This window comes from Aeromonas sp. 3P (assembly GCF_051919745.1).
Taxonomy (GTDB): domain Bacteria; phylum Pseudomonadota; class Gammaproteobacteria; order Enterobacterales; family Aeromonadaceae; genus Aeromonas; species Aeromonas veronii.
The window spans coordinates 2,487,501-2,544,130 of the sequence record NZ_JBQBED010000001.1; the positions used below are offsets into that span (position 1 = coordinate 2,487,501).

At 59.2% G+C, this 56,630-nt stretch carries 51 protein-coding genes, 3 tRNA genes and 4 pseudogenes (2 of these 58 cut by a window edge); 14 read left to right on the plus strand and 44 right to left on the minus strand.

The genetic code is table 11. From position 1 onward, the window contains the following. The 21 genes and pseudogenes from tuf (ACTG19_RS11365) to ACTG19_RS11465 all read right to left on the minus strand — a co-directional run. A protein-coding gene (gene tuf, locus ACTG19_RS11365) for an elongation factor Tu (RefSeq protein ID WP_005339879.1) crosses the window boundary here: on the minus strand, positions 1-274 show its 5' end (the start). The gene continues 911 nt to the left of window position 1, outside the view; only the first 274 of its 1,185 coding nucleotides appear in the window; it begins with the start codon at positions 272-274; the stop codon falls past the left edge of the window. A gap of 54 nt (positions 275-328) precedes the next feature. Then, the gene (fusA, locus tag ACTG19_RS11370; RefSeq protein WP_021229318.1) at positions 329-2,434 is read right to left on the minus strand and encodes an elongation factor G; all 2,106 of its coding nucleotides are present in this window, start codon (positions 2,432-2,434) and stop codon (positions 329-331) included. Positions 2,435-2,509: 75 nt separating this feature from the next. Further along, complete coding sequence (gene rpsG / locus ACTG19_RS11375; protein ID WP_005339911.1) at positions 2,510-2,980, minus strand: 30S ribosomal protein S7; 471 nt, start codon at positions 2,978-2,980, stop codon at positions 2,510-2,512. Between the two features lie 93 nt (positions 2,981-3,073). Further along, positions 3,074-3,448 (minus strand): 30S ribosomal protein S12, encoded by a 375-nt coding sequence (gene rpsL, locus ACTG19_RS11380; RefSeq protein WP_005306278.1) that lies wholly within the window; start codon positions 3,446-3,448, stop codon positions 3,074-3,076. A gap of 182 nt (positions 3,449-3,630) precedes the next feature. Continuing rightward, on the minus strand, positions 3,631-3,909 hold the full coding sequence (gene tusB, locus ACTG19_RS11385; RefSeq protein ID WP_047439476.1) for a sulfurtransferase complex subunit TusB: 279 nt from the start codon (positions 3,907-3,909) through the stop codon (positions 3,631-3,633). Positions 3,910-3,916: 7 nt separating this feature from the next. Next, positions 3,917-4,276 (minus strand): sulfurtransferase complex subunit TusC, encoded by a 360-nt coding sequence (gene tusC, locus ACTG19_RS11390; protein ID WP_005341830.1) that lies wholly within the window; start codon positions 4,274-4,276, stop codon positions 3,917-3,919. A gap of 8 nt (positions 4,277-4,284) precedes the next feature. Continuing rightward, a complete protein-coding gene (tusD, locus tag ACTG19_RS11395) occupies positions 4,285-4,677 on the minus strand; it encodes a sulfurtransferase complex subunit TusD (protein WP_110304103.1) in 393 nt (130 codons plus the stop codon). Positions 4,678-4,761: 84 nt separating this feature from the next. Continuing rightward, positions 4,762-5,142, minus strand: a complete 381-nt coding sequence (locus ACTG19_RS11400; protein WP_005339904.1) for a RidA family protein — start codon at positions 5,140-5,142, stop codon at positions 4,762-4,764. 24 nt (positions 5,143-5,166) lie between these two features. Next, positions 5,167-5,883: a helix-turn-helix transcriptional regulator gene (locus ACTG19_RS11405; RefSeq protein WP_005339902.1), complete on the minus strand. Its 717-nt coding sequence runs from the start codon at positions 5,881-5,883 to the stop codon at positions 5,167-5,169. A 194-nt stretch (positions 5,884-6,077) separates the two neighbouring features. Further along, positions 6,078-10,382: a DNA-directed RNA polymerase subunit beta' gene (gene rpoC, locus ACTG19_RS11410; RefSeq protein ID WP_005339899.1), complete on the minus strand. Its 4,305-nt coding sequence runs from the start codon at positions 10,380-10,382 to the stop codon at positions 6,078-6,080. Between the two features lie 91 nt (positions 10,383-10,473). Beyond that, a pseudogene (gene rpoB / locus ACTG19_RS11415) lies at positions 10,474-14,501 on the minus strand (DNA-directed RNA polymerase subunit beta). Positions 14,502-14,725: 224 nt separating this feature from the next. Beyond that, complete coding sequence (gene rplL, locus ACTG19_RS11420) at positions 14,726-15,091, minus strand: 50S ribosomal protein L7/L12 (protein ID WP_005306304.1); 366 nt, start codon at positions 15,089-15,091, stop codon at positions 14,726-14,728. Between the two features lie 49 nt (positions 15,092-15,140). After that, positions 15,141-15,641, minus strand: a complete 501-nt coding sequence (rplJ, locus tag ACTG19_RS11425; protein WP_005339895.1) for a 50S ribosomal protein L10 — start codon at positions 15,639-15,641, stop codon at positions 15,141-15,143. Positions 15,642-15,897: 256 nt separating this feature from the next. Further along, the gene (rplA, locus tag ACTG19_RS11430) at positions 15,898-16,599 is read right to left on the minus strand and encodes a 50S ribosomal protein L1 (RefSeq protein WP_005339888.1); all 702 of its coding nucleotides are present in this window, start codon (positions 16,597-16,599) and stop codon (positions 15,898-15,900) included. Between the two features lie 4 nt (positions 16,600-16,603). After that, a complete protein-coding gene (rplK, locus tag ACTG19_RS11435; protein WP_005339887.1) occupies positions 16,604-17,032 on the minus strand; it encodes a 50S ribosomal protein L11 in 429 nt (142 codons plus the stop codon). A gap of 134 nt (positions 17,033-17,166) precedes the next feature. Next, the gene (nusG, locus tag ACTG19_RS11440) at positions 17,167-17,709 is read right to left on the minus strand and encodes a transcription termination/antitermination protein NusG (RefSeq protein WP_058056198.1); all 543 of its coding nucleotides are present in this window, start codon (positions 17,707-17,709) and stop codon (positions 17,167-17,169) included. A 9-nt stretch (positions 17,710-17,718) separates the two neighbouring features. Continuing rightward, complete coding sequence (gene secE, locus ACTG19_RS11445; RefSeq protein WP_005306322.1) at positions 17,719-18,090, minus strand: preprotein translocase subunit SecE; 372 nt, start codon at positions 18,088-18,090, stop codon at positions 17,719-17,721. Positions 18,091-18,150: 60 nt separating this feature from the next. Beyond that, positions 18,151-18,227 (minus strand) — tRNA-Trp (locus tag ACTG19_RS11450). Positions 18,228-18,280: 53 nt separating this feature from the next. Further along, positions 18,281-19,465 (minus strand): elongation factor Tu, encoded by a 1,185-nt coding sequence (gene tuf, locus ACTG19_RS11455; protein WP_005339879.1) that lies wholly within the window; start codon positions 19,463-19,465, stop codon positions 18,281-18,283. Between the two features lie 168 nt (positions 19,466-19,633). Further along, a tRNA-Gly gene (locus ACTG19_RS11460) sits at positions 19,634-19,708 on the minus strand. Between the two features lie 38 nt (positions 19,709-19,746). Continuing rightward, a tRNA-Tyr gene (locus ACTG19_RS11465) sits at positions 19,747-19,831 on the minus strand. A 263-nt stretch (positions 19,832-20,094) separates the two neighbouring features. Between ACTG19_RS11465 and coaA the strand changes: the two genes are divergently transcribed. Next, positions 20,095-21,033: a type I pantothenate kinase gene (gene coaA, locus ACTG19_RS11470; protein ID WP_005339877.1), complete on the plus strand. Its 939-nt coding sequence runs from the start codon at positions 20,095-20,097 to the stop codon at positions 21,031-21,033. Between the two features lie 80 nt (positions 21,034-21,113). Here the strand turns inward: coaA and birA are convergent, their stop codons facing one another. Both birA and murB read right to left on the minus strand, forming a co-directional pair. Beyond that, positions 21,114-22,079, minus strand: coding sequence for a bifunctional biotin--[acetyl-CoA-carboxylase] ligase/biotin operon repressor BirA (gene birA, locus ACTG19_RS11475; RefSeq protein WP_439989090.1), 966 nt, complete (start codon positions 22,077-22,079; stop codon positions 21,114-21,116). Next, positions 22,076-23,113: a UDP-N-acetylmuramate dehydrogenase gene (murB, locus tag ACTG19_RS11480; RefSeq protein WP_320545520.1), complete on the minus strand. Its 1,038-nt coding sequence runs from the start codon at positions 23,111-23,113 to the stop codon at positions 22,076-22,078. Before murB ends, birA begins: the two co-directional genes overlap by 4 nt. 127 nt (positions 23,114-23,240) lie before the next feature. Here murB and ACTG19_RS11485 point away from each other — a divergent pair, with 127 nt between their 5' ends. After that, a complete protein-coding gene (locus tag ACTG19_RS11485; protein WP_005339863.1) occupies positions 23,241-23,894 on the plus strand; it encodes a potassium channel family protein in 654 nt (217 codons plus the stop codon). Next, positions 23,891-25,245 (plus strand): annotated as a pseudogene (locus tag ACTG19_RS11490) (TrkH family potassium uptake protein). Before ACTG19_RS11485 ends, ACTG19_RS11490 begins: the two are co-directional and overlap by 4 nt. 41 nt (positions 25,246-25,286) lie before the next feature. On the opposite strand, the gene ACTG19_RS11495 reads toward ACTG19_RS11490, so the two are convergent. Continuing rightward, positions 25,287-26,117 carry an AraC family transcriptional regulator gene (locus ACTG19_RS11495; protein WP_113740348.1) on the minus strand — a complete coding sequence of 277 codons (831 nt, stop codon included), beginning with the start codon at positions 26,115-26,117 and terminating at the stop codon, positions 25,287-25,289. Positions 26,118-26,218: 101 nt separating this feature from the next. Here ACTG19_RS11495 and ACTG19_RS11500 point away from each other — a divergent pair, with 101 nt between their 5' ends. Continuing rightward, positions 26,219-26,752: a carboxymuconolactone decarboxylase family protein gene (locus ACTG19_RS11500; protein WP_043823097.1), complete on the plus strand. Its 534-nt coding sequence runs from the start codon at positions 26,219-26,221 to the stop codon at positions 26,750-26,752. Between the two features lie 13 nt (positions 26,753-26,765). Then, positions 26,766-27,206: a DUF417 family protein gene (locus tag ACTG19_RS11505; RefSeq protein WP_113740347.1), complete on the plus strand. Its 441-nt coding sequence runs from the start codon at positions 26,766-26,768 to the stop codon at positions 27,204-27,206. Positions 27,207-27,246: 40 nt separating this feature from the next. On the opposite strand, the gene ACTG19_RS11510 is transcribed toward ACTG19_RS11505, so the two are convergent. The 3 genes from ACTG19_RS11510 to ACTG19_RS11520 all read right to left on the minus strand — a co-directional run bounded on the left by ACTG19_RS11510 (position 27,247) and on the right by ACTG19_RS11520 (position 31,808). Further along, a complete protein-coding gene (locus ACTG19_RS11510; RefSeq protein WP_113740346.1) occupies positions 27,247-29,220 on the minus strand; it encodes a DNA topoisomerase III in 1,974 nt (657 codons plus the stop codon). A gap of 67 nt (positions 29,221-29,287) precedes the next feature. Then, the gene (locus ACTG19_RS11515) at positions 29,288-29,785 is read right to left on the minus strand and encodes a response regulator (RefSeq protein ID WP_042054822.1); all 498 of its coding nucleotides are present in this window, start codon (positions 29,783-29,785) and stop codon (positions 29,288-29,290) included. Positions 29,786-29,840: 55 nt separating this feature from the next. After that, positions 29,841-31,808: an ATP-binding protein gene (locus ACTG19_RS11520; RefSeq protein ID WP_064337518.1), complete on the minus strand. Its 1,968-nt coding sequence runs from the start codon at positions 31,806-31,808 to the stop codon at positions 29,841-29,843. 276 nt (positions 31,809-32,084) lie between these two features. Here ACTG19_RS11520 and ACTG19_RS11525 point away from each other — a divergent pair, with 276 nt between their 5' ends. Both ACTG19_RS11525 and torA read left to right on the plus strand, forming a co-directional pair. Further along, on the plus strand, positions 32,085-33,215 hold the full coding sequence (locus tag ACTG19_RS11525; RefSeq protein ID WP_005339847.1) for a NapC/NirT family cytochrome c: 1,131 nt from the start codon (positions 32,085-32,087) through the stop codon (positions 33,213-33,215). Between the two features lie 23 nt (positions 33,216-33,238). Then, positions 33,239-35,719 (plus strand): trimethylamine-N-oxide reductase TorA, encoded by a 2,481-nt coding sequence (gene torA / locus ACTG19_RS11530; RefSeq protein WP_113740345.1) that lies wholly within the window; start codon positions 33,239-33,241, stop codon positions 35,717-35,719. 85 nt (positions 35,720-35,804) lie between these two features. Here the strand turns inward: torA and ACTG19_RS11535 are convergent, their stop codons facing one another. Genes ACTG19_RS11535 through ACTG19_RS11550 form a run of 4 tightly spaced genes read right to left on the minus strand, consistent with a single transcriptional unit; the run spans position 35,805 to position 38,670 of the window. Continuing rightward, positions 35,805-36,266 carry a hypothetical protein gene (locus ACTG19_RS11535; RefSeq protein WP_005341871.1) on the minus strand — a complete coding sequence of 154 codons (462 nt, stop codon included), beginning with the start codon at positions 36,264-36,266 and terminating at the stop codon, positions 35,805-35,807. Between the two features lie 41 nt (positions 36,267-36,307). After that, entirely contained in the window at positions 36,308-37,657 is a 1,350-nt protein-coding gene (locus tag ACTG19_RS11540) for a sensor histidine kinase (RefSeq protein WP_005339828.1), read from the minus strand. Beyond that, positions 37,654-38,310: a response regulator transcription factor gene (locus ACTG19_RS11545; protein ID WP_005339826.1), complete on the minus strand. Its 657-nt coding sequence runs from the start codon at positions 38,308-38,310 to the stop codon at positions 37,654-37,656. The genes ACTG19_RS11540 and ACTG19_RS11545 overlap by 4 nt, the downstream gene beginning before the upstream one ends. 21 nt (positions 38,311-38,331) lie before the next feature. Further along, the gene (locus tag ACTG19_RS11550; RefSeq protein WP_005341875.1) at positions 38,332-38,670 is read right to left on the minus strand and encodes a PepSY domain-containing protein; all 339 of its coding nucleotides are present in this window, start codon (positions 38,668-38,670) and stop codon (positions 38,332-38,334) included. A gap of 63 nt (positions 38,671-38,733) precedes the next feature. On the opposite strand from ACTG19_RS11550, the gene ACTG19_RS11555 reads away from it, so the two are divergent. Next, complete coding sequence (locus ACTG19_RS11555) at positions 38,734-38,982, plus strand: PepSY domain-containing protein (protein ID WP_013724184.1); 249 nt, start codon at positions 38,734-38,736, stop codon at positions 38,980-38,982. Here ACTG19_RS11555 and msrQ read toward each other — a convergent pair. Next, entirely contained in the window at positions 38,979-39,605 is a 627-nt protein-coding gene (gene msrQ, locus ACTG19_RS11560) for a protein-methionine-sulfoxide reductase heme-binding subunit MsrQ (RefSeq protein ID WP_201990930.1), read from the minus strand. The two genes, ACTG19_RS11555 and msrQ, sit on opposite strands and share 4 nt — an antisense overlap. Beyond that, positions 39,596-40,597, minus strand: a complete 1,002-nt coding sequence (gene msrP, locus ACTG19_RS11565) for a protein-methionine-sulfoxide reductase catalytic subunit MsrP (protein WP_439989092.1) — start codon at positions 40,595-40,597, stop codon at positions 39,596-39,598. Before msrP ends, msrQ begins: the two co-directional genes overlap by 10 nt. A 368-nt stretch (positions 40,598-40,965) precedes the next feature. On the opposite strand from msrP, the gene ACTG19_RS11570 reads away from it, so the two are divergent. After that, complete coding sequence (locus ACTG19_RS11570; RefSeq protein WP_005339809.1) at positions 40,966-41,448, plus strand: DUF1097 domain-containing protein; 483 nt, start codon at positions 40,966-40,968, stop codon at positions 41,446-41,448. A gap of 1 nt (position 41,449) precedes the next feature. Here ACTG19_RS11570 and ACTG19_RS11575 read toward each other — a convergent pair whose 3' ends face one another. The 4 genes and pseudogenes from ACTG19_RS11575 to cydH form a co-directional block, all read right to left on the minus strand. Further along, the gene (locus tag ACTG19_RS11575; protein WP_005339807.1) at positions 41,450-42,730 is read right to left on the minus strand and encodes a sigma 54-interacting transcriptional regulator; all 1,281 of its coding nucleotides are present in this window, start codon (positions 42,728-42,730) and stop codon (positions 41,450-41,452) included. Then, positions 42,727-43,245, minus strand: coding sequence for a hypothetical protein (locus tag ACTG19_RS11580; RefSeq protein WP_040070048.1), 519 nt, complete (start codon positions 43,243-43,245; stop codon positions 42,727-42,729). The genes ACTG19_RS11575 and ACTG19_RS11580 overlap by 4 nt, the downstream gene beginning before the upstream one ends. A gap of 5 nt (positions 43,246-43,250) precedes the next feature. After that, positions 43,251-44,650, minus strand: a pseudogene (locus ACTG19_RS11585) (sensor histidine kinase). A 103-nt stretch (positions 44,651-44,753) separates the two neighbouring features. Continuing rightward, positions 44,754-44,846, minus strand: a complete 93-nt coding sequence (gene cydH / locus ACTG19_RS11590) for a cytochrome bd-I oxidase subunit CydH (protein ID WP_005339800.1) — start codon at positions 44,844-44,846, stop codon at positions 44,754-44,756. Positions 44,847-44,970: 124 nt separating this feature from the next. Between cydH and ACTG19_RS11595 the strand changes: the two genes are divergently transcribed. Then, entirely contained in the window at positions 44,971-45,546 is a 576-nt protein-coding gene (locus tag ACTG19_RS11595; protein WP_113740341.1) for a 2-amino-4-hydroxy-6-hydroxymethyldihydropteridine diphosphokinase, read from the plus strand. Here ACTG19_RS11595 and ACTG19_RS11600 read toward each other — a convergent pair. Further along, positions 45,472-46,176, minus strand: a complete 705-nt coding sequence (locus tag ACTG19_RS11600; protein WP_439989093.1) for an SDR family oxidoreductase — start codon at positions 46,174-46,176, stop codon at positions 45,472-45,474. The two genes, ACTG19_RS11595 and ACTG19_RS11600, sit on opposite strands and share 75 nt — an antisense overlap. A 162-nt stretch (positions 46,177-46,338) precedes the next feature. Here ACTG19_RS11600 and ACTG19_RS11605 point away from each other — a divergent pair, with 162 nt between their 5' ends. After that, positions 46,339-46,743, plus strand: a complete 405-nt coding sequence (locus ACTG19_RS11605) for a CBS domain-containing protein (RefSeq protein ID WP_005356342.1) — start codon at positions 46,339-46,341, stop codon at positions 46,741-46,743. On the opposite strand, the gene ACTG19_RS11610 is transcribed toward ACTG19_RS11605, so the two are convergent. Then, a complete protein-coding gene (locus ACTG19_RS11610) occupies positions 46,740-47,276 on the minus strand; it encodes a DUF2301 domain-containing membrane protein (protein WP_005357578.1) in 537 nt (178 codons plus the stop codon). The genes ACTG19_RS11605 and ACTG19_RS11610 overlap by 4 nt on opposite strands. An 87-nt stretch (positions 47,277-47,363) precedes the next feature. Here ACTG19_RS11610 and ACTG19_RS11615 point away from each other — a divergent pair, with 87 nt between their 5' ends. After that, positions 47,364-48,128 (plus strand): substrate-binding periplasmic protein, encoded by a 765-nt coding sequence (locus tag ACTG19_RS11615; RefSeq protein WP_113740339.1) that lies wholly within the window; start codon positions 47,364-47,366, stop codon positions 48,126-48,128. Positions 48,129-48,136: 8 nt separating this feature from the next. Here the strand turns inward: ACTG19_RS11615 and asnC are convergent, their stop codons facing one another. Continuing rightward, on the minus strand, positions 48,137-48,598 hold the full coding sequence (gene asnC, locus ACTG19_RS11620; protein ID WP_005339783.1) for a transcriptional regulator AsnC: 462 nt from the start codon (positions 48,596-48,598) through the stop codon (positions 48,137-48,139). A gap of 154 nt (positions 48,599-48,752) precedes the next feature. On the opposite strand from asnC, the gene asnA reads away from it, so the two are divergent. Further along, on the plus strand, positions 48,753-49,745 hold the full coding sequence (asnA, locus tag ACTG19_RS11625; protein ID WP_113740338.1) for an aspartate--ammonia ligase: 993 nt from the start codon (positions 48,753-48,755) through the stop codon (positions 49,743-49,745). A 287-nt stretch (positions 49,746-50,032) separates the two neighbouring features. On the opposite strand, the pseudogene clpB reads toward asnA, so the two are convergent. The 3 genes and pseudogenes from clpB to rluD all read right to left on the minus strand — a co-directional run bounded on the left by clpB (position 50,033) and on the right by rluD (position 54,638). After that, positions 50,033-52,605: pseudogene (clpB, locus tag ACTG19_RS11630) on the minus strand (ATP-dependent chaperone ClpB). 202 nt (positions 52,606-52,807) lie between these two features. Further along, complete coding sequence (gene pgeF / locus ACTG19_RS11635; RefSeq protein WP_439989094.1) at positions 52,808-53,545, minus strand: peptidoglycan editing factor PgeF; 738 nt, start codon at positions 53,543-53,545, stop codon at positions 52,808-52,810. A 112-nt stretch (positions 53,546-53,657) separates the two neighbouring features. Then, positions 53,658-54,638: a 23S rRNA pseudouridine(1911/1915/1917) synthase RluD gene (gene rluD, locus ACTG19_RS11640; protein ID WP_005339771.1), complete on the minus strand. Its 981-nt coding sequence runs from the start codon at positions 54,636-54,638 to the stop codon at positions 53,658-53,660. A 117-nt stretch (positions 54,639-54,755) separates the two neighbouring features. Between rluD and ACTG19_RS11645 the strand changes: the two genes are divergently transcribed. Beyond that, positions 54,756-55,511: an outer membrane protein assembly factor BamD gene (locus tag ACTG19_RS11645; protein ID WP_439989095.1), complete on the plus strand. Its 756-nt coding sequence runs from the start codon at positions 54,756-54,758 to the stop codon at positions 55,509-55,511. Between the two features lie 135 nt (positions 55,512-55,646). Here ACTG19_RS11645 and ACTG19_RS11650 read toward each other — a convergent pair whose 3' ends face one another. Then, a protein-coding gene (locus ACTG19_RS11650) for a CoA-disulfide reductase (protein ID WP_439989096.1) crosses the window boundary here: on the minus strand, positions 55,647-56,630 show its 3' portion. 345 nt of this gene lie beyond the right edge of the window; only the last 984 of its 1,329 coding nucleotides appear in the window; its start codon lies off the right edge, out of view; it ends in the stop codon at positions 55,647-55,649.

Here is a 56,630-nt window from a genome sequence, read left to right on the forward strand (position 1 = left end):
TGTTTTTAACGTAGTCGGCGTGACCCGGGCAATCTACGTGGGCGTAGTGACGGGTAGCGGTGTCGTATTCTACGTGGGAGGTGTTGATGGTGATACCACGCTCACGCTCTTCCGGTGCCTTGTCGATCTGGTCGAAGGCGAAAGCTTTACCACCGAAGTGCTTGGCCAGCACGTTGGTGATAGCTGCAGTCAGGGTGGTTTTACCGTGGTCAACGTGGCCGATGGTGCCGACGTTTACGTGCGGTTTATTACGCTCAAATTTTTCTTTAGACACGACGTAGTCCTTCTAGGTTAAACCCGCCTACCGTCGTAGGCGGGGAATCTTAAATTACTTGGATTTGCGCTCTTCGATCACGGCTTGTGCAACGTTGGTCGGTGCATCGTGATACTTGGCGAATTCCATGGCGTAGGAAGCACGACCCTGGGTAGCGGAACGCAGTGCAGTTGCATAACCGAACATTTCGGCCAGCGGCACCAGAGCACGTACGATCTTGCCGGACGGGCCATCTTCCATACCTTCGATCAGGCCACGACGACGGTTCAGGTCACCGATAACGTCGCCCATGTAATCTTCCGGAGTTTCAACTTCTACTTTCATGATCGGTTCGAGCAGAACCGGGTTGGCTTTCATGAAGCCAGCCTTAAAGGCCATGGAAGCAGCGATTTTGAACGCCAGTTCGGAAGAGTCGACATCGTGGTAAGAACCGAAGTGCAGACGCACACCCAGATCCATAACCGGGTAACCAGCCAGCGGACCAGATTTGAGCTGCTCACGGATACCTTTATCAACACCCGGGATGAATTCACCAGGAATGACACCACCTTTGATGTCGTTGACGAATTCGTAGGCTTTGCCTTCTTCCAGCGGGTACATGTCGATAACAACATGACCGTACTGACCGCGACCACCAGACTGCTTGGCATGCTTGCCTTCGATGTCTTTAACGGTGGTACGGATGGTTTCACGGTAGGCAACCTGCGGCTTACCTACGTTGGCTTCAACCTTGAACTCGCGACGCATACGGTCAACGATGATGTCCAGGTGCAGCTCACCCATACCAGCGATGATGGTTTGACCTGACTCTTCGTCAGTCCATACGCGGAAGGACGGATCTTCCTGAGCCAGACGGCCCAGTGCCAGACCCATCTTCTCTTGGTCAGCCTTGGTTTTCGGCTCAACCGCGATAGAAATTACCGGCTCCGGGAATTCCATACGCTCGAGGATGATCGGTGCGTTCGGGTCACACAGGGTGTCACCAGTGGTCACGTCTTTCAGACCGATGGCAGCAGCGATGTCACCAGCGCGTACTTCTTTGATCTCTTCACGCTTGTTGGCATGCATCTGAACGATACGGCCAAAACGCTCGCGCTTGTCCTTGACGGAGTTCAGCACGGTGTCACCGGAGTTGATCACGCCAGAGTAGACACGGAAGAAGGTCAGGTTACCAACGAACGGGTCGGTAGCGATCTTGAACGCCAGAGCAGAGAACGGCTCGTCATCAGAAGCGTGACGCTCGTCTTTGGTCTCGCCGTCCATTTTCAGGCCGTCGATAGCAGCAACGTCGGTCGGAGCCGGCAGGTACTCGATCACGGCATCCAGCATTGCCTGTACGCCCTTGTTCTTGAACGCGGAGCCACAGGTTACCAGGATGATTTCGTTGTTCAGCACGCGCTGACGCAGAGCACCTTTGATCTCTTCCTCGGTCAGCTCTTCGCCGCCCAGGTATTTTTCCATCAGGTCTTCAGACGCTTCAGCAGCGGCTTCAACCAGATTCATGCGCATTTCTTGCGCCTGTTCCAGCAACTCGGCCGGGACGTCTTCGTAATCGAAGGATACGCCCTGATCAGCTTCATTCCAGTTGATGGCTTTCATCTTGACCAGGTCAACAACGCCCTTGAAGTTCTCTTCAGAGCCGATGTTCAGCTGAAGGGGAACCGGAGTACCTTTCAGACGGGTCTTGATGTGCTCAACGCAGCGCAGGAAGTTGGCGCCGGTACGGTCCATCTTGTTGACGAACGCGATACGGGGAACCTTGTACTTGTTAGCCTGACGCCATACGGTTTCAGACTGTGGCTGTACGCCACCTACGGCACAGTACACCATCACGGCACCGTCCAGAACACGCATTGAACGCTCTACTTCGATAGTAAAGTCAACGTGGCCCGGGGTATCGATGATGTTGATACGGTGCGGTTGGAACTGTTTACCCATACCGGACCAGAAAGCGGTGGTCGCGGCGGAGGTGATGGTGATACCACGCTCTTGTTCCTGTTCCATCCAGTCCATGGTGGCAGCGCCATCGTGAACTTCACCGATCTTGTGACTTACACCGGTGTAAAACAGTACGCGCTCGGTAGTAGTAGTCTTACCGGCGTCAATGTGAGCGGAGATACCGATATTACGATAACGCTCAATGGGGGTTGTACGAGCCATTGTCATCCTCTTACTAAGGCGCTTGTCCCTAGATAATTAAAGGTGCGCAGAGTCAAAAGACCCTGCGCAAGCGGATTACCAGCGGAAGTGAGCGAAGGCTTTGTTCGCTTCAGCCATACGGTGAACGTCTTCACGTTTCTTGACAGACGAACCCTTATTGTCAGCGGCATCCAGCAGCTCGCCAGCCAGACGCTGAGCCATTGATTTTTCACCACGTTTACGAGCGGCATCAACCAACCAGCGCATTGCCAGGGCATTGCGACGTACCGGACGAACTTCTACCGGCACCTGATAGGTTGCACCACCGACGCGACGAGATTTAACCTCGACCGCCGGACGAATGTTATCCAGAGCTTCTTCGAATACGGCCAGGTGCTCTTTGCCAGATTTGGTGGCAATGATGTCCAGGGCGCCATAAACAATGGCTTCTGCAACAGATTTCTTACCGTCAACCATTACTACGTTGACAAATTTAGCCAGCAGCTCTGATCCGAACTTGGGATCTGGCAGGATTTTACGCTGACCAACAACACGACGTCTTGGCATTTCAAATTCTCCGTAACTTCAGGGATTACCCAAAACTAGAAAGCTATCTAACTAGAAACGAATTAACGTTTGGCCTTACTTAACGGAGAACCATTAAGCTTTAGGACGCTTCACGCCATACTTGGAGCGAGCCTGCTTACGGTCTTTAACACCGGCACAGTCCAACGCACCACGAACGGTGTGATAACGAACACCTGGCAAGTCTTTTACACGACCGCCACGGATCAGAACAACAGAGTGCTCTTGCAGGTTGTGACCTTCACCGCCGATGTAGGAGGTGACTTCGAAGCCGTTGGTCAGACGTACACGGCACACTTTACGCAGTGCAGAGTTAGGCTTCTTCGGGGTGGTGGTATATACACGAGTGCATACGCCACGCTTCTGAGGGCACGCTTCCAGCGCCGGCACGTTGCTTTTCACAACGAGCTTGATGCGTGGCTTGCGAACCAACTGGTTAATAGTTGCCATCAAAAGGCTCCTGATAATGACTTCATAAACGTGTGGAAAATCCTCCCCGCAGATACGGGGACGCGAAATTTTATGCCCTGTTGTCTGGGGAGTCAAGATTTATACAATTTGCGTCACAAAAGGGCAATTCGGATCCGTTTGATTTCACGACATCACCTTGAATTTTCTTGGAAATGTGCTTCTCAGCCACCCCAGGTGCGCGGGGAACCTTTTTGCGCAATCAGTGCCACCAGACCCGCCATATCGAGCACATTGCCCACCCGATGCAGCAAACCGCGAGCTTGCAGATCTTCCTGCATCACATAAAGCGGGATACCCGCCAGCCGCGCGCTCCACTGGGGAGCCGATGCCGCAATCACGGCATCCTGCATCAGTACCAGCTCATCCTCGGGCTGAAGGTATGAGAGCGCCTCTGCCAGAGCCTGACTCTGAAAGGGAGAGTTCAATATCAGATGCAACATGGAGACCTCAAAAGCTGATGTGAGTCGAACATTGTGCCCAGCGCCGAGCCAGTTCCTGGCGCGGCAGACTCTCGACGGGGATCAGCAGATCATCCACTGTCACGCCACGCTCTGCCAGCGAGTCAGCACAAACATAGACCTCTTCGATGTCGTAGAGTTCCAGCATTTTGAAGGTGGGCGCGTAGTGGCGCTGCAAAATGGCAGCAGGCTGCTGCTCCTTGAGCAGTTGCAGCACACCGTCCCCAATCAGGAAGAGCGCCAGCTCATCGGTCATGGCCGAGGTGGCCAGCAGGGCATCCAGTCCTTCCCGGCCGGCGGCATGGCCATGGGGGCCACGACTGCAGATAAAGGCGATTTTCTTGCTCATGACTCCCCCTAGAACTGAACCAGCCGATCGGCGGTGAGCGCAGCCTCGGCCAACTGGCCCAGACCGCTCAGGCAAAATGGCGCTTGCAGATTGAAGTGCTCCTGCCCTGCCCCCTTGGCTTCCTGTTCATCGAGCACACCGCGTCGCATGGCGGCAGCGACGCAGACGTCGATACGGATCCCCTGCTCTTCTGCCAGCTCTCGCCACAGACGCACCAGGTCGGTCTCATCGGATGCAGGCAGATGCAGACCGTTGCCGTTGCAGACCCCGTCCTGATAGAAGAACAGGTGGGACAAGGTATGCCCCTGCGCCAACAGGGTGCGGGCAAAACGATAGGCAGTGCTAGCCGACTGGGTGCCATAGGCAGGCCCCGTGACCAGGATGGCAAAACTCAGACTCATAGCAGGACTCCTGTGCTGACCCGGTCCATTTTACGCCAAAAACAAAAAAGCCCCTGCCAGGAGGGGCTTGATTCGATCTGTTGATCAGAGATGGGCAATCGCCTCAACTTCGACCAGCACATCTTTCGGCAGACGGGCCACCTCTACGCAGGAGCGGGCTGGCGCAGCATCACCAAAGTAGCGGGCATAGACCTGATTGAAGGCAACGAAGTTGTTCATGTCGCTCAGGAAGCAGGTGGTTTTGACCACTTTGCTGGCATCGGCACCGGCAGCGTGCAACACGGCGACCAAATTCTTCATCACCCGCTCGGCCTGCTCTTCGATGCCGCCGGCCACGATCTCCATGGTGGCAGGATCGAGCGGGATCTGCCCGGAGGTGAAGATCATCTCGCCAACCTTGGTAGCCTGAACATACGGACCAATCGCGGCAGGCGCCTTGTCGGTTGCAATCACTTCTTTAGCCATTCATCTATCCCCTTCTGGAATGAGTTACTCGTTCTCGTCTTCACCCTGCTTGCGCTGTCGGATGTAAAGATAAACGGTATGTTTTGAAATATTGAGTTTGTCCGCCACCAGATTGATCGAATCCTTGATGTCGAAAATGCCCTTCTCGAACAGCTGGGTCACGATGAAGCGATTCTTGGCATTGTTAGCCACGGTGGGATCGCGGTTGATCTCGTCGATGGTGTTATCCACCGTCTGGGCAACCAACTCTTCCACGCTATTGGCGAAGGTCTCTGGTGACTGACGCGCCGCCTGCTGGGGCGTCGGGAAAAATTCGGCCACGAACTCGTGGAAAGGCGCATTGATGTGCAGGTTGATGCAGATAAGCCCCACTACTTGCCGCTCGCTGTTGCGAATGGCGATGGTGCTCGACTTCATCAGCGCGCCGGTACGGCTGCGAGCGAAATAGCTCTGGGTGTAATCCTGGCCGGTGCTCTCGATGTCCTTGAGCATGCGCAGGGCGAGATCGGTGATGGGCGCCCCGAGGGTGCGTCCAGTATTGAAGCCGTTGGCGATCTTGATCACCGACTCGTGCAGATTTTCCAGGGAGTGGAGAACCACTTCACAATGCTTGCCGAACAGCTCGGCCAAGCCATCGATGAGCCCATCGTATGAGCGCAACAATTCCCTGTCTTCATCTGTAAAAGTGCGGCTGATCAGCTGTTCTTCGGGAAGCATGGCTTCCTCGATACCGACAGTCATGTTCTACCCCTGTAATAACCATTCAACTTTCCCGAGTTTTAAATTGCAGGGGAGTAAAGTCAACTTTTTTTGATTTTTTACTCTACAACTTTGCTCTGGATCATCCTGAAACCCGCGCTGCGTCTACCTTTGCCGAGGAATTGGCCAACAAAAAGGGCTCCTTGAAGGAGCCCTTTTTAATCACGGATGACGAGTTACTCTTCGTCGAAGCTACCGGCTGCGTTCAGCAGATCCGCCAGGTTCTGCTCCGCTTCATCAGCGGTCACCTGCGGGGTACCAACAGCACGAGCTGCGGCAGCACGCTGGTTGATCCGGCTGTGGTGGTAGGCAAAGCCGGTACCAGCCGGGATCAGACGACCCACGATGACGTTCTCTTTCAGACCACGCAGTTCATCACGCTTGCCACCTACGGCGGCTTCGGTCAGAACGCGAGTGGTTTCCTGGAAGGAAGCCGCGGAGATGAAGGACTCGGTGCTCAGAGATGCCTTGGTAATACCCATCAGTACATGACGGTAGGTCGCAGGGGTCTTGCCCTCGGCAACCAGCTTACGGTTGGCAATCTTCACACGAGCCACTTCAACCTGTTCGCCTTCGATCAGATCGGTATCGCCCGCGCTCAGGATCTCGCACTTGCGCAGCATCTGACGAACGATGACTTCGATGTGCTTGTCGTTGATCTTAACGCCTTGCAGACGGTAAACGTCCTGCACTTCGTTGGCGATGTAGTTGGCGACCGGGCTGATACCGCGCAGACGCAGGATGTCGTGAGCAGACTCAGGACCGTCCGCCAGCACTTCACCCTTCTCAACTTTTTCACCTTCGAACACGTTCAGGTTACGCCACTTCGGAATCATCTCTTCGTAGACGTTGCCACCATCGGTCGGGGTGATGACCAGACGGCGTTTGCCCTTGGTCTCTTTCCCGAAGGAGATGGTACCGGAGATCTCGGCCAGAATTGCCGGTTCCTTCGGTTGACGTGCTTCGAACAGATCCGCAACGCGCGGCAGACCACCGGTGATGTCCTTGGTACCGCCGGACTCTTGCGGGATACGCGCTACCGCGTCACCCACGCCCACGTTGGCACCATCTTCCAGGTTCACGATCGCCTTGCCCGGCAGGAAGTACTGGGCGGCTACATCGGTACCCGGGATCATCACGTCTTTGCCGTTCAGGTCGACCAGTTTAACGGTCGGACGCATCTCTTTACCGGCGCTCGGACGCTCGTTGACGTCCAGAACAACGATAGAAGAGAGACCGGTCAGCTCGTCGGTCTGACGAGTGATGGTCACGCCATCGATCATGTGTTCGAACTGCAGACGACCTGCCACTTCGGTGATGATCGGGTGGGTGTGCGGATCCCAGTTGGCAACGGTCTCGCCAGCGCTCACGGCCTGGCCGTCCTTCACTTCCAGCACGGAACCGTAAGGCAGCTTGTGGCTTTCCTTGGTACGGCCCATGTCGTCCATGATGGTCAGTTCGGTAGAACGTGAGGTGATAACCAGTTTGTCATCGCTGTTGTGAACGAACTTGGCGTTCTGCAGCTTGATGGTACCTGTGTTCTTGACCTGGATGCTGCTTTCAGCAGCGGCACGAGATGCAGCACCACCGATGTGGAAAGTACGCATCGTCAGCTGGGTACCCGGTTCACCGATGGACTGGGCGGCGATAACACCGACAGCCTCACCCTTGTTAACCAGGTGACCACGGGCCAGATCACGGCCGTAGCAGTGAGCACAGTTACCGAAGTCAGTTTCACAGGTGATGGCAGAACGCACCTTCACACGGTCAACGGAGTTGCGTTCCAGCAGGTCACACAGCTGCTCGTCGAGCAGGGTGTTGCGAGCAACCAGGATCTCGTCCTCGGTACCCGGCTTGATGACATCTTCTGCCACCACACGACCCAGCACGCGCTCACGCAGCGGCTCGACCACGTCGCCACCCTCGATCAGCGGAGTCATCCACAGACCGTCGGTAGTGCCGCAATCGTCCTCGGTGATCACCATGTCTTGCGCCACGTCTACCAGACGACGAGTCAGATAACCGGAGTTCGCAGTCTTCAGTGCGGTATCCGCCAGACCCTTACGAGCACCGTGGGTAGAGATAAAGTACTGCAGTACGTTCAGACCTTCGCGGAAGTTCGCGATGATCGGGGTCTCGATGATGGAGCCATCCGGCTTGGCCATCAGGCCACGCATACCGGCCAGCTGACGGATCTGGGCGGCGGAACCACGCGCACCAGAGTCGGCCATCATAAAGATGCTGTTGAACGAGGCCTGCTCTTCTTCTTCACCCAGCGAGTTGACGTTACGCTCTTTGGACAAGTTCTCCATCATGGCCTTGGAGACGCGCTCGTTGGCGCTGGCCCAGATATCGATAACCTTGTTGTAACGCTCGCCCGCAGTTACCAGACCTGACAGGAACTGGTCCTGGATCTCGGCAACTTCGGCTTCGGCTGCCGCGATGATGTCTTTCTTGGCATCCGGGATGACCATGTCATCGATACCAACGGAAGCACCGGACAGGGCCGCGTAGTGGAAACCGGTATACATCAGCTGGTCAGCGAAGATAACGGTGTCCTTCAGGCCCTGCTTGCGATAGCAGGTGTTCAGCAGACGGGAGATGAGCTTTTTGCCCAGCGCCTTGTTGGATACGCACTTGATCCAGTTCTGCGGATTGGCATCCAGATCAGCCTGTTCTGCAGCAGTCAGCACCTTCGGCTCGTCGATCAGGGCGTATTCCATACCTTTCGGCAGGATCAGGCTCAGGATCGCACGACCAACGGTGGTGTTCTTCATCTCGGTGTGTTCACGCAGAGAACCGTCTTCCTGACGCAGGTATTCGGTAATGCGTACTTTCACACGAGCATGCAGATCGGCCAGACCGGCGCGATATACTTTCTCGGCTTCTTTCGGGCCGGCCAGCACCATACCTTCGCCTTTGGCGTTGATACGGGCACGAGTCATGTAGTACAGACCCAAGACCACGTCCTGAGAAGGAACGATGATCGGCTCACCGGAGGCAGGCGACAGGATGTTGTTGGTAGACATCATCAGCGCACGCGCTTCCAGCTGGGCTTCCAGGGTCAGCGGTACGTGGACCGCCATCTGGTCACCATCGAAGTCCGCGTTATACGCAGCACAAACCAGCGGGTGCAGCTGGATTGCCTTGCCTTCGACCAGAGTCGGTTCGAATGCCTGGATACCCAGACGGTGCAGAGTCGGTGCACGGTTCAGCAGAACCGGGTGTTCGCGGATCACTTCGTCCAGGATGTCCCAAACGACAGCTTCCTCACGCTCCACCATCTTCTTGGCGGCCTTGATAGTGGTCGCCAGACCGCGGGTTTCCAGCTTGCCATAGATGAACGGCTTGAACAGTTCCAGCGCCATCTTCTTCGGCAGACCGCACTGATGCAGACGCAGAGTCGGGCCTACGGTGATAACGGAACGACCGGAGTAGTCGACACGCTTACCGAGCAGGTTCTGACGGAAACGACCCTGCTTACCCTTGATCATGTCGGCCAGGGATTTCAGCGGGCGCTTGTTGGAACCAGTGATGGCGCGACCGCGACGGCCGTTATCCAGCAGCGCATCGACGGACTCTTGCAGCATACGCTTTTCGTTGCGCACGATGATGTCCGGAGCAGCCAGATCCAGCAGACGCTTCAAGCGGTTGTTACGGTTGATCACGCGACGGTACAGATCGTTCAGATCGGAAGTCGCGAAACGGCCGCCGTCCAGCGGTACCAGCGGACGCAGGTCCGGCGGCAGCACAGGCAGCACTGTCATGATCATCCACTCCGGCTTGTTGCCGGACTGCAGGAAAGCTTCCATCAGCTTCAGACGCTTGGTGGTCTTCTTGCGCTTGGTCTCGGAGTTGGTTTGATCCAGCTCCTCACGCATGGTTTTGACTTCACCTTCCAGATCGATAGCGCGCAGCAATGCCAGGATTGCTTCGGCACCCATCTTGGCGTCAAATTCGTCGCCCCACTCTTCCAGCGCATCCAGGTACTGCTCTTCAGAGAGCATCTGGCTGCGTTCGAGGTTGGTCATGCCCGGCTCGATTACGACGAAAGATTCGAAGTAGAGCACACGCTCGATGTCGCGCAGGGTCATGTCCAGCAGCAGACCGATACGGGACGGCAGGGACTTCAGGAACCAGATGTGGGCAGTCGGGCTGGCCAGCTCGATGTGGCCCATACGCTCACGACGGACCTTGGTCTGGGTCACTTCAACGCCGCACTTCTCACAGATCACACCACGGTGTTTCAGGCGCTTGTACTTGCCGCACAGACACTCGTAGTCCTTCACCGGTCCGAAGATACGGGCGCAGAACAGACCATCACGCTCCGGCTTGAAAGTCCGGTAGTTGATGGTCTCAGGCTTTTTGACCTCACCGAATGACCAGGAGCGGATCATGTCAGGAGAGGCCAGACCGATCTTGATACTGTCAAACTCTTCGGTCTTGGTCTGAGCCTTCAAAAACTTGAGTAAGTCTTTCACGTGTTTCCCCTGTCAGGAGTCTAACCTCGGCGCCCCGGCTGCCAAAACAGCGGGGCGCCCACGTCAATTCTCGAACAATAAGAGCGAGCTCTTACTCTTCGTCCAGCTCGATGTTGATACCCAGAGAGCGGATTTCCTTCAGCAATACGTTGAAGGATTCGGGCATGCCCGGCTCCATACGGTGGTCGCCATCCACGATGTTCTTATACATCTTGGTACGGCCATTCACATCGTCAGACTTGACGTCAGCATTTCCTGCAGGGTATATGCCGCACCGTAAGCCTCCAGGGCCCACACTTCCATCTCACCGAAACGCTGACCACCGAACTGAGCCTTACCACCCAGCGGCTGCTGGGTAACCAGGCTGTAAGAACCGGTAGAACGCGCGTGCATCTTGTCGTCGACCAAGTGGTTCAGCTTGAGCATGTACATGTAACCAACGGTTACTTTACGCTCGAAGCGGTTACCGGTACGGCCATCGAACAGATCAATCTGACCGGATTCCGGCAGATCGGCCAGCTTCAGCAGGGCTTTGATTTCGCGCTCTTTGGCACCATCAAACACTGGAGTAGCGACCGGCAGACCCTTACGCAGGTTACCCACCAGGGTACGTACGTCGTCGTCAGACAGTTCGGCGATGTTCACTTGCTGGGTGTCCTTCTCGCCCAGGTCATAGACCTGCTGCAGGAAGTTGCGCATCTCGTGCAGCTCGCGCTGCTCTTTGACCATGCGATCGATCTTCTCGCCGATACCCTTGGCCGCAAGGCCCAGGTGCACTTCGAGGATCTGACCGATGTTCATACGGGATGGTACGCCCAACGGGTTCAGTACGATGTCGACAGGACGGCCGAACTCGTCATGAGGCATATCCTCGACCGGACAGATCTTGGAGATAACACCCTTGTTACCGTGACGGCCCGCCATCTTGTCACCCGGCTGGATGCGACGCTTGACTGCCAGATAAACCTTGACGATTTTCAGTACGCCCGGCGCCAGATCATCACCCTGGATAATCTTGCGACGCTTGTTCTCGAATTTCTTGTCGAACTCGGCTTTCAGCTCAACGTGCTGTTCAGCGATCTGTTCCAGTTCGGTCTGCTTGCCTTCGTCTTCGATGGCCAGTTCAAACCACTTGGAGCGATCGAGCTTGTTCAGACGATCTTCGCTGTAACCGGCGGCCAGCAGCAGGTTGCGGGAGCGGCCGAAAATGCCGTCTTCCAGGATCTTGAACTCTTCGGTCAAGTCCTTCTTCGCTTCCTTCAGCTGCATCTCTTCGATTTCTTTGGCGCGCTTGTCTTTTTCCACGCCATCGCGGGTAAAGACTTGCACGTCAACCACGGTACCGTACACACCGTTCGGTACACGCAGGGAGGAGTCCTTCACATCGGACGCCTTCTCACCGAAGATGGCGCGCAGCAGCTTCTCTTCCGGCGTCAGCTGGGTTTCACCTTTCGGGGTTACCTTACCGACCAGAATGTCGCCGCCCTTCACTTCAGCACCCACGTAGACGATACCGGACTCGTCCAGCTTGGACAGAGCGGCTTCACCCACGTTCGGGATGTCAGCAGTGATCTCTTCCGGACCCAGCTTGGTGTCACGGGAGATACAGGCCAGTTCCTGGATATGGATGGTGGTCAGGCGATCTTCCTGAACAACACGCTCGTTCACCAGGATCGAGTCTTCGAAGTTGTAACCGTTCCACGGCATGAACGCGACGCGCATGTTCTGACCCAGCGCCAGTTCACCCAGATCGGTGGACGGGCCGTCAGCCAGTACGTCGCCAGCCATGACCGGCTCACCCAACATCACGCAAGGACGCTGGTTGATACAAGTGTTCTGGTTGGAACGGGTGTATTTGGTCAGGTTGTAGATGTCGATACCGGCTTCGCCTGGCATCAGCTCATCTTCATTGACCTTCAGGACGATACGGGAGGCATCGACATAGTCGATTACGCCGCCACGCTTGGCCACTACGGTTACACCGGAGTCAACGGCCACAGCGCGTTCCATACCGGTACCTACCAGCGGCTTGTCAGCACGCAGAGTCGGTACAGCCTGACGTTGCATGTTTGAACCCATCAATGCGCGGTTCGCGTCATCGTGTTCCAGGAACGGGATCAGAGCGGCTGCCACAGATACGATCTGCTGCGGGCTCACGTCCATATACTGGATCTGGTCGGCGTTCATAAAGGTGGATTCACCTTTGTGACGGCACGGGATCAATTCATCTTTCAGACGGCCATCTTCGGTGGTCGCGGCGTTAGCCTGTGCGATCACGTACTTGCCTTCTTCAATAGCAGACAGGTAGTCCACTTCGTCGGTGATCACACCGTCAATGACCTTACGGTACGGGGTCTCGAGGAAACCGTACTCGTTGGTACGAGAGTACACGGACAGAGAGTTGATCAGACCGATGTTCGGACCTTCAGGAGTCTCGATAGGGCACAGACGGCCGTAGTGAGTCGGGTGTACGTCTCGGACTTCAAAGCCGGCACGCTCACGAGTCAAACCGCCCGGGCCCAGCGCGGAGATACGACGCTTGTGGGTCACTTCGGAGAGCGGGTTGTTCTGGTCCATAAACTGGGACAGCTGGCTGGAACCAAAGAACTCTTTGACTGCGGCGGAGATCGGCTTGGCGTTGATCAGATCCTGCGGCATCAGGGTGTCCAGGTCGCCCAGGGAGAGACGCTCCTTGACCGCACGCTCGACACGCACCAGACCGACGCGGAACTGGTTTTCAGCCATTTCACCGACAGAACGGATACGACGGTTACCCAGGTGGTCGATATCGTCCACTTCGTCGTTACCGTTACGGATGTCGATCAGGCGCTTCATCACATCGACGATGTCGTCTTTGGTCAGTACACCCGCGCCAGTCTCGTCTTCACGACCCAGACGGCGGTTGAACTTCATCCGACCTACGGTAGACAGGTCGTAACGCTCGGCGGAGAAGAACAGGTTTTCGAACAGCTGTTCTGCAGCTTCGCGAGTAGGCGGCTCGCCCGGACGCATCATGCGATAGATCTCGACCAGCGCTTCCAAACGGTTGGAGCTGGAGTCGACACGCAGGGTCTCGGACATGTAAGCACCGTGATCCAGTTCGTTGGTGAACAGAACCTCGAAATGCTTGAAGCCGGCTTGGGACAGGTTGGCGATCGCTTCCAGGCTCAGCGCCTGGTTGGCGGTCACGACCATCTCGCCAGTTTGTGGATGTGCGTAGTCCTTGGCAGCAACTTTGCCAACAACATACTCAACCGGTACCTCAATCTGGGTAACGGCGTCTTTTTCCAACTGACGGATGTGACGCGCAGTCACACGACGACCGGTCTCAACCACCACGGCGCCATTGGCCACGATGTCAAAGGTCGCTGTTTCACCACGCAGACGCTCCGGCACCAGATCCATCATCAACTTGCCATCTTTCACTTCAAAACCGATGGTCTCGAAGAAGGTGGCCAGGATTTGTTCGGAAGTGAAGTCCAGGGCGCGCAGAATAATGGATGCTGGCAGTTTGCGACGACGGTCGATACGGACAAACAGGTTGTCTTTCGCATCGAACTCGAAGTCCAGCCAGGAGCCACGGTAGGGGATAACGCGAGCGTTATACAGTACCTTACCGGATGAATGAGTTTTGCCTTTATCGTGGTCGAAGAAGACGCCCGGGCTGCGGTGCAGCTGGGAGACGATAACCCGCTCGGTACCATTGATAACAAAGGTGCCGTTCTCGGTCATGAGCGGAATTTCGCCCATGTATACTTCTTGTTCCTTGATGTCTTTGACGGTGCCGGCAGCTGCTTCACGGTCGTACAGAACCATACGAAGCTTGACACGCAGCGGCGCGGAGTAGGTCACTCCACGGATCTGGCATTCTTTTACGTCAAATACCGGCTCACCCAGGCGATAGCTGACATACTGAAGCTCAGCACTACCGGAGTAACTGGTGATCGGGAAAACGCTACGGAAAGCGGCCTCTAGGCCATATTCACCTTCCGGGTCAGCCTCGATGAACTGCTTGAAGGAGTCCAGCTGAATGGACAACAGATAAGGCGTGTCCAGTACCTGGTCTCGCTTACCGAAGTCCTTACGAATGCGTTTTTTTTCGGTATAAGAGTAAACCATAGGGTTCCTCAGCTCGCTGATAAGTGACCCACTCTGTCCCGCGGGACAGCTCTGTCTCAACACCGTTTTGTGTTGGCCCGGACGAAAGAAGACAGTCCGGATTGCTGGTGCACCGAGAGTCGTAAACGGTGTGAAATGCTCTCAGTCTACAGCGCAAAAAGGCTGGTGAACAAAAATTCACCAGCCCTAGCCTGTTTTATCAGGCTAATCTACATAAATGCAGATTATTTGATCTCAACAGAAGCACCGGCAGCTTCCAGCTCTTTCTTCAGAGCTTCAGCTTCGTCCTTGGACACGCCTTCCTTCAGGTTAGCCGGAGCAGCTTCTACCAGATCTTTGGCTTCTTTCAGGCCCAGACCGGTAGCGCCACGAACGGCTTTGATAACGGCAACTTTGTTGGCGCCAGCAGCAGTCAGAACTACGTCGAACTCGGTCTTCTCTTCTACTGCTTCAGCAGCAGCCGGGCCAGCCATTACGGCAGCAGCGGCAGAAACACCGAACTTCTCTTCCATAGCTTCGATCAGCTCAACAACTTCCATTACGGACATGGAAGCAACGGCTTCGATGATTTGGTCTTTAGTGATAGACATGACAAAAATTCCTGATGTTGAATAAACTCAAACACTAAATAGGCGAGAATCAAGCAGCAGCTTGTTTCTGGTCGCGAACAGCAGCGATAGTACGAACCAGCTTGCCAGCAGAGGCTTCTTTCATAGTCGCCATCAACTTCGCAATTGCTTCTTCGTAAGTCGGCAGCGTGGCCAGACGATCAATTTGTGCTGCGGCGATAAACTCACCGTTAAAAGCGCCAGCCTTGATTTCGAACTTTTGGTTCGCTTTGGCAAACTCTTTGAACAGACGAGCAGCAGCGCCCGGGTGTTCGTTAGAGAAAGCAATCAAGGTAGGACCGGTAAATGCGTCGTTCAGGCACTCGTATTCGGTACCTTCTACCGCGCGACGCAGCAGGGTGTTACGCACAACGCGCATGTACACACCGGCTTCACGAGCGGTTTTACGCAGGACGGTCATCTTGTCTACAGTTACACCGCGAGAATCGGCAACAACTGCAGAAAGAGCGCCTTTGGCAGCTTCGTTGACTTCAGCAACAATTGCCTTTTTGTCTTCGAGTCCCAATGCCATTGGCTTAACTCCTGGATTGAATCCGGGTCTATTGACCCAGTACTGACACATCCCCCCTACCTTTACAACAGAGGGGAACGATGCGGTAGCAGGATTCCAGAAGAGAAAGAATCTTTCTCGCTGGGTTTCCGGCACCGTCTACGCAGGAAACATTAAGGCTTTGCAGCCTCCTGCGGTCTTGGACGGAGGTCGAAACCCCCAACCAATCAAGGCGCAAAATTATAGATTAAATTTTGCGCCTTGTAAAACCCATCAATTAGGCCTGAGCTTCCAGAGAAGCTTGGTCTACGGCAACACCGGCACCCATGGTGGTGGAGATGCTGACTTTCTTGATGAATTGACCTTTGGCGGAAGAGGGCTTGCCTTTTTTCAGGGCAACCAGCAGAGCTTCCAAGTTTTCTTTCAGCTGAACTTCGTTGAAAGAAACCTTACCCAGAGTGGTATGGATGATACCATTCTTGTCGTTACGGTAACGAACCTGACCAGCCTTGGCGTTCTTGACAGCTTCGGCAACGTTAGGAGTTACAGTACCAACTTTCGGGTTCGGCATCAGGCCGCGCGGGCCCAGGATTTGACCCAGTTGACCAACAACGCGCATGGCATCCGGGGATGCGATAACTACGTCGAAGTTCATCTCGCCTTTCTTAACCAGATCGGCCAAGTCATCCATACCTACCAGGTCAGCACCGGCAGCTTTAGCTGCTTCGGCGTTGGCACCTTGGGTAAATACGGCAACGCGTACATCACGACCGGTACCGTGCGGCAGTACAGTAGCACCACGTACGTTCTGGTCAGATTTACGAGCGTCGATACCCAGGTTGACAGCAACGTCAACGCTTTCAACGAACTTGGCGGTAGCCAGTTCTTTCAGCAGGGCAATGGCTTCGTTGATGGAGTACTCTTTGGTACCGTCAACTTTTTCGCGAATAACGCGCATACGCTTGGAAAGTTTAGCCATTGTCTTAATCCTCCACTACCAGACCCATGGAACGAGCGGAGCCTGCGATGCAACGTACTTTTGCATCCAGATCGGCACCAGTCATATCCGGCTCTTTGGTCTTGGCGATTTCTTGCAGCTGGGCAACGGTCACCTTACCAACCTTGTCTTTGTTCGGCTTGGAAGAACCAGACTTGATGCCAGCAGCTTTCTTCAGCAGGAAGGAAGCAGGCGGAGTCTTGGTTTCGAAGGTGAAGGAACGGTCGCTGTAAACGGTGATCACGACCGGAGTCGGTGAACCTTTTTCCAGCTTCTCTGTACGAGCGTTGAACGCCTTACAGAATTCCATGATGTTAACACCGTGTTGACCCAGTGCAGGACCAACGGGAGGAGACGGGTTGGCTGCACCAGCAGCAACCTGCAGCTTGATATAAGCTGTGACTTTCTTAGCCATTAGGAAAATACCTCAAAAATGGGTTCTAGCGCCTCGGAGACTTGCTCCTGCAAACGGCTCCCCAACTAATAAAGGGGCAGCGAATTATAGAGATATTCGCTGCCCCTGACAACCGTTAAACGTACAGAATTCAATCAGCCTTTTTCGACCTGACCAAAATCCAGTTCAACAGGAGTAGAACGACCGAAGATCAGTACAGAGACCTTCACGCGGCTCTTCTCATAATCTACCTCTTCAACGGTACCGTTGAAGTCGGCAAACGGACCATCAGCAACTCGCACCATTTCACCCGGTTCAAACAGGGTTTTCGGACGCGGCTTGTCGTGGGCATCCTGCAGACGGTTCAGGATGGCATCGGCCTCTTTGTCGGAGATCGGTGCCGGACGGTCGGAAGTACCGCCGATGAAGCCCATTACACGCGGTACGTTACGCACCAGGTGCCATGTGGTTTCATCCATGATCATCTGGACCAGGACATAACCCGGGAAAAACTTGCGCTCACTCTTGCGCTTCTGGCCAGCACGCATCTCGACCACTTCTTCGGTCGGGACCAGTACTTCACCGAACATGTCTTCCATGCCATGCATCTTGATATGTTCGCGCAGGGACTTGGCTACACGGCCTTCATAGCCGGAAAAAGCCTGCACGACATACCATCTCATACGTTGTTCAGTCATGGCTTATCCTTACACACCGGTAATCAGGTTGACCAACCAGACCAAGGCACCGTCCAGAACGAACAGCAGCAGCCCCATCACGGCGGTCACCGCCAGCACAATCAGGGTTGTCTGAATGGCTTCCTGACGGGTCGGCCATACGACCTTGCGGACTTCCAGGCGAGACTCACGGGCGAATGCCAGTGTTGCCTTTCCCTTGGTGGTTTGCAGGGCTACTGCACCAGCAGCAGCAATGACAACGACCACACCCAGGGCGCGGACGGCAGCGACAACATCGTTGAGCAGGTAATTACCCACTACAGCGGCCGCCAGGATAATGAAAACCAGGCCCCAAAGCAGGGTATCCTTGCTTCCGCCCTGGCTCTCAGAACTAACACTCATACAACCCACCTGTATCTGACGTAACCAAAGACACAAAAGCCCCGTACGAGACGAGGTATATGGCAGGGGCGGCAGGACTCGAACCCGCAACCATCGGTTTTGGAGACCGCTGTTCTACCAATTCGAACTACGCCCCTACACAAGAAAGCCCCTATTATAGGGGCTTTGCTTTATTTATGTAAGCCAAAGATTAAGCGATTACGCTGGCTACAACACCGGCACCTACGGTACGGCCACCTTCACGGATAGCGAAACGCAGGCCGTCGTCCATCGCGATCGGAGCAATCAGGGTAACAACCATTTTGATGTTGTCGCCCGGCATTACCATCTCTACGCCTTCCGGCAGTTCGATGGTACCGGTCACGTCGGTAGTACGGAAGTAGAACTGCGGACGGTAGCCTTTGAAGAATGGGGTATGACGACCACCTTCTTCTTTGGACAGTACGTACACTTCAGATTCGAACTTGGTGTGCGGCTTGATAGAACCCGGCTTGGCCAGTACCTGACCACGCTCTACGTCTTCACGCTTAACACCACGCAGCAGCGCGCCGATGTTCTCACCTGCACGACCTTCGTCCAGCAGCTTGCGGAACATTTCAACACCGGTACAGGTGGTAGAAACGGTATCTTTGATACCAACGATTTCTACAGTCTCACCTACTTTAACGATACCGCGCTCTACACGACCGGTAACTACGGTACCACGGCCAGCGATAGAGAATACGTCTTCGATAGGCATCAGGAACGGCTGGTCAATCGCGCGCTCCGGCTCCGGGATGTAAGTATCCAGGTGGCCAGCCAGCTCGATGATCTTCTCTTCCCACTGAGCGTCGCCTTCCAGCGCTTTCAGTGCGGAACCACGAACTACCGGCAGGTCATCACCCGGGAAGTCGTACTCGGTCAGCAGTTCACGAACTTCCATCTCAACCAGTTCGAGCAGCTCTTCGTCATCAACCATGTCACACTTGTTCATGAACACGATCATGTACGGGATACCAACCTGACGACCCAGCAGGATGTGCTCACGAGTCTGCGGCATCGGGCCGTCAGTCGCTGCTACTACCAGGATCGCGCCGTCCATCTGGGCAGCACCGGTGATCATGTTTTTAACGTAGTCGGCGTGACCCGGGCAATCTACGTGGGCGTAGTGACGGGTAGCGGTGTCGTATTCTACGTGGGAGGTGTTGATGGTGATACCACGCTCACGCTCTTCCGGTGCCTTGTCGATCTGGTCGAAGGCGAAAGCTTTACCACCGAAGTGCTTGGCCAGCACGTTGGTGATAGCTGCAGTCAGGGTGGTTTTACCGTGGTCAACGTGGCCGATGGTACCCACGTTAACGTGCGGTTTATTACGCTCAAATTTTTCTTTAGACATGATCGTCCCTCTAAACTAACGCTGAGTACGCGGTGGCAAGCTAACCACAGAACAGTTTATATGATGGATTTGAATCTGGTGGGAAAGAGAGAGGTACTGATGGCTGGTTCGCTTGCCGAACTCACCCTAGGGTGCGGCTCTGCTAACGCCTGAGCCATATCAGCATCTTGGAGCGGGCAGCGGGAATCGAACCCGCATCATCAGCTTGGAAGGCTGAGGTAATAGCCATTATACGATGCCCGCATTTCTCTAACCCAAAGAACTCAAACCGCAGAGAAATATGGTGGAGGGAGAAGGATTCGAACCTTCGAAGGCAGAGCCGTCAGATTTACAGTCTGATCCCTTTGGCCGCTCGGGAACCCCTCCAGACGCCAGATTGTCACAACGGTAATTCTGCTTGCACCCGTTGTGTTTATCGCTTTTGCACGGCAAATAGACGATAGACAGTCAAGCGTCGCGCATTTTATTGTAAGGTTTTGGGGGATGCAACCATTGAACCCGGCAAAATATGCTTTATTGCTGGGAAGTTTGCAAAAAAGCGGGGGCAAACAAGCCAATCCTGCTGCGTCCCTTGTCGCTCCCCCACCCTTGGTGTATGGTCGCCGTGCCCAAGAAACAGTGATGACACCATGACGACAGAGCATAACCCCTATCTGCAATTCACCCGCGAACAATGGGCGTTATTGCGCGATTCGGTCCCCCTGACCCTGACCGAACACGATCTGCAGACCCTGCGCGGGATCAACGAGAAGGTGTCATTGCGGGAAGTGGAAGAGATCTATCTGCCTCTCTCCCGCCTGCTCAATCTCTATGTCAAAGCCAAACAGCGTCGCAGCCGGGTGCTGGAGCAGTTCCTCGGCCAGTCCCGCGGCAAGGGCACCTACATCATCAGCATTGCCGGCAGCGTGGCGGGGGGCAAAAGCACCACGGCCCGTATTCTGCAGGCCCTGTTGGAGCGCTGGCCGGAACATCCACGGGTGGAGCTGGTCACCACCGACGGCTTCCTCTATCCCAACAAGGTACTGGAAGAGCGCGGCCTGATGCGCCGCAAGGGGTTCCCGGAATCCTACGACATCCGCCATCTGGTGGAGTTTGTCGCCAACATCCGCGCTGGTCACGAGAAGGTCGAAGCGCCGGTTTACTCCCACCTTATCTACGACATCATTCCCGATGAGAAGAAGGTGGTGGAGCAGCCGGACATCCTGATCCTGGAAGGGCTCAATGTGCTGCAAAGCGGCATGGATTACCCTCAGGAGCCCCATCGGGTCTTCGTGTCGGACTTCGTCGACTTCTCCATCTATGTGGATGCCGATGCCGAACTGCTGCGTACCTGGTATATCGAACGCTTCCTGAAATTCCGCAGCGGCGCCTTCTCGGATCCCGACTCCTACTTCCATAACTACGCCAAGCTGGCGGAGAGTGAGGCGACCCAGATCGCGAGCAACATCTGGCAAGATATCAACTATCTGAATTTGCAAGAAAATATCCTACCAACGCGTGAGCGAGCCAACCTGATCATGACCAAGGGCCATGAGCACGCCATCGAGCAGATCAAACTGCGCAAATGATGACAGCCATTGCCGGATAACGAAGAGGGGGCCCGCAGGCCCCCTCTTCTGTTTGGCATCATGAGTGGCCTTGCAGGCCCTCAGTCGCCCCCACGCAGGGAGAGCTCGCCCCCTAGATAGAATTTGATCCCTTCACCTGTCTCCAGTCGCAGGGCGCCGCGATCGTCGATGCCACGAGCGATGCCGCGGATCTCCTGATCCCCCATCAGCAGGCGCACCGGGCGACCGGCAAAGTGATCGAGCCGGTTCCACTCATCGACAAAGCTTGCCAGCCCCTGCTGCTCAAAGGTGTGCAGCGCCCGCTGCAAATGGACGATCATCCGGGCTGCCAACTGATTGCGATCGACCAGCTCGGGATTGATGTGGCGCAGCTCGGCCCAGGCCTGATCGATCTTCTCACCTTCGCGGGCAGGCATCGCCAGATTGAGACCGATGCCGATCACCAGATGACAGCTGGCCCCGGCGCTACCGCTCATCTCTACCAGAATGCCCGCCAGCTTGCGGCCCTGATAGTAGAGGTCGTTCGGCCACTTGAGCTCGACCCCCTGATAACCAAGGGACTCCAGCGCTTCAACCACTGCCACGCCGACCGCCAGACTGAGCCCCATGGCCGCCGCCATGCCTTGTTCTAGTCGCCAGTACATGCTGAGGATCAGCTGGCAACCGAACGGCGAAATCCAGGGTTTGCCACGACGACCGCGCCCAGCTGTCTGACACTCGGCCAGACAACTCTCGCCGGAGCGCAGCTCATTGACCCGATCCAGCAGGTGTTGGTTGGTCGAGCCGATGACAGGAAAACAGTGCACCGGCGCCATCGGGGCCAGTACCTGCAAGGTAGCCTGATCATAGAGCGCCATCGGTACCGCCAACCGGTAGCCTTTGCCGGTCAGGCTAAAGAGATCCAGCCCCAGCTCCTTGAGCGCCGCCATGTGTTTGCTTACCGCAGCCCGGCTGATGCCGAGCTGCTCACCCAGCTGTTCGCCGGAGTGAAACTGGCCGTCGCTAAGCAGAGTGATCAGGGTCTGTCTGATGGGAGTAAGGGTCATGAGAGCACCTCGTCGAGCCAGGTTTCACCGTGCGCACCCATAAAACGCACCTCGTGCTCCAGCACCACGCCAAACGTCTGCTCCACGCTGTCACGGACATGAGCCGCCAGCGCGATCAGCTCCATGGCACTGGCGCCCCCCAGATTGACCAGCACCAGCGCCTGCTCCTGATGAACAGCAGCACGGCCAATGGCGAAACCTTTCAGACCGCACTGATCGATGAGCCAGCCCGCCGCCAGCTTGGCCTGCCCTTCTCCAGCCGGATAGCAGGGCATCTGCGGGTAGCGCGACTTGAGCGACTCCGCCAGCGCGGCAGGCACCACCGGATTTTTGAAGAAGCTGCCGGCATTGCCGAGTACGGCGGGATCCGGCAGCTTGGCCATGCGGGTGGCACAGACGGTATCGAAGATGGCCTGCGCCGAAGGCGCGTCACCGAGGGCTGCCAGCGGGCCATAGCCCAGCACCGGTTGCCACGCCTTGGGCAGTTTGAGTCCGACGGCGGTGATCAGGTGAGAATCCTGATACTCGTGTTTGAAGATGCTGTCGCGATAACCGAAGCGGCACTCTGCCGCCACGATCCGTTCAATCTCGCCACTCTGCCAGTTGAACGCCTCGACATAGGCGCAGAAGTCGGCCAGCTCAACGCCATACGCACCGATGTTCTGCACCGGCGCCGCACCGACCGTGCCGGGAATAAGCGCCAGATTCTCCAGCCCGAACCAGCCCTGTTGCAAGGTATGGCGCACCAGCTGATGCCAATCTTCACCGGCCGCCACATGGAGCAACCAGTGATCGCCACCATCTTCAGCGGTAATCCCCTTGAGCCGGTTGAGCACCACCAGACCGAGAAAATCGGTGGTGAAGAGCATGTTGCTGCCGCCGCCCAGATTGAGGCGCGGCAGCTGGTTGAGCTGCGGATCGGCACGCAGGGTCGCCAGATCGGCAACCTGCTCCACCTCGGCCAGCCAGAGGCAATACGCATCGAGGGCAAGGGTGTTGAGCTTCAACAAGGAGGCGTTGGCATTCAGTTTCATCGGTCTATCCCGGCTTGGTGCAAGGGCGCAGTCTACCTCAAGTTGCACCATGACGAAAAACCCGAGCCCTTTTCGGGGGAATAGCAGTGGTTTAGAGTAGGCGACTTCAACTGCTGAGGAATAACTCATGAACAACCAGTTTGCCGTCATCGGCCTGGGCCTGTTTGGCAGCGCGCTGTGCGAAGAGCTGCAACGGCAAGATGCCGAAGTACTGGCCATCGATATCGACGAGAGCAAGACCCGGCAAATCGCCGCCCTCTGCAATCACGTGATCGTGGCGGATGCCACCGATGAGGCCACCGTGGCCGAGCTGGGACTGGCCAATTTCGATATCGTCTTCGTTGCCATCGGTGACAACCTGGAGACCAGCATCCTCACTACCCTCGTCTTGAAAGAGGCAGGCGTGAAGAAGGTGTGGGTCAAGGCACGCGACAAGTTCCACGCCAAGATCCTGCAGAAAGTGGGCGCCGACAAGGTGATCAACCCGGAGTGGGACATGGGCCGCCGGGTCGCCCAGAGCATGCTGGACAACCGGCTGTTCGACTATCTGGAGCTGGGCCACGACATGGTGCTGACCGAGTTCGTGATTGGCCTGCAACAGAATGGCCGGGAACTGGGCGACTTCCACCTGCTGCAACAGAGCGATTTCCAGCTGCTCGCCATCAAGCGTGGTGATGTGCTGCACAACGTACTGACCGGCAAGATGGAGCTGCAACTGGGCGACATCCTGATCCTGGCGGGCAACAAGCACGCTATCGACCACTGGCTCGAAACTCTATGATCAACTGGCGCAGCAGCTACGCCTTCGCCCTCCATCGGGAGCAGGACTCTCGCTGGAGCGAAGCCCGGCTGATCCTCGGCAGCTTTCTGATCATTCTGCTGATTGGCACCATCTTTCTGGTGCAACCCTCCAGCCACAATGGCGAGGTTACCTTCGTCAACGCCCTGTTTACCGCCACCTCGGCCATCAGCGTGACAGGTCTTGGCGTGGTGGATACCGGCACCGCCTTCACCCTGCAGGGGCAGATTTTCCTGCTGATGCTGATGGAGATCGGCGGTCTGGGCCAGATGACCATGACCCTGCTGCTGATCGCCATCTTCAGCAAGCGGGTCGGTCTGCGCCAGCAGGTACTGGCCAAGGAGGCGCTGGGACAGGAAGGCTCGGTCAACATCATTCAGCTGGTCAAACGGATCGTGCTGTTCGCCTTTATTGCCCAACTGATCGGCACCGGCATCATGGCGATCCGCTGGGTGCCCGAGATGGGGTGGGTGCACGGCCTCTATGTCAGCTTCTTCCACGCAGTATCGGCCTTCAACAACGCCGGGTTTTCGCTGTTTGCCAACAACCTGATGGACTATAGGGACGACCCCATCATCAGCCTGACCATCGCCGGTCTGCTGATCCTGGGGGGATCGGCTTTACCGTCATCGTCGATCTGGTGCGCAACCGCCGCTGGCGCAAGCTGAAGCTGCACAGCAAGCTGATGCTGCTGATGACCCCGGCCCTGCTGCTGGCCGGTACCCTGATGTTCTGGCTGCTGGAACACAACAACCCCGGCACCCTCGGCAAGGCCGGTGTCGGTGGCCAGCTGCTGGCTGCCTTCTTCCAGTCTGCCAGTGCCCGTACCGCCGGTTTCAATACCATAGATATCGGGCTGATGACCCCGGCGGCGTTGCTGTTCCTGATGATGTTGATGTTTATCGGTGCCGGTGCCACCTCGACCGGTGGTGGTATCAAAGTCACCACCTTCGCAGTCGTGCTGCTGGCGACCAAGGCATTTCTGACCAAACGGCCCCATGTCACCGCTTTTGGCCGCACCCTGTCGCCCCAGATCGTGACACGCTCGCTGGCCATCATCATCGTCAGCACCATGGTGCTGATGCTGGCGATGTTCCTGCTGATGGTGACCGAGGATCTGCCGTTCGACAAAATCATGTTCGAGACCATCTCGGCATTTGCCACCGTCGGCCTCTCTACCGGCATCACAGCCTCCCTGAGCGAGCCGGGCAAGCTGATCCTGGTACTGGTGATGATCTGCGGCCGTCTCGGCCCGCTGACCCTGGCCTTTATGCTGGCCCGCCCGGTCGAGACCCGCATCCGTTATCCGGAAGAGAACGTCTATACCGGCTGACCAGCCATGAACACGGGGCAGCCACTGGCTGCCCCGTTTTTTTATTCGGCTTGTTGCTGCGCCTTGAGCCAGCGCCCCGGGCTCACCCCCAGCTCCCGCTCGAATGCCCTACCAAAGGCAACACTGCTGCTGTATCCCGCACCCAGCGCCACCTGCGCCATAGGCTCCCCCACCAGCAGTTGCTGGCAGGCGCGCGCCATGCGCCAGCGGGTCAGATAACCCAGCGGCGCTTGACCGACCCGCTCCTGAAACCTCGCGGCAAAGCGGGCCCGCGACATGCCGGCCTCCCGCGCCAGCGTGGCCACCGTCCAGGGTTCATCCCCACGCTGATGCATCACCGAGATCGCCTTGGCCAACTGGGGATCGGAAATACCTGCCAGCATCCCCTGCTGACACACCCCTTGCTCGACCAGATGACGCAGCAGCAGGATCAACAGTACCTCCAGCAAGCGGGAGATCAGCGGATCCTGCCCGTAGCGGGGGTGAAACGCCTCGTCAAACAGCTGACTCAGCACCGGCGTCAGGACAGGCAACTCACGTAGCGGCAGCACCAGCGAGCCCGGTAATGCCAGTTGCAACGGCGATGCGCCCCCCTTGCCGAATACGACATTGGCGCACACCAAATCACACCCCCCCAGCGTTCTGGGTTCAAGCTTGTGAGGACGTCCCCGAGGGAACAGGATCAGGGTCGGCTCCTCGAGCAGCAAGCTGGCGCCCCCCTCTTCACGCAGCATGACGGCACCGCTGCGCAGCAGATGAAGATGTCCGCCACTCGGATAATCATCACTGGAGGAGTTCTGGCACAGGTTGCCGGCGAAGAAGATCTTGGCTTCGGGGGAGGCATGAACCAACAGGGCAGAGAGCGGATCCATATTTGAGACGAATAGTATTTATTTGCAGACGATGAGTGATAAACCGTATCACGAATGACGGCACACTGTCTCCCGTACCTTCACTACCACAGGAGAAGATCATGAGCCGTATCCAACCCGTATCCCAGCCGCAACCCGCAGCCGCCCAGACCCTGGCCACCCTGCAACGCAATCTGGGCATGGTGCCCAACCTCTACGCCACCCTGGCCCACTCGCCAGCCCTGCTCAATGGCTTCCTGGCCTTTGCCGAGGCTCTTGGCAAGGGGCGTCTCACTGCCCCACAACGGGAGTTGCTGGCACTGGCCATAGGTCAAGCCAACGCCTGCCAATACTGTTTGTCTGCCCACACACTGCTCGCGGGCAAGGCTGGATTCTCGGCACAGGAGATCCGGGCTGCCCGACTCGGCCAGGCCTCGGCTCCCCTTGATCACGCCCTGCTGCAACTGGCAACAGCGCTGGTCAACCAGCGCGGGGTGATCAGTGACGAGCAGCTTGCTAGCGCCCGGGCCGCAGGCGTAGATGACGAGCTGCTGCTGGAGGTGCTCGGCCAGGTGGTGGTCAATACCCTGACCAACTATGGCAACCACCTGGCGGCGACCGAGATCGACTTCCCGCCCGTCACTCTGACCCCTTAAACAAGGAGCCCCCATGCAGCAACATGACAAAGGCTTTCTGGTCGCTCTGGCGGGCGTGGTATTGACCCTGCTCTGGATCGGCGTCTTCAAGTTTACCCCGACAGAGGCAGCCGCCATCAAACCACTGGTAGCGAGCCACCCCTTGATGAGCTGGCTCTATGGCCCCCTGTCGGAACAGAGCGTATCGAACCTGATCGGGGTGGTCGAGATAGTGATCGCCATCGGACTGGTCGTGGGTCTGTGGCAACCTCGCATCGGTTACTGGAGCAGCATGGGGGCTATCGTCACCTTCCTGGCGACGCTGAGCTTCCTGCTGACTCTGACAGGTGTCTGGAAAGTGGTTGATGGCGTGCCAGTCACCGAGTTCTTCCTGTTCAAGGATCTGGTGTTTCTCGGTGTGATTCTGCACTACCAGCACAGGATCCGTGCCAGCTTGTCCACTCAGGCAGCCTGACAACAATGCCTTTGGCGCCCAGGATGGGCGCCTTTTTTCGTTATGCAGCCCTGGTCTGGCGTTTGCTGGCCGTCTTGCGCGGTAGGGGCCCGCCAGTCGTGCTGGTTGCCGGACTCTTGCGCCAGGTAAAACGCCGCTTGCTGGTGCCCGGCACCTCCTTGGGCAGGGCGCTGAAGCTGGCGCCGGAGTCCTGCCGCGCCCCCTCGATCAGGCCGTTGAGCTGCTCGGTGAGCGGCCCCATAAACTGCTGGTAGCTGCCGTGGCGCTCGGCGATCTGGCCGAGGCTCTGCTCCCACAGCGCCGTCATATCCGGCGTGGTAGCTGTCGCGGGCAACGCCTGAACCAGCGCCCGTCCGGTCGGGGTCGCCTTGATGCTCTTGCCCTGACGCACCAGAAAGCGGCGCTTGAACAGCAGGTCAATGATACCGGCCCGGGTCGCTTCTGTGCCGAGCCCATCGGTGTCGCGCAGGGTCTTGCGGATCTCGGGATCCTGCACATAGCGGGCGATGCCGGTCATGGCCGCCAGCAGGGTGGCATCGGTGAACGACTTGGGCGGCTGGGTCATTTTCTCCTGCAGTTCGCCCCGCTCGCAGAGCAGTTGCTCTCCCTCTTTCAGGGCAGGCAGCGTGCCCGCCTTCTCTTCGTCGTCATCCTCCTCCACCCCGAGCAGCGCCTTCCAGCCCGCCTTGAGGATTCGCCGCGCCTTGGCCTGAAACAGGCCACCGGCGATGCGCAGCAGCACCTTGCTGTCGTTGTATTCGAACGGGGGATAGAACTGCAGCAGATACTGTCGGGCAATCAGGCCATAGAGCTTTGCCTCGTCGGCCCCCAGCGTGGCGGGGTTGCCCTGCTTCTCGGTGGGGATGATGGCGTGGTGGGCATCCACCTTGCTATCGTTCCACGCCTTGCTGCGGATCTTGCCGTCTGCCTCGCTCACCGCCTTGGCCAGCGCAGGCGCTGTGGCGGCGATGGCGCCGCGCACCTGCTCGGCCCGCTTGAAATGGTCGGTCGGCAGATAACGGCTGTCGGAGCGCGGATAGGTGATGAGCTTGTGACGCTCGTAGAGGCTTTGGCAGATGTCGAGCACCCGCTTGGCATCCATGCCGAAGCGCTTGGCGGCATCGATCTGCAGGCTGGAGAGGTTGTAGGGCAGCGGCGCCGCCTGCTTGCGGGCCTGCTCCTCCACCGATTCGACTTGCGCAGGCTGGCCGTTGATCCGGCTCACCACCTTGTCGGCCAGCGCCCGGTTGAGCACCCGCCCCTCCTCGTCCTGCCAGGGCAGACAGGCTTCCGATGGCAGCCACTTGGCGGTGAAGCGCTCGTTGCCCTCGGTCAGCAGATGGGCCAGCACCTCGTAGAAGGGTTTGGGCACGAAGGCCTCGATCTCGAGATCCCGCCGCACCACCAGCCCCAGCAGCGGGGTCTGCACCCGGCCAACCGAGAGCAGCTCACTGCAACCCGCCTTGCGTCCGAGCAGGGTGTAGGCGCGGGTCATGTTGATGCCATAGAGCCAGTCAGCCCGACTGCGGGCCAGTGCGGAAACCGCCAGCGGCACGAACTCCTTGTTGTCTCTGAGCTTGTCGAGGGCGCGGCGCACCGCGGGCGGGTTGAGATCGCTGATGAGACAACGCTGCACCGGCTTGGTTTTCGGGTAGCCGAGAAAGTCGATCACCTCGTCCACCAGCAGTTGCCCTTCCCTGTCTGGGTCACCGGCGTTGACCACGCAGTCGGCCTGCTTGATCAGCCGCTTGATGACGGTGAGCTGGGTTTTGGTCTTGGGCTTGGCCACCAGCTGCCACTGGGCGGGGATGATGGGGAGATGCTCCATCCGCCACTGCTTGAAGGCGGCGTCATAGACATCGGGCTCGGCCTGCTCCAGCAGATGGCCGATGCACCAGGTGACCACATCCCCCTGGGCTGTTTCGATAAAACCGTCGCCCTTCTTGTGGGGCTTGGGCAGGGCATCGGCAATGGCGCGGCCCAGCGTGGGCTTCTCGGCGATAAAGAGTCGCATCGGTGGCTACCTGCAATACTGTATATGCAGACAGTATACAACTGCCACCGCGAAAGCCCAACTGCCCCTACTCGTCGAACGGGTGATCGTGGATGGCGGCAAACAGCCGCGCCTGATTGAGCAGCGGCGCATAGTGGAAGGCATTTTCGCCATCTTCCGCCAGCAGGTAGTCGGTCAGCTGTTCGCGCACCGCCTCTTGCAGGGTCTCCAGCTTCCACGGTTTGGCAAGGTAGTAGTGCAACCCGCCGCGATTGACCGCTTCGACGGTGGCCTCCAGCCCCGCTTGTCCGGTCAGCAGCAATTTGCGACTGGCGCGGGTAGTGGCACGCCGGTTCAGCTCCACCAGAAAATCGACCCCCAGGGTTCCCGGCATGATGTGGTCACAAAGGATCAGCGCCAGCTTGTTGCCGTCGCGCTCCCACTCCTCCACCACCGCACGCGCCTCATCGACGCTCTCGGCGGCTTCCAGTTCGAAGTGGGAACGGAACGGGGCGAGATCGTGGATCACCGCATCCAGCACCTCCCGCTCATCATCCACACACAGGATCAGATAGTGTTTGTTCATTGCTCCTCCTTGGCGACATGGTTTGGCACGCCGCGCGATTGATGCTGGCCACGGCTCAGGCCGCATGCTCCTTGTTGTGATGAGGTTCGCCCCCGTAACCGGCCTGCCCCATGCCGTCCAGCGGCAGACAGACCCGCATCCGGGTGTAACGGCCCGGTTCGGAGGCCACCTCGATCCGGCCGTGGTGCTGCTGAACTATCTGCAGCGAAACGCTCAGACCAATCCCGAGGCCGAAATGTCCCTCCCGCTTGGTGGTGAAGTTGAGATCGAAGATCCGCTGCCACAGCTCGGGCTCGATGCCGCAACCGCTATCCTCGATCTCCACCATGACCCACTCGGGATCCAGCAACCCGGTGCGAATAGTGAGTCGCCCCGGGCCGCTCATGGCATCCAGACTGTTGGCGATCAGGTTGGTCCACACCTGTTGCAGGGCGATAGGGTGACAGCGCACCAGCGGCAGCGGCTGGTACTCCTTGCAGAGCTCATGATGCTTGAGGCGGTTTTCGAAAATCATCAGGGTATCTTCCAGCCCCTCGTGCAGGTCTACCAGCGAGGGCTCGGCCCGATCCTGCCGGGCATACTGCTTGAGGCTCTTGACCAGATCACCGATGCGACGGGCACACACTTCGATATTGCGCAGGAAGCTGCCAGTCTGCTGGAACAGCTCCAGCCGGGAGAGCAGCGCCTCCCGCTCGGCGGCGGTGCGGCTGGCAAACCAGCGCTGCCAGTTCAGCTCGTCATCCAGATTCATCTGCACCGCCAGCCGCGCCTGCTGACGATCGCCAAAGCGCCCCTCCGCCTGCCGGGTCTTGTCACGGATCTCGCTGGTCGAGACCGGCTGGGAGGAGAGCGCCTGACAGAGGGTCTGGTTGCCCAGCCCCTTGATGGAGGCAGGTAGTTCGAGATTGACCAGATCGGGGATGGCGGCCCGCAGGGTCTCGCTGCCACGGATAATGGCCGCCACCGGGTTGTTCAGCTCGTGGGCGACACCGGCCACCAGCTGACCCAGCATCGCCATCTTTTCGCTCTCCACCAGCTGGGCGTGAGCGGCGTCGAGGGAGTTGAGGGTCTGTTGCAGCCGCATCTCGGTGCGGATGCTGTTTTGCAGACGGCGGTTGAAGTGGCGCAGCAGCAGGTTGGTAAAGGAGGGGAGCAGTTCGCTGCGCGCCTGCATCACCCGGGAGAATTGCAGCTTGTCGAGCTTGATCACCTCGGCACCGGTCAGAGTCACGCCGGTGGTGAAGGCGGGTTCTCCAGTCACGAAGGACATGCCCCCCACCAGCGAGCCGGTGCGGTAGTGCACCACCTCCTGATCGATCCCCTGCTCGTCCCGCTTGCGCAGCACCACCTCCCCCTTGGCGATAAACCAGAGAAAGCTGTTGGGCTCCCCCTCGCGTGTCAGCACATGGCCCGGGCTGTAGTGGCGGCAGACCCGCTCCTCGTCATTGCCCTCGAAAAACTGGTAGAGGCCGTCGATCACCACCCGCGACAGCTCTTCATCGCTGCAGTGGGTGTAATCCATAAAGCCCTGCCGATAGGCTGCCAACTGGCGATCGACGTGGGCTCGCAGCAGCTTCTGGTTGTCGAGCACGGCAGCATAGCTCAGCAGGTCCGCCTCGGGACGCTGCAATACAAAGTGGCTCGCCTGCTCGATCACCGCCCGGCGCAGGCTGCCATCACGCCAGGGGCGTTGCAGGTAGTAGTCGAGACGACCGAGGTTCACTGCCTCGATGATCGATTTCATCTCCGGCTGACTGCCCAGCAGGATCTTGCGGCACGCCTCGTGACGGCTGCCGAGGCGGATCAGAAAATCGGCCCCTCGCCCATCCCCCAGCTCGCTGTCACACACCACCACGGCGGGTGGCTGCCCCTTGCGATCCAGTTCGTCCAATGCCAGCTCCGCCGACCCCTGACCGACCACCACCACCAGCGCGAAATGGCCGAGCAGCGGAGCCAACTCCTGTTCGAATTCGGCCAGCAGTTGCACGTTGGCGGCGACACACAGCAGTGAGAAAGGGCTCATCAGCGACACTCCGTTGAGGCTCACTGCTCACTATATCAGCGAATCTTGTGGGGTTTTGCGAGGGGGCTAACAGCTGTCGCGGAAAGTGCACAAATAGATAAAACAGAAAACAATTGAATTTAATTCGATAAATATATCAACAACAAAACAAAAGACAGAATGTGACAACAATCAAAAATATAAACCATGATGGAGGTCAACGCCTTATCCCTATCATTACTACTACTATTGGACTAGTACTATGTAGGTAATTATTGACCGTAGGAAAACGCCGCCATGATTGGAAAACTGATAAGAAAAACCTGGTTCTGGCTCCTGCTGCTCGGGGCCCTGCTGGGTGTCGCGGCACTGGGTGTCACCGTGACCGTGCTGCACAAGACCAGCTCCACCGAATTCTGCGTCTCCTGCCACTCCATGCAGACTCCGCTCGCCGAGTATCAGGGCAGTGTCCACTTCCAGAACACCAAGGGGATCCGCGCCGAGTGCGCCGACTGCCACATCCCGGGCGACCCCACCTCCTACCTGTGGACCAAGATCCGCGCCGTGAAGGATATCTATCACGAGGCGATCGGCACCCTGGATACCCCGGAAAAGTATGAAGCCCACAAGCTGCGGATGGCCCAGTCCGTCTGGGACGAGCTGAAAGCCAACGACTCCGCCACCTGCCGCAGCTGCCACAGCTACGAGGCGATGGACATTCTGGCCCAGCGCCCCAATGCCCGCGCCGAGCACCCGGTCGCCATCAAGGAGGGCCAGACCTGTATCGACTGCCACCGCGGTGTCGCCCACATCATGCCTGACATGAGCGGCCTGGCTGCCGCCGGTGCCAGCGAGCTGGCGCAGGCTGCGGCCCAGACTCCGGCCAACGTCACCACCCGCTACGCCATCGCCACCACCCCGCTGTTCCTCGATGCCGCCGCCAAGACCGACGAAGGCACCCTGATGCCCTCCACCAAGGTGGAAGTGCTGGCCAACGAAAACGGCCGCGCCAAGGTGCAGATCGAAGGCTGGCAACAGGATGGTGTGAGCGAAGTATTCTACGCCGCACCGGGCAAACGGATCCTCAGCGTACTGGTCGGCGATGCCGCCAAGAAAGCGCTGGTCACCGGCCAGAGCGAAACCGACAGCGCCACCAACCTCACCTGGCATCAGGTCAAGCTGACCGCCTGGGTCGACCAGAGCCAGCTCATCGGCGATCAGGGCAAGCTGTGGCAATACGCCTCCACCCTGATGTCCAACAACTGTACCGGCTGCCACGGCCTCACCGCGCTGGATCACTTCAATGCCAACCAGTGGATCGGCGTCATCAAGGGGATGGAATCTCGTACCTCCCTGACCCCGGAACAGGCTCGCATGTTGACCCAGTATGTCCAGAAACACGCCAGTGACATGAGCGCGGCCCACTAAGGCTGGCACAGAGGATAACCGTTATGACTTTTTTCAATGACAAGAAGACCAATCTGTCCCGCCGCAACCTGCTCAAGGGGCTCGGCGCCTGCGCAGCCCTGCCCCTGCTCGGCGGCATTTTTCCCAAGAGTGCGCTGGCACAAGCCATCAGCACCGCATTGAGTCAGTTCCCGACTCTGGTGCCCGCCCAGAAGGGCATTCTGACCGGCGCCCACTGGGGTGCTTTCGAGGCGATCGTCGAAGATGGTCGCATGGTGCGCGTCCAGCCGGTGGCCGATGATCCGGCGCCGAACGATCTCATCGACATGGCGCCGTTCCAGGTGCACGCCAAGAACCGCATCAAGTACCCCATGGTACGCAAGAGTTGGCTGGAGCACGGCCCGGGCGCCAAGCCCGAGCTGCGCGGCGCCGACGAGTGGGTGCGGGTGAGCTGGGAGAAAGCCATCGAACTGGTGGCCGGTGAAATCCAGCGGGTTCAGAGTGACTTCGGTCCGCAGGCGATCCACGCCGGTTCCTATGGCTGGAAAAGCGTCGGCATGTTCCACAACAGCCGTACCCTGCTGCACCGCCTGATGAACCTCTCCGGCGGCTTCACCGGTTATGCCGGTGACTACTCCACCGGCGCGGCTCAGGTGATCATGTCCCACGTGATGGGCTCCATCGAGGTGTACGAGCAGCAGACCGCCTGGCCCAACGTGGTCGAGAACGCCGAACTGGTTGTACTGTGGGGGGTCAATGCTCAGGTCACCCTGAAGAACAGCTGGAACATGCCAGATCACGAAGGTCAGGCCGGCTTCAAGGCGCTGAAAGAGAAAGGCACCCGCGTCATCAGCATCGATCCGGTCTACAACGAGACCGCCAAGCTGGTCGGCGCCGAGTGGATTGCCCCGAACGCCTACACCGACGTGGCCATGATGCTGGGTGTGGCCCACACCCTCTACAGCGAGAAGAAGCACGATCAGGCCTTCCTCGATCGCTACACCGTCGGCTTCGACAAGTTCCTCGCCTATCTGCTCGGCAAGGATGACGGTCAGCCGAAGAGCGCCGAATGGGCGAGCACTGTCTGCGGCGTCGATGCCAAGGTTATTCGCCAGCTAGCCCTCGATATGGCCGCCAAGCGCACCATGATCATGGCCGGTTGGGGCATGCAGCGTCAGCAGCACGGCGAACAGCCGAACTGGATGCTGGTCACTCTGGCCTCCATGCTGGGCCAGATCGGCCTGCCGGGCGGCGGCTACGGCTTCAGCTACCACTACTCCTCCGGTGGCAGCCCCACCGCCAAGGGCGGCATTCTGGCGGGGATCTCCGCCGGCAATGCACCGAAGAACAGCCCGGCCCCGATCCCGGTGGCCCGCATCGCCGACTGTCTCGCCAACCCGGGCAAGACCATCGATTTCAACGGCCGCAAGGTGACCTATCCGGACATCAAGCTGGTCTACGTGGCGGGCGGCAACCCCTTCCACCACCATCAGGACACCAACAACCTGCTGCAGGCGTGGCGCAAGCCGCAGACCGTGATCGTTCACGAGCCTTACTGGACCGCTACCGCCAAGCACGCCGATATCGTGCTGCCGGTCACCACCAGCTACGAGCGCAACGATCTGGAGATGGGCGGCGACTACTCCCAGCGCTATGTGTTCCCGATGCACCAGTGCGTGCCGCCCCAGCACGAGTCCCGCAACGACTTCGACATCTTCAGCGCCATCGCCGCCAAACTGGGTGTGCAGGAGCAGTACACCGAAGGGAAGGATGAGATGCTGTGGCTCAAGCAGATGTACGACGGCATGGCGGCGCAGGCCCGCGGTGCCCGCGTGGCGCTGCCGCCGTTCAACATGTTCTGGGAGTCCAACAACTACATCCGCTTCCCGATCCCCGAGGCCAACCGCCAGTGGATCCGTCACGCCGATTTTCGCGAGAATCCGCTGCTCAATCCGCTCGGCACCCCGTCCGGCAAGATCGAGATCTTCTCCAACACGGTGGCGGGGATGGGTTATGCCGACTGCGCTGGCTATCCCAAGTGGTATGAGCCCAAGGAGTGGGTGAAGAGCGAGGTGGCGGCACGCTATCCGCTGTCGCTCAACACCTCCCACCCGACCCAGCGGCTGCACTCCCAGCTCGACAACACCCCGCTGCGGGACAAGTTCGCCATCGCCGACCGCGAGGCAATCATGATCCATCCGCTGGATGCCAAGGCTCGTGGCATCGCCCAGGGGGATCTGGTGCGCGCCTTCAACGAGCGCGGCCAGATTTTGGTGGGCGCCCTGCTCTCCGAGGATGTGCGCCAAGGGGTGGTGCGGATCTGCGAAGGGGCCTGGTATGACCCGGCCAAGCCGGGCGAAGCGGGCAGCATCTGCAAGAACGGCAACGTCAACTGCCTCACCTTCGACGAAGGCTCGTCCAGTCTGGCACAGGGCAACTGCGGCCACATGGCCCAGTTGCAGATCGAGAAGTACACAGGACCTGTGCTGGCCAACACCGCCCACGCGGTACCGGCCAACGGCTAAGGCGATTGCCACCCAATAAAAACGGCGCCATCAAGGCGCCGTTTCTTTATCTGTCTGCCAAAGAGCACACATAGTCCGGACAGATTTAAAAATCCCCCTCTTCCATATACTCCTGCGCGCACTCCACCAGCTGCGGCCACAGCTCTTCCGGCACCCAGGCGTCCGGGTCATCTTCATCGCCATCGTACTGGCTCCAGAAGTAACGGCGCAGACCGGAAGCAAAGTCGTCGCTGATCTCCGCCAGCTCCGAGAGTGGCCCCAACCAGGCGATGCGGCGCAAGCCGGAGGCGAGATCGTTGATAGCATCCATCAGGGTGCGATCGTCAAAGCTCTGCTCCACCAGCAGGGTGAAGCGCTCACGCGCCTGTTCAGTCTGCTCCTCGTCCAGCTCGCCCACATCGGCCAGCAGATCGACATAATCTTCCAGCAGATAGGCAATCAGGCCATCCCGATCTTCAAACCACTGGATCTGGGCGCCCTTGACCCCCAGTACAGAGGCATCGAATGAATCGTCAAGATGGCACAGGGCCCACGGATCGTCGGTCATGGTTCTCTTCCTCAGGCTAAAACAAATGCCATATCTTATGCCTAGCTCTCGACCCTTGCCACCTTGGGCAACGAGAGGGAGGCGGCCAGCCCGCCCAGTTCGGCGCGGCCCATAATAAAGCTGCCTCGATAGGCTTCCGCCAGATCGGATACGATGTTGAGACCGAGACCGGAACCCGGCACCTTCTCGTCGAGCCGCACCCCGCGCAGCACCGCCTTGGCGATCTGATCCTCGCTCATGCCGGGGCCGTCATCCTCGATACGCAGGGTGATCCAGCCCCCCAGCTCGGCGCTGGAGATACGCAGCTCGCTGGCTGACCACTTGAAGGCGTTCTCCAGCAAATTGCCCACCATCTCGTCGAAATCCTGCTCCTCCACCCCGACCGCCAGATTGGCGGGCACTTGCAGATCCACCGTCTTGCCCGGATAGAGGCGGGAGAAGGCGCGGCAGATATACTCTACCCGCGCCCGCACCGGGGTCGAGACCCCGAGGATCTTGGCGGCGCCGGTCACCCGCGCCTTGCCGAGGTGGTAGTCGATATGGCGCTGGATCTGGTCGAGCTGCTCGCCGATGGCGGCCTGATCCTCCGGCGGCAATTGAGCCACCTGATTGCGCATGATGCTGAGCGGCGTCTTGAGGGCGTGGGCCAGATTGCCGGTGTGGGATCGCGCCCGCTGCAGCAGCTCGCCGTAGTGGTGCAGCAGCCGGTTGATATCCTCCACCAGCGGCTGGATCTCCAGCGGATAGCGCAGCCGGAAGCCCTCCTGATGGCCCTCGTGAACCCGCCCCAGTTCGCGGCGCAGCAGGTGCAGCGGCCGCAAGCCGTAGACGATCTGGAACATGAAGCCGAGCACCAGGCCGGCGGCGGCAAAGCCGAGGCCGAGGAAGAGGCTGATGCGGGTCTTGTTGAGGGTCTGGGTCAGGGCACTGCTGTCCTTGGCCATCACCAGAGTGAAGACCCGATCCGAACCGGGCAGCAGCACGGTACGGGTCATGATCAGCAGCGGCTCCTTGTTGGGCCCCTTGCCGACGAAGAGGTCGGGATCGCCAAAGGCGGACTTGAGGCCGTCGCTCTTCAGATTGGTATCCCACAGGGAACGGGAGCGCCCCACCACATCGCGGCCCAACTCCAGCTGCCAGTAGTAGCCGGAGTAGGGTTGATTGAAACGGGGATCGGAGAGGGAGCCGGTGACCACCGGCAGGCCGGTTTTGGCCACTTCCAGCCGGGAGAGCAGATCATAGAGCTGCAGGCGCAGACCGTCGGCCTCCGCCTCCTGCCAGTAGTTGCGCATCATAGTCTGCAGGCTGAAACCGGTGGCGAACAGAAACAGCCCGCACCACACCAGCGCGATGGCGACCAGCCGCCCCCGCAGGGTTCTGACCAGCCTCATTCGTTGATCCGGTACCCGAGGCCGCGCACTGTCTCAATCAGATCGGGGTTGGTTTTCTTGCGGATCCGGCCGATGAACACCTCCACGGTATTGGAGTCACGGTCAAAATCCTGAGCATAGATGTGGTCGATCAGCTCGCTGCGTGATACCACCTTGCCCCTGTGCTGCATCAGGTAACCCAGCACTCGGAACTCGTGGGCGGTCAGCTTGATGGGGGTCCCTTCGTACCACACCTGCGACGCCGCCATGTCGAGCCGCACCCCGCCGATCTCCAGAATGGAGCTGGCGTTGCCCGCCGCCCGGCGCACCAGTGCATGGACCCGCGCCACCAGCTCGGCCACCTGGAACGGCTTGGTAAGGTAGTCATCGGCACCGGCGTTGAGCCCCTCGATCTTCTCGTGCAGCTGGCCGCGGGCGGTCAGCACCAGCACCGGGGTATCGATCCCCTTGCTGCGCCACTCCTTCAGCACGCTCAGGCCATCCCGACCAGGCAAGCCGAGGTCGAGAATGATGGCATCGTAAGGTTCTGTCTCTCCGAGAAAACCGGCCTCGTTGCCATCGTGGCAGAGGTCGGTGACAAAGCCGGATAGGCGCAGCTGTTCGGCCAGCTGGCCAGCCAGAATTTTTTCGTCTTCAACAATCAGAATTCGCATGAACAGGCTTCCACACAGGGGTTATTCATCATCCTCGACCGGGGGCTTTGGCGGTTCGAACAACCGCTCCAGATGGTGGCCCTTGGCCCACACCAGCTCAAGGTTGTCAGCCCGATAGGCCACCTTGATCACGCTATTCTCCCGATCGATGACTCGCAGTTCATAGAGCCAGATACCATCCTCTTCCCCCAGATCCACCCGCAACACCCGCACCGGCAATCTGGCCGCCACCTCCATCATTTCATGGAAGGGCCGAACCCGTCCCTCATGGACAGCTTGCTGCAGCTGGGCTTCATCAGGCGTGACCGCCTGTGCCAGCAACGGCAGCAATAACCCAAGCAGAGGGAGCGCTCTATTCATGGATGATTCATCTCCAAAAACCTAACATAATGGCGTTTATAGTCTGCCAGCCATGAATCCGGAATGAATATGATCCCGCGCAGTTTCCTGCTGATCCTTTGCCTGTTGAGTGCCACAAGCTGGGCGGCCCAGAGCCGTCTCGACATGGCCGGGCTGGTCAAACTCCTGCTGGCGCAAGGGTATCACGACATTCGGGAAGTGGAGCTGGAAGGGGACAAATTCGAGGTCAAAACCCTCAATCGCCAGGATCAGAAGGTGCATCTCATCGTCGATGCCTACACTGGCGAGATCAAACAACAAGAGGCCGATTAGGCCTCTTTTGCATTCCAGCGTCCCCGCATGGGGCGCAGCAGCTTCTCCCGCCTCGGCCAGAGCAGGGCGCAGGCCAGCAGCAGGTAGATGAGGGGCTCCCCCCAACCGCTCTTGAGCGACCACCAGTAGTGCACCGGCACCAGCAAGGCGATGACATAGACCCAGTTGTGCAGCTTCTGCCATGCGGCGCCCATGCGGCGCTGCAATGCGGGCAGCGAAGTGATGCTTAGGGCGGCCAGCAGCAGCAATGCCACCATCCCCACCACTATGTAGCTGCGCTTGACCAGCTCGCCGCCAATCAGCCCCCAGTCAAACTGCAGATCCAACCCCAGCCACGCCATGAAGTGGAGCAGCGCCCAGGCAAAACACCAGAGCCCGAGGGGGCGGCGCAGCTTGATGAGCTGCCCGTGCCGCCAGCGCTTGGCCAGCGGTGACACCAGCAGGGTGAGCAGCAGCAGGTTGAGCGCCCCCTTGCCGAGGTAGTGGATAAGCTCGGGCACCGGATCGCCCCCCAGCAGGCCTGCCGGAATGGCAAACCCCAGCCAGAGCAGGAAGCCGAGAGAGCCCAGATGCACCAGCACCCGCAAGCCGCTGATATGGGCCGGTTTCAATCTCAATACCATTGGCGCAGATCCATCCCCTGATAGAGCGAGGCGACTTCATCACCATAGCCGTTGAACATCAGGGTCGGCTGACGCTTGGCGCCAAACACTCCGCCTTCGCCGATGAAACGCTCGCTGGCCTGACTCCAGCGCGGGTGATCCACCTGCGGATTGACGTTGGCGTAGAAGCCATATTCGTTGGGAGCCAGCAGGTTCCAGGTGGTCGGCGGCATCTCCTCCACCAGCCGGATCGAGACGATGCTCTTGATGCTCTTGAAGCCGTACTTCCACGGCACCACCAAGCGGATCGGCGCGCCATTCTGGGCGGGCAGGGTCTTGCCATAGAGCCCCATCGCAAGGAAAGAGAGAGGGTGCATCGCCTCGTCGATACGCAGCCCTTCGACGTAGGGATACTCGATGCCGCCCCCCAGACTGGAGGCCTGCCCCGGCAGCTGTTTCGGATCAAACAGGGTTTCGAAGGCAACAAACTTGGCGCGACTGGTGGGCTCGGCACGGCGGATGATCTCCGCCAGCGAGATGCCGTTCCAGGGCAGCACCATGGACCAGGCTTCGACACAGCGCAGTCGGTAGATCCGCTCCTCCAGCTCGCTCTTGTTGATGAGGTCCCACACATCGAGGGTAAAGGGCTTGGCCACCTCCCCCTCCACCTTGAGGGTCCAGGGTTCGGGCTTGAGGTAATGGCCGTTGCGAGCCGGGTCGGACTTGTCGGTGCCCAGCTCATAGAAGTTGTTGTAACTGGTGGCCTTCTCTTCCGGTGTCAGCACCAGATTGGCCGGGCGATCGGCAGGCTTGCTGTTGATCGGTTTGGTGGCTAACTGGGGAGCATCCTCTTTACCGCGCAGCAGATCGAGCACACCGGCATGAGTGGGAAACGCCAGGGTGGCCGCGCCCAGACCCAGCCCTTTGAGAATAAGGCGGCGGTCCTGATAGACGGCTTCCGGGGTGACATCCTGTTCGGTGAGGGGGTGGACGGTACGACGCTTGATCAACATGAAAAACTCCCGGGGCTGAGTGAGGCAGTATGGATAAGACCCGCCCCGGCAGATTTTTATTTCACACAAATTTACATCATGTGGTGCAGGGGCAGTGCCTTGGCCATGGTGCCGACCAGAAACAGGACTACGAACACCAGCAGGGGAACGATCACATTTGGCGCCATCAGACTCACTCCATGAGCAGGACAGGGCCTCTAACTATGGCCGACTGTCAGGCCGGTCACCAATGAATTTTTTTCGCGAGCGCAAGCGTATTCCTGAGTTGAAAAGGGTGATGCAGATCACACACAATTCGGCCCCCGCTTGCCGCCCCGATTGCCGGGGGTAGGCTGCCCATTTTGCGAAGCCAACTGAAGAGTCGCCCCATGAGCCCACTGATCGCCATCGCCATCACCACTGGAATTCTCTCCGCCGTCTGGGGCTGGATTGCCGTCGCGTTCGGCCTTATCTCCTGGGTCGGCTTTCTCGGCTGCACCAGCTATTTCGCGTCAAGCGGCGGCTACAAGGCGCTGCTGCAGACCATCTTCTGCAACACCAGCGGCATGCTGTGGGCACTGCTGCTGATCCATGGCGACAGCCTGTGGGGAGCGGGCGTGGCGGGTTATGTGATGACGGGGGTAGTCGCAACCCTGATGTGCGTGCAGGCCAAGCAGCAGTGGCTCGGCTACATTCCCGGCACCTTTGCCGGTTGCTGTGCCACCTTCGGGGCGGCTGGCGAGTGGCGGCTGATCCTGCCCTCCCTCATCATTGGCGCCTTGTTCGGTTACCTGATGAAGGCGAGCGGCCTCTGGCTCTCCCATAAAACTCAAAAAGCCGATGCCGCTCCGGCGGTGGTTGATCCCGCCTGATTTATCCCTTCGATTTGAAGTTTGCAGCTTCGATACCGTGCCGATTCAATAACTTGTAGAAATCGGTACGGTTTCTGCCCGCCATGTTGGCCGCTAGGGTCACGTTGCCCTCGGTGGTGCGCAGCAAACGGATCAGATACTCCTTCTCGAATTCGGCCCGCGCCTCGTTGAACGAGGGGATGCCACCGCCACCACCGCTCAGGGCGGACTCCACCATGGAGACCCCGATCACCGGACTGCAACAGAGGCTGGCGAGCTGCTCCACCACGTTGCAGAGCTGGCGCACGTTGCCGGGCCAGGCAGCGGCCGCCAGCATCGCCAGCGACTCGGGCGAAAAACCCATGGCGGCGCAGTCGCTGTGGCGGCTACGGTAATCGTCGAGCGCCTGACGGGCCAGCAGGGGGATATCCTCGCTGCGGGCACTGAGAGACGGCAAGGTGATATTGGCAACGTTGAGACGGTAGAAGAGATCTTCCCGAAAGCGCCCCTCCTCCATCGCCTTGACCAGATCCTGATGGCTGGAGCTGAGCACCCTCACCTCCGGCGTACCCTGGCCATACTCCTCCATCACCTGCAGCAGCTTGGCCTGCAGGGATTCGGAGAGGCTGCCAATCTCGTCGAGAAACAGGGTCGCCCCCTTGGCCTGCTCGAACAGCCCTGACTGGCCATCTTCACCAAACAGCTGCAAGTCGAGTGACGCCCACGGAATGGCGGCACAGTTGATGGTATGGAGCGGCTTGTCGCGCCGCTGGCTGGCCTGATGCAGCGCCTGCGCCATCGCCCCCTTGCCGGAGCCTGACGGCCCCATGATCAGCACCGGCACCTCCATGGTCGCAATGCTATGGGCCTGGATCAGCAGCTGTTCCAGCTGGGGATTACGAGTCAAGATCAGCGACTGCCACTCCTGCTGCTGTTTCGGCCGCGTCAGACTCAACGCATGTTCGATGGTGGCGAACAGCTCATCCTTGTTGATGGGTTTGGTCAGAAAGCTGAAGACCCCGGAGCGGGTCGCCTGAATGGCGTCCGGGATAGTGCCGTGGGCGGTCATGATGATCACCGGCAAACCCAGCCACTGGGCCTGGATCCGCTCGAACAGCGCCAGACCGTCCATGCCGGCCATCCGCAGATCGCTCAGCACCAGATCGGCCCGTTGCTGACGCAACCGGTCGAGGGCTCCTTCCGCGCTGTCGGCGGTATCCACTTCATAACCCTGACTACGCAGCCGCATGCTCATCAGTTTGAGCAGGCTGACGTCGTCATCCACCAACAGGATCCGGCTCATGGTATTACCTCACGATTCTCGTTCAGCTTGCGCTGGTTGAGCTGGTCGTCGATAGCGGTCAGCTGCTCGATCTGGCGGCGCAGCCGCTGGATCTCCTGACTCTGGTCATCGCGACGGCTGTCGCGAGCCAGCAGCTGTTCGCCGAGGGCGATCCAGCTACGTAAAAAGGCCTGCGCATCGAGACCCAGTTCGGGCAGCATCTGCTTCAGGCGCGCCAGACCGGCGGTGCGATTGGCCACAGATTCGGCGGGGTGGGAGTCCACCATGGCCAGACTGACCCGGCTCTCCAGATCGTCAGCCCCTTTCAGACGCTGGCGCTCCTGCACCCGTTGCTGGGGGTGACTGGCCAGCAGCCAGTCGGAGTATTGCAGACGCACCTGCATCTCCTTGTTGGCAAACTCCATCCGCTTGGCAAAAGCGATATCGGAGGACTCCCGCTGTGCCTGTTGCGGCAGCAAGGAGCAACCCGCGAGCAGCCCTGCCATCAGAGCTGGAAATACGCGTTGTATCTTCATAGTCCTCATTTCAACGTCAACCTGAAACAGACATCCGCCTGTTCATCCTCTACCAGAACCAGTTCCCCCCCCAGGCTGTTGGCAGACTCGCGGGCGATGGAGAGGCCCATGCCCGAGCCTTTCAAGAGACCTTGCCGCACAGTGCTGCCCTGCTCGAAGGGTTCAAAAATACGTTGCTGATCGGCCACGGGGATCTTGGGCCCCTCGTTGGCCACTTCCAGCCAGCTTATCTGTTCATTCTGCCCTGCCCTGATCCAGATATTGCCCCCGCTGGCGCCGTAACTGACGGCGTTGGAGAAGAGGTTATCGAGGATCAGCCGTAGCCGGCAGGGCTCCGCCCACAGGGTAACCGGCACGGTCGGCAAGTGTACACGGATCTGCTTGGACTCCAATGCCAGCCGGTACTCGGCAGAAAGTTCCGACAACATCGGCAGCAGGGGGACGGGCTCCAGTTCGAAGGCCTCCTGCTGACTGAGCCGGTTGAAGTCGAGCAGCCGCTCGATCAGGGTCTGCAGGCGCCGACTGTTCTCGTCGAGCATCTGGCAGATCTCCAGCTGATCCGGCGTCAAAGGCCCGACCAGCTGCTCGCAGAGCAGATCCGTCCCCTCCCGCAGCACCGCCAGCGGGGTCTTGAGCTCGTGGGAAACATGACGCAGGAACTGGTATTTCTGCAGCTCCAGCTCCTTGAGTTTGTCGTGCAGCCAGACGATCCGCTCCCCCAACAATACCAGCTCGGCAGGGCCGTCAACCGGCTTGGGATCGGGTTCGACCCCGGCACCCAGACTCAAGATGCGCGACTCAATCTGTCGTACCGGGTGGATGATGAGGTAGGTGAAGATAAAGACCATCAGCAGGCTGAGCGCCGCCACCGCACCGCTCACCCACCAGAGCTCACTGGTCAGTCCGGCGATGGTGAGCTGCACCCGATCCATGTGTTCGTCAACCCGGCTGCGGGTGACTATTTCGAGCTGCTTGTTGGCATCGTTGAACTGCTCGAGCTTGTCCCCCGCTACCGCCGCCCGGGCCAGCGCGGCATCCTGCAGGCTGTCGAGCCAGGCCAGCCCCTGATCGAGCCCGCTGTAAAGCTGGCCGTCGGTGATGGAGTTGCGGTGTTCCGCCAGCAACACCCGATAACCATCGAGTTGCTGCTGGTAGCTGGTGAGACTGCGGCGATCCCCCAGCACCGCGAAGCGGCGCAAGGTGCGTTCGATATCGATGGCTTGCGCCGTCAGCAGGGTGGCGCGGCGGGTATCCTTGACCGCCCGCTCCATCTCGTCGCTGGTGAGCTGACTGAGGTGGGCAAGGGAGGTGCTGTTGTGCCAGATCATGCCGCCCAGCGGCATCAATACCAGCACAAATCCCATCAATACCACCTGCAGCAGGAGCGTGGGCGAACCTTGGTCATCATCTCTTCTCTTGCATTCTCACCGGTGCGCCAGCATAGCCGCACCGCCCCAAAAAACAAAACCGGCCAACAGGCCGGTTTGTATTATCTGGATTGTGGTGATTCACGCCAACGCGACAGAGGCCAGACAGATAATCATGATCATCGCCAGCGCGCCCGAGGCGGTCAACAGCGCCCATTTCAGCTCCACACTCATGCAAACCTCCTTTCTGCCAATCAGTGCCGGATCACAATAGATAAGACAATGTTAAGCCATAGTTAATCCGATAACCGTGAGCTGCGTATACATTTCAGATGAGCCCAACCCCGGGAAGGTGAGCATGTTCTATCTGTGTAGCATTGGTTCCAATATTGACCCGCATATCCATGTCAGCCGGGTGCTGGCCGAGCTGCTTGCCAACGTCGGCCCCCTGCGGCTGAGTTCGGTGATCCGCACCAAGCCGGTGGGAATGCACTCCAGCCACGACTTTCTCAACTGCCTGCTGGTGGTGGAGAGCCCGCTCGATGCCGCCAGCCTCAAGCAGTACTTTGTCGCCCTTGAAGTAGCTCACGGCCGGGATCGCAGCGATCCGCTCTGCAAGGTGCACGACCGGCCGCTCGACATCGATATTCTGGCCAGCAACAGGAGCGGTGACTTTGCCTCGGCAGAGGTCGATTCCTATCTTGCGGAGCTGCTGGCCGAGCTCTACGGCCATGGCGAGGTGCATGACCCCAAGGTGGCGCTGCAAGTGACGCTCCCTGCCCCGTCGGGCAAGCTCAAACCCGGCAAGGGCTTGCTGACCCGGCAGGTCGGGCTGGAGCCGCTGGTGCTTGGCAAATCTTCAGAGAGTGGCCAGCGCGCGCCCGCCATCTACCTTGATGCTGGCCCCCGTCATATAACTGTTCCCCATCAGTAACTGCACCGCCTGCCAGATGGGCTCAAGCCCCCCCTCCCGCGCCAGCGGTGTTTTCGCCAACACCTGCTGGCGCCATGCCTCGTCATGTTCATCGAGAAACAGAATGGGGCCCGGCTCTATGGTGTTGACTCGCACCGCAGGCGCCAGCTCCCGGGCAAAACTCGTGGCCAGCGAATGGGCTCCCGCCTTGGTGGCCACATAGCTGGCAAAACGGGGGGCCGGGGCATGAATATAGATATCGGTGATATGAATGATGCTGGCGTTGGGATTGCTGGCAAGCTGGGGGGCCAGCGCCCGGTTTAGCTGGAAGGGGGCTGCCATATGTACCCGGTAGAACTGCTCGAACTGGACCAGTTGCGCAGCCGGATCAGTTGCCTGCGGCTCGAAGGCCGAGGCGTTGTGGATCACCAGCGTCAGATCCTGATGGGCAGCCAGCACATCGATCAGCTTGCCAACGTCCTCTTCCCGACCAAAATCCGCCTGCACCAGCTCGACCCCCAGTGCTGCCAGCGTAGCCAGCTCCGGCCGCTCGCTGCGATAGCTGCCCGTCACCTGCCAACCCGCCGCCACCAGCTGTTCACAGAGATAAAATCCGAGTCGGCGGCCGCAGCCCGTAACCAATGCACGCATACGATCTCCTTTCCCTTTCATGGTCTTGCATGAACGAAGCCCGCCTGCCAGCGGATCACCGCCGATGGCCAGTGCCTATCAATCCCTGCGGCACAAGCCATTGGTCGCGGGCCACCCACCCACGTCATAGTGGCGGCATCCCCCTCTTGCGGAGTCACCACCATGCTGAAAGTACACCACCACATGGGTCGCCTGACCCACTCCCTCACTGCCGGACTCGGCCTGGCAGAAGCGCTGGATCGCCTGCATCAATCGGGTCTTGGCGGCCTGCCGGTACTGGATGAGCAGAAACGGCTGATCGGCTTTCTTTCCGAACAAGATTGCATCCCCAGCCTGCTCACCGGCAGCTACCACTGCGATACCCGCACCCGGGTGGAGGATCTGATGAACCGCTCGCCCCTCTCGGTCGGGCCGGATGAGAGCATTCTGGATCTGGCTCGCCAGATGGCCGATGCCAAACCCAAGATCTACCCGGTGCTGCAACAGGGCAAGGTGATCGGCATCATCAGCCGCCGTCAGGTGATGCAGGCCCTCAACCAGCAGATGAAGGTGTGCCAGCAGACCTAGATCTGGTAACGCCCCTTGTCACCGATATCGAAGTGCAGGGGCATTCGCCACTTGGCCAGCGCCAGCAAGGTCAACAGGGCCCCGCAGACCAGCGCCACCAGTGCGGCGGCCCACTCCACCCGCAACCACTCCAGCAGCCATAACGCCGGCAGCAATACGGGCACCAGCTTGATGCCGGGAATAGCGAAGCAAAACTGCTCCTTGAACGCCAGCCCGGAGAGGGTCGCCAAGGCCGCGCCCAGCACCAGCGCATCTGGTGCCCCCACCGCTGCCAGGGCCAGTGCACCCCAACCAAAACCCTGAAGAATCAGGCGAATCCGCTTGTCGTAGATATGCAGCGAGAAGCCGCAGATTGCGCTTGCCACTGCCAGCGACATCAACCATTGTGCCGACGGGAGCAATGCCATCCCGCTCAGCAGCGCCGCACCGCGGCAAAGCAGCAACAAGGCTGCCGCACTCAAGCCAAGGCGGTAGAGCGAGACGGTCAACTTGTCGATCCCGTCCAGCGGGCTCTCGATTTCAGGATTTGCCATAAACAGTCGCTTCTAACGGATCAGGTGCCATCCAATATACTGGAATCAGGTCTTGGAATATCTTCAAACGGGCTCAGGAGACGTAGTTTGCGTGTGATCCCCCTGTTTTGGTTGCTGTTTCCACTCGGATTGCCCGCCAAAGAGCTGGTGATCTGCGGCACCATGGAGCCCCCGCTCAAGTATCTCGATGCCGATCAGAAACCCCGCGGACTCGATATAGACATAGTCACCGCCATCTTCGACAAGCTGGAGACGCCCTTTCGGATCGAGCTGGCCGACTCCGGTGCCCGCCTCACCCGCAATGCCGAAACCGGCGCCTGCGATCTGGTGATGACCCACTCCTACAAGGCAGAGCGGGAGAGTTATCTCATCTATCCCCAACAGGCCCATCTTCGCCACAGCTGGCACTTCTTCGTGCGCAAGGCGGACCTGATGAAGATCCGCTACGAAACGCTGGCCGACCTCAAACCCTGGCGCATCGGCGTGACCAAGGATTTCTCCTACACCCCTGAACTGGCAGCGGCCATGACCGACCCGACCTATCAGTTCCAGGAGATCACCATGAACCAGCTGCAACTGCGCAAACTGCTGGCCGGACGGATCGATACCGTGCCCATGCCGCTGGTCACCGCCTTCACCCAGATCAAGGAGGAGGGGCTGACAGGCAAGGTCGATTACCTGCCCAAACCGCTCAAGAGCAGCCCCTACTTCAACACCTGGGCCCGCGCACGAGCGGATGCACAGACCCCGGCCCTGATGGCGGCCTACGATGCCGAACTGCTGCGCATGAAGCGAAACGGCAGCCTCAAGGCCCTCTACGACAAGTACGCCATCCCCTATATCGAACCCTGATCAAGGGGTCAGGGTTTCACATCCCGCAGGATAGGGTTTTGCAGCGAAATCAGAGTTTCAGTGGACTGGATCTCGTCGATGGTCTGGATCTTGTTGATCAGCACTATCTGCAGCTCGTCGATGGAGCGGGTCATCACCTTCATGAAGATGCTGTAGTGGCCCGTGGTGTAGTAGGCCTCCACCACTTCGTCCAGCGCCTGCAGCTTGGCCAGCGCCGAGGGGTAATCCTTGGCACTCTTCAGATTGATCCCGATAAAGCAGCAGACGTCGTAACCCAGCTTCTTGGGGTTAACCTGCACCCGTGTCCCCTCGATGATCCCCGCCTGTTTCATCTTCTCCACCCGCACATGGATGGTGCCCGGGCTGACCGCCAGTTGTTTCGCCAGTTCGGCGTAAGGGATCCGCGCATTCTCCATCAGAGCGGTGAGGATGGCCTGATCGAGATTATCGATCCGGTAATTTTCCGGCATTTTTTTGCACTCCCGCTAACGATACCTCATTAAATGACGGCTTATTTTGAAGAAAAAAATACACAAAGCCTATTTCTATTATCGATTATTGAATTTAGTTGGCAATCCGTTGAAGAATCACCACATCCAACGGGGTTTGAAACAGGAATTCAGCATGAAACAGCACTACATTCGCAGCCAACAGCAAATCAGCTTCGTCAAAGAGATGTTCTCCCGCCAACTCGCCCAGCAACTGGGTCTGATGGAGGTGCAAGCCCCCATTCTGAGCCGAGTCGGTGATGGCACTCAAGACAACCTCTCTGGCCACGAGAATGCAGTGCAGGTCAAAGTGAAAACCCTGCCGGATCACAGCTACGAAGTGGTCCATTCACTGGCCAAATGGAAGCGCCAGACCCTGGGTCGCTTCGGTTTCGGCCCGGGCGAAGGGATCTACACCCACATGAAGGCACTGCGTCCGGATGAAGACAAGCTCACCCCCATCCACTCGGTCTACGTGGATCAGTGGGACTGGGAGAAGGTGATGCCGAGCGAGCGCCGCGATCTGGCCTATCTGCAGGAAACCGTGCGCGGCATCTGGGCCGCTATCAAGGCCACCGAGCGCGCGGTCTGTGTCGAGCATGAGCTGACCCCCTTCCTGCCGGCGGAGATTCAGTTCCTGCACAGCGAAGAGCTGCTGGCCCGTTACCCGGAGCTCGATGCCAAGGGGCGCGAGCGTGCCATAGCCAAAGAGCTGGGGGCGGTGTTCCTGATCGGCATCGGCGGTGCCCTCTCCCACGGTGAGCGTCACGATGTGCGCGCCCCCGACTATGACGACTGGAGCAGCCACAGCGAGCTGGGTCTGGCGGGTCTGAACGGTGACATTCTGGTGTGGAACCCGGTGCTGCAAGACAGCTTCGAGATCTCCTCCATGGGGATCCGGGTCGATGCCGAGGCGCTGCGCCGCCAGCTGGCTATCACAGGCGACGAGGATCGCCTGCAGTACGACTGGCATCAGGATCTGCTGGCCGCACGGATGCCGCAGACCATCGGCGGCGGCATCGGCCAATCCCGTCTGGCCATGTTGCTGCTGCAAAAAGAGCATATCGGCCAGGTGCAGGTCGGCGTCTGGCCAGCCGAGATGAAAGCTGCCGTGCAAGGCATGCTGTAACGAATGAAGGCCATGCCGGCGCCATCTCAGCCGGCATGGCAACAGGCAGGTGGCCGTCGGGGTTGAGCGAGCGCATCCCCGGCAGGCTGTAAGACGCAAGGCCGTTAGCGGCTTTGTTTCGAAATCGGGGGCTTGCCCCTGCGACCCGCTCAACCCACGTCAGGTCGCGTCACTACATTCCTCCCGGCAATCTTCGGATTGCCGTTTTTTTTGCGCCCGAATCCCCGCCACCAGATATGACAACGCCAGCCCGAAGGCTGGCGTTGCAAACATCGGCACGAGATCGGTTACTGGGTCATGGTCAGACCGTTGCTGTCGGCCCCCAGCACCAGCTTTTTGCCCGGCACGATGCGACCGGAGAGCAGGGCCTGTGCCAGCGGGTTCTCCACCTTTTGCTGGATCGCCCGCTTGAGGGGCCGCGCCCCGTAGACGGGGTCGAACCCGGCATGCACCAGCTTCTCGAGCAGCGCTTCGCTCACCTCCACCTCGTAACCCTGGGCCTCCAGTCGACCCATCAGGCTCTTGAGCTGGATGCGGGCGATGGACTTGATGTGATCCTCGCCGAGGGGATGGAACACCACTGTCTCGTCGATCCGGTTGATAAATTCCGGCCGGAAGCTGCGGGTCAGCACATCCATCAGCATGGCCTTCATCTCGTTGTAATCCTTCTCGGAGTGGTGCTCCTGAATCAGATCCGACCCGAGGTTGGAGGTCATGATCACCACCGAGTTGCGGAAATCGACGGTGCGACCCTGACCATCGGTCAGGCGGCCATCATCAAGCACCTGCAACAGGATGTTGAACACATCGGGATGCGCCTTCTCCACCTCGTCCAGCAGGATCACCGAGTAGGGACGACGGCGCACAGCCTCGGTCAGATACCGCCCTCTTCATAACCCACGTATCCGGGAGGTGCCCCCACCAGACGGGCCACGCTATGTTTCTCCATGAACTCGGACATATCGATCCGTACCATGGCATCCTGGGTATCGAACAGGAACTCCGCCAGCGCCTTGCACAGCTCGGTCTTGCCCACCCCGGTGGGCCCCAGGAACAGGAAGGAGCCTATGGGGCGATTCGGATCGGAGAGACCAGCACGGGAGCGACGAATGGCGTTGGAGACCGCATCGACCGCCTCTTCCTGACCAATCACCCGGCTGTGCAGCTGATCTTCCATCCGCAGCAGCTTGTCGCGCTCCCCTTCCAGCATGCGGGCTACCGGAATACCGGTCCAGCGGGCCAGGACGTCTGCGATCTCCACGTCGGTGACCCGGTTGCGCAACAGGCTGGTCTCCTGCATCTCGGCCTGGGTGGCGAGATCCAGCTGTTTCTCCAGCTCGGGAATGCGGCCGTACTGCAGCTCGGACATCCGGCCCAGGTCGCCTGCGCGGCGCGCCACATCGAGATCCTGACGGGCCTGCTCCAGCGCAGCCTTGATATGCTGGGTGCCGGCAAGGGCGGCCTTCTCGGCCTTCCATACCTCGTCCAGCTCGTTGTATTCCCGATCCTTCTCGCCAATCTCCTGATTGATCAGCTCCAGACGCTTGCGGCTGGCGTCGTCGTCCTCTTTCATCAACGCCTGCTGCTCCAGCTTGAGCTGGATGATGCGCCGCTCGAGGCGATCGAGCGCCTCCGGCTTGGAGTCGATCTGCAACCGGATGCTGGCTGCCGCCTCGTCGATAAGGTCGATGGCCTTGTCCGGCAACTGACGATCAGCAATGTAGCGGTGGGACAGCTGGGCCGCCGCCACAATCGCGGGGTCGGTGATCTGCACATGGTGGTGCAGCTCGTAACGCTCTTTCAGGCCGCGCAGGATGGCGATGGTGTCCTCCACGCTCGGCTCTTCCACCAGCACCTTCTGGAAACGGCGCTCCAGCGCGGCATCTTTCTCGATGTACTGACGGTACTCATCCAGGGTGGTGGCGCCGACGCAGTGCAGGTCGCCACGGGCCAGCGCAGGTTTCAGCATGTTGCCCGCGTCCATGGCCCCTTCGCCCTTGCCGGCGCCGACCATGGTGTGCAGCTCGTCGATAAAGAGGATGACGTTGCCCTCCTCCTTGGCGAGATCGGTCAGTACGGCCTTGAGCCGCTCTTCAAACTCACCGCGATACTTGGCCCCGGCCACCAGCGCCCCCATGTCCAGCGACAGCACCCGCTTGTTCTTGAGCCCTTCCGGCACTTCGCCGTTGATGATGCGCTGGGCCAGCCCCTCGACGATGGCGGTTTTACCGACACCGGGAGCACCGATCAACACAGGGTTGTTCTTGGTGCGGCGTTGCAGCACCTGAATGGTACGGCGGATCTCGTCATCACGGCCGATCACCGGGTCGAGCTTGCCGAGTTCGGCCCGCTCGGTCAGATCGATGGTGTACTTCTCCAGCGCCTGACGGTTCTCCTCGGCGTTGGCATCTTCCACCTTCTTGCCGCCACGCACCTTGTCGATGGCCGCTTCGAGTTTCTCCTTGGTCAGCCCCTGAGCGCGCAACAGCTCGCCCAGCGTTCCCTTGTCGTCGAGGGCTGCCAGCACGAACAGTTCGGAGGAGATGAACTGATCCTTGCGCTGCTGGGCCAGTTTGTCGCAGACGTTGAGCAGGCGGCCGAGGCCGTTGGAGAGCTGCACGTCCCCTTCCACACCGCTCACGCGCGGCAGGCGATCCAGCTCCTCACCGAGACGGGAGCGCAGGGCGTTGATATCCATCCCGGTCAGGGTGAGCAACGGACGGATAGAGCCGCCATCCTGATTGACCAGTGCGGTCATCAGGTGAACGGGTTCGATGAATTGGTGGTCACGACCCAGCGCAAGAGACTGGGCATCGGAAATAGCAATCTGGAATTTGCTGGTCAGGCGATCGAGGCGCATTGCACTCCCCCTTCAAACAGGCAGACGCCGCTTGCGCGGCAAACAACATAACTTTCTGAGATGAAAGATGAGGCCCGTACGGGCTATTTCAAGGGCATGGGCTGGTTATTTTTTCTGCAAAGCGGGGAGAGGGTAGGATCCCCGCCTCTCTCATACGGATCTGGTCTTGAGAGAGACGGGGTATTACTTGGCGGGTGATTGCTTAGCTGGCCAACCAGATGAGGGAGGCCATCCGGCCGGTCTGGCCGTCACGACGATAGGAGTAAAACTGCTCGCTATCGCTGAAGGTGCAGTATTCGCCGCCATAGACGGCGGTAACGCCAGCGCGGGCGAGGCGCAACCGCGCCAGCTGGTAGATATCTGCCAGCCATTTCCCCTCATTGGACGAAGGGATGAACGCCGCTTCTGCTTCGGCCTGCTCGGCCATAAAGGCCTCGCGCACCTCGCCACCCACTTCAAACGCAGTGGGGCCGATGGCCGGGCCCAACCAGGCCAGGATCTCGCCCGGCTCGCAGCCCATGGCGACGATGCTCGCCTCCAGCACGCCCTCTTTCAGGCCACGCCAGCCTGCGTGGGCCGCTGCGACCACAGTACCCGCCCGATCGCAGAACAGCACCGGCAGACAGTCAGCAGTCATCACGATGCAGGCCAGATCCGCCTCATGGGCGCAAGCTGCGTCGGCATCCGGCGCCAGCTCATAATGGCTGCTGACCGGATGAACCACGGTGCCGTGCACCTGATTGAGCCAGTTAAGGGGCCCCGGGATGGCGGCCGCCTGCTGCAAGCGGGCGCGATTGGCCTCGACTCGCGCCGGTTCGTCACCCACGTGGGCCCCCAGATTAAGGCCAGCAAAGACCCCTTCACTGACGCCGCCATCCCGGGTGGTCGACAACGCCCTGACACACGCCGGGGCTGGCCAGTCGGGTTCGATCCATTTCATCTGTGACTCCTTCAATTCACCGATATAAAAACGGGGCTCCTGCAAGGGAACCCCGTTTGGCATCTATTCGGGCCGGATGACGCCAGAAACCGACGCAGCAGGCCCGATCACATCAGTTCCAGACCAGATCGTCTGGATTGGCGAGAGTATCCGCGCGCAGCACTTCCATCAGCTCCACCATGTCTTGCGGTGTAGCTGAGTGCCACTGCATCACTTCTCCCGTGATGGGGTGAGCCAGTTGCAGCATGGTGGCATGCAGCGCCTGACGGTTGAAGTTACGCAGTGCCTGGGTCAGCTCGGGGGTCGCGTTGCGCAGCGGGCGCAGACGGCCACCGTAAGCGGGATCTCCCACCAGCGGGTGTTTGATGTGGGCCATGTGGACACGGATCTGGTGGGTACGGCCGGTCTCCAGACGCAGACGCAGACGGGTATGGCCACGGAACTTCTCGTGAACCCGGTAGTGAGTCACGGAAGGACGACCATTGGGCACCACGGCCATGTGGGTACGCTGGGTCGGGTGACGGCCGATGGGCGCATCAACGGTGCCGCCGGCGGTCATGTGACCGATGGCGATCGCTTCGTACTCACGGGTGATCTGGCGCGCCTGCAGCGCTTCCACCAGATGGGTCTGGGCGGGTACGGTTTTGGCAACCACCATCAAACCTGTGGTGTCTTTATCCAGACGGTGCACGATACCGGCGCGGGGTACCTCGGCAATGCCGGGGTAGCGGTGCAGCAGGGCGTTGAGGATGGTGCCATCCGGCGTACCTGCGCCCGGGTGAACCACCAGACCGGCCGGTTTGTCGATCACCAGAATGTGTTCATCTTCATAAACGATGTTGAGCTCGATATCCTGGGCATCCCAGCGAGTATCATCTTCCAGCTCGACATTCACATGCACCTGCTGCCCGGCCAGAATCTTCTCGCGCGGGGTGTTGGCAACCTGACCGTCCAGGGTCACTCTGTCCTGTAAAATCCACTCCTTGATGCGGGTGCGGGAGTAGTCTGGAAACAATTCGGCCAGGGCCTGGTCGAGTCGCTGCCCGAATTGGTGATCCTGGAATTCGCCTGTCAGTTCAATATGCTGGCTCATGTATGGTCTCTTGAGCGGGGGGTATCAATTCGAAATAATCCGGGTATTCTAGCTTTTCTTTTAGCCAAGCATAACGGATACTTTGCCAATTTCGTGGAAATGGACCGGATGTTGTTGATGGGAAAGAAGTCTCACCTGCTGATGTCGCTCGCCTTGGTCGCTACCTTGATCACAGGCTGTTCCAGCACCAAACCCAAGGTACCCGACGAACCGCCGGAGACCCTGTACCAGAAAGCACGCCTCAAACTGGACGTTGGCAATTACGTGCAAGCCACTGAATTGCTGGACGCTTTGGACTCTCGCTATCCGTTCGGCGCCTACTCCAACCAGGTGCAGCTTGACCTCATCTATGCCTACTACAAGCAGGATGATACCGCTCAGGCGATCGCCAATATCGACCGTTTTATCCGCCTCAATCCGGCGCATAAAAATATTGATTACGTCTTCTATATGCGCGGCCTGACCAACATGGCGGCGGATTACAACTTCTTCCAGAGCCTGTTCGGTATCGATCGTGACGACAAAGACCCGGCTTATGCCCGTCAGGCATTCCAGGACTTCAAGACCCTGTTGCAGAACTACCCCAACAGTGTCTATGCCGCCGATGCCCGCGCCCGCATGATTGGCCTGAAGAATCGTCTGGCCCGATATGACCTGAGCGTGGCCGAGTATTACGTGAAGCGTGATGCACTGGTCGCGGCCGCCAACCGGGCCAAGCTGATTGTCGAAACCTACCCCGACACAGCCGAAACCGAGAAGGCGCTGGAGATCATGGTCGAGTCTTACGACGCTCTGAAGATGCCGCAGCTGGCCAAGCATGCCCGCGAAGTGCTGGCCAAGAACTACCCGGAGAACCGCCTCGGCCGTGGCTGAGTGATACGGATAAACCGGTAACAAAAAACCGATGCCTTGGCATCGGTTTTTTTATCGCTGCAATTTACCCTCAGCTATTACCCGCAGATTGCTCTGCAGAGCAGAATCTGCGTAACGACGCAGTCATCGCAACGCTTACTTCGCGACATTACCCGCCACGTTCAGGGCATCCCAGGTGCGGGAGAAGGGCGGCGCGTAGGCAAAGTCCAGCATGCCGAGCTGCTCGGTGGTCACTCCCATGGTGATGGCAACCGCCAGCGCGTCGATGCGGTGGACCGCCCCCTTGCGACCGAGGATCTGGCCACCCAGCAGCCGCTTGCTGCCCGCCTCGTAGACCAGCTTGACGTGGATGTCGGACTGACCCGGGCAGTAGTTGGTGTGGCACTTGTCCTTGATCACCACTGTGCGATAGTCGATGCCCATCGCCTTGGCTTCCTGCTCGGAGAGGCCGGTACGGCCCGCCTCCAGCCCCAGCACCTTGAGCGCGGCAGAGCCGAGGGTGCCCGGGAACTCCTGCTCGGCACCCGCCAGGTTCTCGCCTACCATGCGCCCCAGCTTGTTGGCGATGGTGGCGAGCGGTACATAGACCTGCTGCTGCTTCACACTGTGCCAGACGCTGGCACAGTCACCGGCCGACCAGACGTTGGCCAGCGAGCTGCGTCCCTGACGATCCACCTTGATGGCGCCGTTACCGAGCCGCTCGATGCCGGTATCGGCCAGAAACTCGGTGTTGGGCTTGACCCCGGTGCAGACCACCACGATATCGGCCTCGTACTCGCCATGGCTGGTGCGCACGCCGGTCACCCGACCATCCCCCAGCAGTGCTTCAACTCGCTCACCCAGATGAAGAGAGACCCCCTGCTCGCGCAGTTCGGTTTCGATGTGCTGGGTGATCTCGCCATCAAACGCGTCGGGGATGACCCGATCCGCCAGCTCGATCAGACGCACCTCCTTGCCCTGATGGACCAGCGCCTCGACCACTTCCAGCCCGATAAAGCCGGAACCAATCACCACGGCGCGGCGATTATTCTTGTCTTGCACCGCAGCTTTGAGCGCCAGCCCGTCGGCCATCCGGCGCAGACCGAATACCCCTTGCTGCTGCAGACCGGGGATGGGGGG

Excerpts from the sequence above, each read along its gene's own strand:
- fusA (WP_021229318.1), bottom strand. The coding sequence starts at position 2,434 with ATGGCTCGTACAACCCCCATTGAGCGTTATCGTAATATCGGTATCTCC.
- rpsG (WP_005339911.1), bottom strand. The coding sequence starts at position 2,980 with ATGCCAAGACGTCGTGTTGTTGGTCAGCGTAAAATCCTGCCAGATCCC.
- rpsL (WP_005306278.1), bottom strand. The coding sequence starts at position 3,448 with ATGGCAACTATTAACCAGTTGGTTCGCAAGCCACGCATCAAGCTCGTT.
- tusB (WP_047439476.1), bottom strand. The coding sequence starts at position 3,909 with ATGTTGCATCTGATATTGAACTCTCCCTTTCAGAGTCAGGCTCTGGCA.
- tusC (WP_005341830.1), bottom strand. The coding sequence starts at position 4,276 with ATGAGCAAGAAAATCGCCTTTATCTGCAGTCGTGGCCCCCATGGCCAT.
- tusD (WP_110304103.1), bottom strand. The coding sequence starts at position 4,677 with ATGAGTCTGAGTTTTGCCATCCTGGTCACGGGGCCTGCCTATGGCACC.
- ACTG19_RS11400 (WP_005339904.1), bottom strand. The coding sequence starts at position 5,142 with ATGGCTAAAGAAGTGATTGCAACCGACAAGGCGCCTGCCGCGATTGGT.
- ACTG19_RS11405 (WP_005339902.1), bottom strand. The coding sequence starts at position 5,883 with ATGACTGTCGGTATCGAGGAAGCCATGCTTCCCGAAGAACAGCTGATC.
- rplL (WP_005306304.1), bottom strand. The coding sequence starts at position 15,091 with ATGTCTATCACTAAAGACCAAATCATCGAAGCCGTTGCTTCCATGTCC.
- rplJ (WP_005339895.1), bottom strand. The coding sequence starts at position 15,641 with ATGGCATTGGGACTCGAAGACAAAAAGGCAATTGTTGCTGAAGTCAAC.
- rplA (WP_005339888.1), bottom strand. The coding sequence starts at position 16,599 with ATGGCTAAACTTTCCAAGCGTATGCGCGTTATTCGCGAAAAAGTTGAC.
- rplK (WP_005339887.1), bottom strand. The coding sequence starts at position 17,032 with ATGGCTAAGAAAGTCACAGCTTATATCAAGCTGCAGGTTGCTGCTGGT.
- nusG (WP_058056198.1), bottom strand. The coding sequence starts at position 17,709 with ATGACTGAACAACGTATGAGATGGTATGTCGTGCAGGCTTTTTCCGGC.
- secE (WP_005306322.1), bottom strand. The coding sequence starts at position 18,090 with ATGAGTGTTAGTTCTGAGAGCCAGGGCGGAAGCAAGGATACCCTGCTT.
- tuf (WP_005339879.1), bottom strand. The coding sequence starts at position 19,465 with ATGTCTAAAGAAAAATTTGAGCGTAATAAACCGCACGTTAACGTGGGT.
- coaA (WP_005339877.1), top strand. The coding sequence starts at position 20,095 with ATGACGACAGAGCATAACCCCTATCTGCAATTCACCCGCGAACAATGG.
- birA (WP_439989090.1), bottom strand. The coding sequence starts at position 22,079 with ATGACCCTTACTCCCATCAGACAGACCCTGATCACTCTGCTTAGCGAC.
- murB (WP_320545520.1), bottom strand. The coding sequence starts at position 23,113 with ATGAAACTGAATGCCAACGCCTCCTTGTTGAAGCTCAACACCCTTGCC.
- ACTG19_RS11485 (WP_005339863.1), top strand. The coding sequence starts at position 23,241 with ATGAACAACCAGTTTGCCGTCATCGGCCTGGGCCTGTTTGGCAGCGCG.
- ACTG19_RS11495 (WP_113740348.1), bottom strand. The coding sequence starts at position 26,117 with ATGGATCCGCTCTCTGCCCTGTTGGTTCATGCCTCCCCCGAAGCCAAG.
- ACTG19_RS11500 (WP_043823097.1), top strand. The coding sequence starts at position 26,219 with ATGAGCCGTATCCAACCCGTATCCCAGCCGCAACCCGCAGCCGCCCAG.
- ACTG19_RS11505 (WP_113740347.1), top strand. The coding sequence starts at position 26,766 with ATGCAGCAACATGACAAAGGCTTTCTGGTCGCTCTGGCGGGCGTGGTA.
- ACTG19_RS11510 (WP_113740346.1), bottom strand. The coding sequence starts at position 29,220 with ATGCGACTCTTTATCGCCGAGAAGCCCACGCTGGGCCGCGCCATTGCC.
- ACTG19_RS11515 (WP_042054822.1), bottom strand. The coding sequence starts at position 29,785 with ATGAACAAACACTATCTGATCCTGTGTGTGGATGATGAGCGGGAGGTG.
- ACTG19_RS11520 (WP_064337518.1), bottom strand. The coding sequence starts at position 31,808 with ATGAGCCCTTTCTCACTGCTGTGTGTCGCCGCCAACGTGCAACTGCTG.
- ACTG19_RS11525 (WP_005339847.1), top strand. The coding sequence starts at position 32,085 with ATGATTGGAAAACTGATAAGAAAAACCTGGTTCTGGCTCCTGCTGCTC.
- torA (WP_113740345.1), top strand. The coding sequence starts at position 33,239 with ATGACTTTTTTCAATGACAAGAAGACCAATCTGTCCCGCCGCAACCTG.
- ACTG19_RS11535 (WP_005341871.1), bottom strand. The coding sequence starts at position 36,266 with ATGACCGACGATCCGTGGGCCCTGTGCCATCTTGACGATTCATTCGAT.
- ACTG19_RS11540 (WP_005339828.1), bottom strand. The coding sequence starts at position 37,657 with ATGAGGCTGGTCAGAACCCTGCGGGGGCGGCTGGTCGCCATCGCGCTG.
- ACTG19_RS11545 (WP_005339826.1), bottom strand. The coding sequence starts at position 38,310 with ATGCGAATTCTGATTGTTGAAGACGAAAAAATTCTGGCTGGCCAGCTG.
- ACTG19_RS11550 (WP_005341875.1), bottom strand. The coding sequence starts at position 38,670 with ATGAATAGAGCGCTCCCTCTGCTTGGGTTATTGCTGCCGTTGCTGGCA.
- ACTG19_RS11555 (WP_013724184.1), top strand. The coding sequence starts at position 38,734 with ATGAATATGATCCCGCGCAGTTTCCTGCTGATCCTTTGCCTGTTGAGT.
- msrQ (WP_201990930.1), bottom strand. The coding sequence starts at position 39,605 with ATGGTATTGAGATTGAAACCGGCCCATATCAGCGGCTTGCGGGTGCTG.
- msrP (WP_439989092.1), bottom strand. The coding sequence starts at position 40,597 with ATGTTGATCAAGCGTCGTACCGTCCACCCCCTCACCGAACAGGATGTC.
- ACTG19_RS11570 (WP_005339809.1), top strand. The coding sequence starts at position 40,966 with ATGAGCCCACTGATCGCCATCGCCATCACCACTGGAATTCTCTCCGCC.
- ACTG19_RS11575 (WP_005339807.1), bottom strand. The coding sequence starts at position 42,730 with ATGAGCCGGATCCTGTTGGTGGATGACGACGTCAGCCTGCTCAAACTG.
- ACTG19_RS11580 (WP_040070048.1), bottom strand. The coding sequence starts at position 43,245 with ATGAAGATACAACGCGTATTTCCAGCTCTGATGGCAGGGCTGCTCGCG.
- cydH (WP_005339800.1), bottom strand. The coding sequence starts at position 44,846 with ATGAGTGTGGAGCTGAAATGGGCGCTGTTGACCGCCTCGGGCGCGCTG.
- ACTG19_RS11595 (WP_113740341.1), top strand. The coding sequence starts at position 44,971 with ATGTTCTATCTGTGTAGCATTGGTTCCAATATTGACCCGCATATCCAT.
- ACTG19_RS11600 (WP_439989093.1), bottom strand. The coding sequence starts at position 46,176 with ATGCGTGCATTGGTTACGGGCTGCGGCCGCCGACTCGGATTTTATCTC.
- ACTG19_RS11605 (WP_005356342.1), top strand. The coding sequence starts at position 46,339 with ATGCTGAAAGTACACCACCACATGGGTCGCCTGACCCACTCCCTCACT.
- ACTG19_RS11610 (WP_005357578.1), bottom strand. The coding sequence starts at position 47,276 with ATGGCAAATCCTGAAATCGAGAGCCCGCTGGACGGGATCGACAAGTTG.
- asnC (WP_005339783.1), bottom strand. The coding sequence starts at position 48,598 with ATGCCGGAAAATTACCGGATCGATAATCTCGATCAGGCCATCCTCACC.
- asnA (WP_113740338.1), top strand. The coding sequence starts at position 48,753 with ATGAAACAGCACTACATTCGCAGCCAACAGCAAATCAGCTTCGTCAAA.
- pgeF (WP_439989094.1), bottom strand. The coding sequence starts at position 53,545 with ATGAAATGGATCGAACCCGACTGGCCAGCCCCGGCGTGTGTCAGGGCG.
- rluD (WP_005339771.1), bottom strand. The coding sequence starts at position 54,638 with ATGAGCCAGCATATTGAACTGACAGGCGAATTCCAGGATCACCAATTC.
- ACTG19_RS11645 (WP_439989095.1), top strand. The coding sequence starts at position 54,756 with ATGGGAAAGAAGTCTCACCTGCTGATGTCGCTCGCCTTGGTCGCTACC.